At 66.9% G+C, this 56,835-nt stretch carries 53 protein-coding genes, 1 tRNA gene and 1 other RNA gene (1 of these 55 only partly in view); 32 read left to right on the top strand and 23 right to left on the bottom strand.

From position 1 onward, the window contains the following. From E3T37_RS00555 to E3T37_RS00535, 5 genes are all read left to right on the top strand, one after another. Positions 1-43, top strand: a tRNA-Val gene (locus E3T37_RS00555); it begins 30 nt to the left of the window's first position. Positions 44-168: 125 nt separating this feature from the next. Further along, positions 169-873 carry a GAF and ANTAR domain-containing protein gene (locus tag E3T37_RS00550; protein ID WP_160140994.1) on the top strand — a complete coding sequence of 235 codons (705 nt, stop codon included), beginning with the start codon at positions 169-171 and terminating at the stop codon, positions 871-873. 20 nt (positions 874-893) lie between these two features. Next, a complete protein-coding gene (locus E3T37_RS00545; protein ID WP_134364911.1) occupies positions 894-1,610 on the top strand; it encodes a GAF and ANTAR domain-containing protein in 717 nt (238 codons plus the stop codon). Between the two features lie 107 nt (positions 1,611-1,717). Continuing rightward, complete coding sequence (locus E3T37_RS00540; RefSeq protein ID WP_134364910.1) at positions 1,718-2,056, top strand: hypothetical protein; 339 nt, start codon at positions 1,718-1,720, stop codon at positions 2,054-2,056. Positions 2,057-2,159: 103 nt separating this feature from the next. After that, positions 2,160-3,005, top strand: coding sequence for a universal stress protein (locus E3T37_RS00535; protein ID WP_160140995.1), 846 nt, complete (start codon positions 2,160-2,162; stop codon positions 3,003-3,005). A 30-nt stretch (positions 3,006-3,035) separates the two neighbouring features. Here E3T37_RS00535 and E3T37_RS00530 read toward each other — a convergent pair whose 3' ends face one another. Together E3T37_RS00530 and E3T37_RS00525 are read right to left on the bottom strand one after the other, a co-directional pair. Further along, positions 3,036-3,866 (bottom strand): universal stress protein, encoded by an 831-nt coding sequence (locus E3T37_RS00530; protein WP_134364908.1) that lies wholly within the window; start codon positions 3,864-3,866, stop codon positions 3,036-3,038. Continuing rightward, positions 3,863-4,768, bottom strand: a complete 906-nt coding sequence (locus E3T37_RS00525) for a universal stress protein (protein WP_160140996.1) — start codon at positions 4,766-4,768, stop codon at positions 3,863-3,865. The genes E3T37_RS00530 and E3T37_RS00525 overlap by 4 nt, the downstream gene beginning before the upstream one ends. 118 nt (positions 4,769-4,886) lie before the next feature. Here E3T37_RS00525 and E3T37_RS00520 point away from each other — a divergent pair, with 118 nt between their 5' ends. From E3T37_RS00520 to rnpB, 9 genes are all read left to right on the top strand, one after another. Continuing rightward, positions 4,887-6,584, top strand: coding sequence for a GAF domain-containing sensor histidine kinase (locus E3T37_RS00520; RefSeq protein ID WP_134364906.1), 1,698 nt, complete (start codon positions 4,887-4,889; stop codon positions 6,582-6,584). Then, positions 6,581-7,264 carry a response regulator transcription factor gene (locus E3T37_RS00515; protein WP_134364905.1) on the top strand — a complete coding sequence of 228 codons (684 nt, stop codon included), beginning with the start codon at positions 6,581-6,583 and terminating at the stop codon, positions 7,262-7,264. The genes E3T37_RS00520 and E3T37_RS00515 overlap by 4 nt, the downstream gene beginning before the upstream one ends. Beyond that, complete coding sequence (locus E3T37_RS00510) at positions 7,261-7,764, top strand: DUF427 domain-containing protein (RefSeq protein ID WP_134364904.1); 504 nt, start codon at positions 7,261-7,263, stop codon at positions 7,762-7,764. Before E3T37_RS00515 ends, E3T37_RS00510 begins: the two co-directional genes overlap by 4 nt. A 217-nt stretch (positions 7,765-7,981) precedes the next feature. Beyond that, positions 7,982-8,680: a DMT family transporter gene (locus tag E3T37_RS00505; RefSeq protein ID WP_174776161.1), complete on the top strand. Its 699-nt coding sequence runs from the start codon at positions 7,982-7,984 to the stop codon at positions 8,678-8,680. A 311-nt stretch (positions 8,681-8,991) separates the two neighbouring features. Next, complete coding sequence (locus E3T37_RS00500; protein ID WP_134403103.1) at positions 8,992-9,282, top strand: cytosine permease; 291 nt, start codon at positions 8,992-8,994, stop codon at positions 9,280-9,282. Positions 9,283-9,478: 196 nt separating this feature from the next. Further along, positions 9,479-10,369, top strand: coding sequence for a cytosine permease (locus tag E3T37_RS00495; protein WP_134364902.1), 891 nt, complete (start codon positions 9,479-9,481; stop codon positions 10,367-10,369). Between the two features lie 9 nt (positions 10,370-10,378). After that, entirely contained in the window at positions 10,379-11,200 is an 822-nt protein-coding gene (locus E3T37_RS00490) for a Nif3-like dinuclear metal center hexameric protein (RefSeq protein ID WP_134364901.1), read from the top strand. 67 nt (positions 11,201-11,267) lie between these two features. After that, positions 11,268-12,005: a zinc ribbon domain-containing protein gene (locus E3T37_RS00485; protein WP_134364900.1), complete on the top strand. Its 738-nt coding sequence runs from the start codon at positions 11,268-11,270 to the stop codon at positions 12,003-12,005. A gap of 44 nt (positions 12,006-12,049) precedes the next feature. Continuing rightward, positions 12,050-12,428, top strand: an RNA gene (rnpB, locus tag E3T37_RS00480) — RNase P RNA component class A. Between the two features lie 5 nt (positions 12,429-12,433). Here the strand turns inward: rnpB and E3T37_RS00475 are convergent. Genes E3T37_RS00475 through map form a run of 3 tightly spaced genes read right to left on the bottom strand, consistent with a single transcriptional unit; the run spans position 12,434 to position 14,705 of the window. Beyond that, positions 12,434-13,048: a YdeI family protein gene (locus tag E3T37_RS00475; RefSeq protein ID WP_134364899.1), complete on the bottom strand. Its 615-nt coding sequence runs from the start codon at positions 13,046-13,048 to the stop codon at positions 12,434-12,436. 9 nt (positions 13,049-13,057) lie between these two features. Next, positions 13,058-13,822, bottom strand: a complete 765-nt coding sequence (ppgK, locus tag E3T37_RS00470; protein WP_134364898.1) for a polyphosphate--glucose phosphotransferase — start codon at positions 13,820-13,822, stop codon at positions 13,058-13,060. Between the two features lie 16 nt (positions 13,823-13,838). Further along, positions 13,839-14,705 (bottom strand): type I methionyl aminopeptidase, encoded by an 867-nt coding sequence (gene map / locus E3T37_RS00465; protein ID WP_134364897.1) that lies wholly within the window; start codon positions 14,703-14,705, stop codon positions 13,839-13,841. An 11-nt stretch (positions 14,706-14,716) separates the two neighbouring features. Between map and E3T37_RS00460 the strand changes: the two genes are divergently transcribed. After that, positions 14,717-14,905, top strand: a complete 189-nt coding sequence (locus tag E3T37_RS00460; RefSeq protein ID WP_134364896.1) for an SPOR domain-containing protein — start codon at positions 14,717-14,719, stop codon at positions 14,903-14,905. Between the two features lie 15 nt (positions 14,906-14,920). On the opposite strand, the gene panB is transcribed toward E3T37_RS00460, so the two are convergent. Then, positions 14,921-15,793, bottom strand: a complete 873-nt coding sequence (gene panB / locus E3T37_RS00455; RefSeq protein ID WP_134364895.1) for a 3-methyl-2-oxobutanoate hydroxymethyltransferase — start codon at positions 15,791-15,793, stop codon at positions 14,921-14,923. Between the two features lie 100 nt (positions 15,794-15,893). Between panB and E3T37_RS00450 the strand changes: the two genes are divergently transcribed. Together E3T37_RS00450 and E3T37_RS00445 are read left to right on the top strand one after the other, a co-directional pair. Further along, the gene (locus E3T37_RS00450; RefSeq protein WP_134364894.1) at positions 15,894-17,231 is read left to right on the top strand and encodes a glutamine synthetase family protein; all 1,338 of its coding nucleotides are present in this window, start codon (positions 15,894-15,896) and stop codon (positions 17,229-17,231) included. Positions 17,232-17,251: 20 nt separating this feature from the next. Then, positions 17,252-20,287, top strand: a complete 3,036-nt coding sequence (locus E3T37_RS00445) for a bifunctional [glutamine synthetase] adenylyltransferase/[glutamine synthetase]-adenylyl-L-tyrosine phosphorylase (protein WP_134364893.1) — start codon at positions 17,252-17,254, stop codon at positions 20,285-20,287. Positions 20,288-20,363: 76 nt separating this feature from the next. Here E3T37_RS00445 and glnA read toward each other — a convergent pair whose 3' ends face one another. After that, complete coding sequence (gene glnA / locus E3T37_RS00440; protein ID WP_134364892.1) at positions 20,364-21,788, bottom strand: type I glutamate--ammonia ligase; 1,425 nt, start codon at positions 21,786-21,788, stop codon at positions 20,364-20,366. 161 nt (positions 21,789-21,949) lie between these two features. Here glnA and E3T37_RS00435 point away from each other — a divergent pair, with 161 nt between their 5' ends. Next, positions 21,950-22,393, top strand: coding sequence for an RDD family protein (locus E3T37_RS00435; RefSeq protein ID WP_241975902.1), 444 nt, complete (start codon positions 21,950-21,952; stop codon positions 22,391-22,393). On the opposite strand, the gene E3T37_RS00430 is transcribed toward E3T37_RS00435, so the two are convergent. From E3T37_RS00430 to lipB, 3 genes are read right to left on the bottom strand one after another with little or no spacing between them, the layout of a single operon-like run. After that, complete coding sequence (locus tag E3T37_RS00430; RefSeq protein ID WP_134364891.1) at positions 22,390-23,100, bottom strand: DUF4191 domain-containing protein; 711 nt, start codon at positions 23,098-23,100, stop codon at positions 22,390-22,392. The two genes, E3T37_RS00435 and E3T37_RS00430, sit on opposite strands and share 4 nt — an antisense overlap. 47 nt (positions 23,101-23,147) lie before the next feature. Next, positions 23,148-24,137 (bottom strand): lipoyl synthase, encoded by a 990-nt coding sequence (gene lipA, locus E3T37_RS00425; protein WP_134364890.1) that lies wholly within the window; start codon positions 24,135-24,137, stop codon positions 23,148-23,150. Then, the gene (lipB, locus tag E3T37_RS00420; RefSeq protein ID WP_134364889.1) at positions 24,134-24,769 is read right to left on the bottom strand and encodes a lipoyl(octanoyl) transferase LipB; all 636 of its coding nucleotides are present in this window, start codon (positions 24,767-24,769) and stop codon (positions 24,134-24,136) included. The genes lipA and lipB overlap by 4 nt, the downstream gene beginning before the upstream one ends. 107 nt (positions 24,770-24,876) lie before the next feature. On the opposite strand from lipB, the gene E3T37_RS00415 reads away from it, so the two are divergent. Then, entirely contained in the window at positions 24,877-26,469 is a 1,593-nt protein-coding gene (locus E3T37_RS00415) for a hypothetical protein (RefSeq protein ID WP_134364888.1), read from the top strand. Positions 26,470-26,488: 19 nt separating this feature from the next. Here E3T37_RS00415 and E3T37_RS00410 read toward each other — a convergent pair whose 3' ends face one another. From E3T37_RS00410 to E3T37_RS00400, 3 genes are all read right to left on the bottom strand, one after another. Continuing rightward, positions 26,489-27,931 carry a 2-oxo acid dehydrogenase subunit E2 gene (locus E3T37_RS00410; protein WP_134364887.1) on the bottom strand — a complete coding sequence of 481 codons (1,443 nt, stop codon included), beginning with the start codon at positions 27,929-27,931 and terminating at the stop codon, positions 26,489-26,491. A gap of 69 nt (positions 27,932-28,000) precedes the next feature. Further along, positions 28,001-29,371 carry a dihydrolipoyl dehydrogenase gene (gene lpdA, locus E3T37_RS00405; RefSeq protein ID WP_134364886.1) on the bottom strand — a complete coding sequence of 457 codons (1,371 nt, stop codon included), beginning with the start codon at positions 29,369-29,371 and terminating at the stop codon, positions 28,001-28,003. A gap of 100 nt (positions 29,372-29,471) precedes the next feature. After that, complete coding sequence (locus E3T37_RS00400) at positions 29,472-30,959, bottom strand: leucyl aminopeptidase (protein ID WP_134364885.1); 1,488 nt, start codon at positions 30,957-30,959, stop codon at positions 29,472-29,474. 107 nt (positions 30,960-31,066) lie between these two features. On the opposite strand from E3T37_RS00400, the gene E3T37_RS00395 reads away from it, so the two are divergent. The 5 genes from E3T37_RS00395 (at position 31,067) to E3T37_RS00375 (ending at position 36,971) form a co-directional block, all read left to right on the top strand. Beyond that, entirely contained in the window at positions 31,067-31,990 is a 924-nt protein-coding gene (locus E3T37_RS00395) for a proteasome assembly chaperone family protein (RefSeq protein WP_134364884.1), read from the top strand. Between the two features lie 85 nt (positions 31,991-32,075). Then, positions 32,076-33,410: a nitrate/nitrite transporter gene (locus E3T37_RS00390; RefSeq protein ID WP_134364883.1), complete on the top strand. Its 1,335-nt coding sequence runs from the start codon at positions 32,076-32,078 to the stop codon at positions 33,408-33,410. Positions 33,411-33,640: 230 nt separating this feature from the next. Then, positions 33,641-34,969 (top strand): RNA polymerase sigma factor, encoded by a 1,329-nt coding sequence (locus tag E3T37_RS00385; RefSeq protein WP_134364882.1) that lies wholly within the window; start codon positions 33,641-33,643, stop codon positions 34,967-34,969. A gap of 8 nt (positions 34,970-34,977) precedes the next feature. Beyond that, positions 34,978-36,246, top strand: coding sequence for a MurT ligase domain-containing protein (locus E3T37_RS00380; protein WP_134364881.1), 1,269 nt, complete (start codon positions 34,978-34,980; stop codon positions 36,244-36,246). Beyond that, the gene (locus tag E3T37_RS00375; protein WP_134364880.1) at positions 36,243-36,971 is read left to right on the top strand and encodes a type 1 glutamine amidotransferase; all 729 of its coding nucleotides are present in this window, start codon (positions 36,243-36,245) and stop codon (positions 36,969-36,971) included. The genes E3T37_RS00380 and E3T37_RS00375 overlap by 4 nt, the downstream gene beginning before the upstream one ends. 66 nt (positions 36,972-37,037) lie before the next feature. On the opposite strand, the gene E3T37_RS00370 is transcribed toward E3T37_RS00375, so the two are convergent. Continuing rightward, positions 37,038-37,274, bottom strand: coding sequence for a hypothetical protein (locus tag E3T37_RS00370; RefSeq protein ID WP_134364879.1), 237 nt, complete (start codon positions 37,272-37,274; stop codon positions 37,038-37,040). A gap of 172 nt (positions 37,275-37,446) precedes the next feature. Between E3T37_RS00370 and E3T37_RS00365 the strand changes: the two genes are divergently transcribed. Then, on the top strand, positions 37,447-39,528 hold the full coding sequence (locus E3T37_RS00365) for a type IIA DNA topoisomerase subunit B (protein WP_134364878.1): 2,082 nt from the start codon (positions 37,447-37,449) through the stop codon (positions 39,526-39,528). Positions 39,529-39,569: 41 nt separating this feature from the next. Here the strand turns inward: E3T37_RS00365 and E3T37_RS00360 are convergent, their stop codons facing one another. Together E3T37_RS00360 and E3T37_RS00355 are read right to left on the bottom strand one after the other, a co-directional pair. After that, on the bottom strand, positions 39,570-40,277 hold the full coding sequence (locus tag E3T37_RS00360) for an SDR family oxidoreductase (protein ID WP_134364877.1): 708 nt from the start codon (positions 40,275-40,277) through the stop codon (positions 39,570-39,572). Between the two features lie 94 nt (positions 40,278-40,371). Continuing rightward, entirely contained in the window at positions 40,372-42,846 is a 2,475-nt protein-coding gene (locus E3T37_RS00355) for a DNA topoisomerase (ATP-hydrolyzing) subunit A (protein ID WP_134364876.1), read from the bottom strand. Positions 42,847-42,937: 91 nt separating this feature from the next. Here E3T37_RS00355 and E3T37_RS00350 point away from each other — a divergent pair, with 91 nt between their 5' ends. Then, positions 42,938-44,083, top strand: coding sequence for an alkaline phosphatase family protein (locus tag E3T37_RS00350; protein WP_134364875.1), 1,146 nt, complete (start codon positions 42,938-42,940; stop codon positions 44,081-44,083). A gap of 8 nt (positions 44,084-44,091) precedes the next feature. Here the strand turns inward: E3T37_RS00350 and E3T37_RS00345 are convergent, their stop codons facing one another. Further along, on the bottom strand, positions 44,092-44,652 hold the full coding sequence (locus E3T37_RS00345; protein WP_134364928.1) for a DUF3043 domain-containing protein: 561 nt from the start codon (positions 44,650-44,652) through the stop codon (positions 44,092-44,094). 73 nt (positions 44,653-44,725) lie between these two features. On the opposite strand from E3T37_RS00345, the gene E3T37_RS00340 reads away from it, so the two are divergent. The 5 genes from E3T37_RS00340 to E3T37_RS00320 all read left to right on the top strand — a co-directional run bounded on the left by E3T37_RS00340 (position 44,726) and on the right by E3T37_RS00320 (position 49,832). Then, entirely contained in the window at positions 44,726-46,147 is a 1,422-nt protein-coding gene (locus E3T37_RS00340) for a dipeptidase (protein ID WP_134364874.1), read from the top strand. Between the two features lie 127 nt (positions 46,148-46,274). Beyond that, positions 46,275-46,631 carry an iron-sulfur cluster insertion protein ErpA gene (gene erpA / locus E3T37_RS00335; RefSeq protein WP_134364873.1) on the top strand — a complete coding sequence of 119 codons (357 nt, stop codon included), beginning with the start codon at positions 46,275-46,277 and terminating at the stop codon, positions 46,629-46,631. A 160-nt stretch (positions 46,632-46,791) separates the two neighbouring features. Continuing rightward, a complete protein-coding gene (gene coxB, locus E3T37_RS00330) occupies positions 46,792-47,679 on the top strand; it encodes a cytochrome c oxidase subunit II (RefSeq protein ID WP_134364872.1) in 888 nt (295 codons plus the stop codon). 3 nt (positions 47,680-47,682) lie between these two features. After that, positions 47,683-49,410: a cytochrome c oxidase subunit I gene (gene ctaD / locus E3T37_RS00325; RefSeq protein ID WP_134364871.1), complete on the top strand. Its 1,728-nt coding sequence runs from the start codon at positions 47,683-47,685 to the stop codon at positions 49,408-49,410. Then, positions 49,410-49,832 carry a cytochrome c oxidase subunit 4 gene (locus E3T37_RS00320; protein ID WP_134364870.1) on the top strand — a complete coding sequence of 141 codons (423 nt, stop codon included), beginning with the start codon at positions 49,410-49,412 and terminating at the stop codon, positions 49,830-49,832. The genes ctaD and E3T37_RS00320 overlap by 1 nt, the downstream gene beginning before the upstream one ends. Positions 49,833-50,072: 240 nt before the next feature. On the opposite strand, the gene E3T37_RS00315 is transcribed toward E3T37_RS00320, so the two are convergent. The 5 genes from E3T37_RS00315 to E3T37_RS00295 form a co-directional block, all read right to left on the bottom strand. Beyond that, a complete protein-coding gene (locus tag E3T37_RS00315) occupies positions 50,073-50,804 on the bottom strand; it encodes a methyltransferase domain-containing protein (RefSeq protein WP_160140998.1) in 732 nt (243 codons plus the stop codon). A 139-nt stretch (positions 50,805-50,943) separates the two neighbouring features. Then, positions 50,944-52,563: a ubiquinol-cytochrome c reductase cytochrome b subunit gene (locus tag E3T37_RS00310; RefSeq protein WP_174235660.1), complete on the bottom strand. Its 1,620-nt coding sequence runs from the start codon at positions 52,561-52,563 to the stop codon at positions 50,944-50,946. After that, positions 52,560-53,633, bottom strand: coding sequence for a ubiquinol-cytochrome c reductase iron-sulfur subunit (locus E3T37_RS00305; protein WP_134364868.1), 1,074 nt, complete (start codon positions 53,631-53,633; stop codon positions 52,560-52,562). The genes E3T37_RS00310 and E3T37_RS00305 overlap by 4 nt, the downstream gene beginning before the upstream one ends. A gap of 57 nt (positions 53,634-53,690) precedes the next feature. Next, positions 53,691-54,503, bottom strand: coding sequence for a cytochrome c (locus E3T37_RS00300; RefSeq protein WP_134364867.1), 813 nt, complete (start codon positions 54,501-54,503; stop codon positions 53,691-53,693). Between the two features lie 22 nt (positions 54,504-54,525). Then, on the bottom strand, positions 54,526-55,155 hold the full coding sequence (locus E3T37_RS00295) for a heme-copper oxidase subunit III (protein ID WP_174235661.1): 630 nt from the start codon (positions 55,153-55,155) through the stop codon (positions 54,526-54,528). 144 nt (positions 55,156-55,299) lie between these two features. Here E3T37_RS00295 and trpD point away from each other — a divergent pair, with 144 nt between their 5' ends. Beyond that, entirely contained in the window at positions 55,300-56,352 is a 1,053-nt protein-coding gene (trpD, locus tag E3T37_RS00290; protein WP_134364865.1) for an anthranilate phosphoribosyltransferase, read from the top strand. A gap of 8 nt (positions 56,353-56,360) precedes the next feature. On the opposite strand, the gene E3T37_RS00285 is transcribed toward trpD, so the two are convergent. After that, positions 56,361-56,835: FGGY-family carbohydrate kinase (locus E3T37_RS00285; protein ID WP_241975903.1), on the bottom strand; the 475-nt coding region annotated here is incomplete at its 5' end.

The raw sequence follows: 56,835 nt of genomic DNA, 5'->3' as shown, positions 1-56,835 counted from the left end.
GTTTACACCGTGGATGTCATCGGTTCGAGCCCGGTAGGGCCCACCCCTCAAGAACCACCCATAACCCTCCGTGGGGCGAGAGGTCGTGAGGTACTGTGCACCAGAATGAGCACGCAGGTGCCGTCACCACGACCGCTTCGGGCAGAGCGCGTCGAGGGGGTGGGCGTCATGACTCGGTCTGACCGGCTGTCCTTCGGCGTCGCGGTCGAGGAGCTGACCAGCGCTCACCTGCACCAGACCAATCTCTGCGCACCGTTCCTCAGGGCGCTGCCCGTCGACGGGCTGGCGATCTCCACCCTCGGGGTGCCGTTCGGCACCGAAACCATCTGCGCGAGCAACGCCGCCGCGGCCCGCATCGATGAGATCCAATTCGATCTCGGCGAGGGGCCGTGCTGGGACGCCAGGGCGACACGTCGGCCGGTGCTGTCCCCGGACATCCGTCACGAGGCCAATCTCGACTGGCCTGTCTTCCAGCGCACTCTCGGCGACACCGAAGTCGGCGGGATCTTCGCCTTCCCGATGCTGGTGGGCTCGCTGGACATCGGCGCCGTCGACTTCTATTCGCGAATGCCCCGCGCGCTCACCCTCGGGCAGATCGAGGATGCCACCACCCTCGTCGGCATCGCGGCCCGGCAGGTGCTTCGGCGGGTGCTGCTCTCGAATACGATGAAACCGGACGCCGACGACGATCGGGGCTACTCCCGACGCGTCGTGCACCAGGCGACCGGAATGGTGCTGGCCCAATTAGACGTATCACCCTCGGACGCGCTTCTCATCCTGCAGGGTTACGCCTTTTCGCACGGTCAAACGGTGCGAGAGGTCGCGGAGAACGTGGTCGCACGAAATATTGATTTTACTTCAGAATTAAATTAGACGGGTCTTAGGATAAGTTCATGGTGACCAAGTCACGTGAAGGTCAGCTGGTTGAGACATTCGTCACTCTGGCCGACACCCTGGTGGTCGGCTACGACGTGGTGGATCTGCTGCACACGCTGGTTGAGACGTGCGCGACGCTCTTCGAGGCGTCAGCAGTCGGAATCATCCTGACCGCCGGTGACGACACCGATCTCGAGGTTGTGGCCTCGACCAACGAGTGCAGCCGTCTGATCGAGATCCTGCAGCTTCGAGCCGGCAACGGCCCGTGCGTCGAGTGCTACACCACGGGCAGGCCCGTCGCGATTCCCAACCTCGAGGTTCTCTCGCCGGACTGGACGCGGTTCCGGGCCGGAGCCATCGAGCTCGGATTCAAGTCCATGCACTCGGTTCCGCTGCGCCTGCGTTCCACGACCATCGGTTCGCTCAACCTTTTCTGGGACCGCCTGGGTGGGCTGGGAGCTGACGACCTGCGCACTGTCCAGGCTCTGGCCGACACCGCCACGATCGGAATCCTGCAGGAACGGGCCATCCGGGAGAGCGACGTGGCCCGTGCCCAGTTGCAGCACGCCCTCAGCAGCCGGGTGCTGATCGAGCAGGCCAAGGGTGTGGTCGCTTTCACCCACACCGTCAACATGGACGAGGCCTTCGCTCTGCTGCGCCAGCACGCGCGCAGCAACGGCCTGCCGCTGAACGACGTGGCGGAGCGAATCGTCAACCGGTCCCTCTCGCTGTAGCCCCGCTGCTCGGGACGCCCGCATTTCCGGCCTCGGCCGGGCTATAGTGTGACTCACGCCCCAGACCCTGGCTGCACGTGTAATTTTCGTGAGCTATCGAGGTCACCATGAAGCGCATTTTCCATCCCGGCGGCTCTGTCCTCACCGGAAGCGAACTCGCGGATGCCGTGATGCATTACGCGGAGGCCTTGAGTTCACGCGGGCAGGTCGACGTCATCGACATCCCGGTCGCGGATGAGACTGGACTGCCCGGTCGTGCCCAGTTCCTGATTGGCGCATCCAGCCAGCTCGTCTGTGTCACTGCCGACGCCGTGGACCAGGAGCTGGTGGAATCGGCGAAGTCCGATGACCTGCGCCGCAAAGCGCTGTCCGGCACGGCGAGCGGTCGGGTTTCGTGGACCGGGGACGGGCTTGATTCGCCGCAATTCGACGAGTTCGAATACTGACGGTCTGCTGCAGCGGCCCGCGGGATGACCGGGACTTTCGGCCCTGTCAGGCTCGGTTCTGACCCGACACCATTGAGGCCGGTGCACGGGAATGGAGAAGATCATGGACGAACGCGTTGTGGTCGGGATGAGCGGCAAGCCGTCGGACCGGGATGCCCTGCACTGGGCCCTCGACTACGCGCGCCCGAGACGGTTCGCAGTCGAGCTGGTTCACGTCGTCGACGAGAACTGGGCGAGTCTGGCCGCCGGGTACGAGCACACCGCGCGGGAGCAGGCTGAACGCAACCTCGCCCGGGAGATCGCGGATGCGGCACCCCTGGCGCCGGAGCTGAAGCTCCACGCGACCGTGCTCACAGGTTCGCAGGCCGGGGCGCTGGCCGACCGGGCAGAAGGCGCTGCACTGCTGGTGATCGGCTCACATGCGCTCGGGCGCTTTCGGGACTATGTCTTCAGCACCCGTTCCGCGCAGATCGCGGCCCGTGCCCCCGGCTCCGTCGTCATCGTTCCCGAACGAAGTAACCGGGACGGCACCGGGGTCGTTGTCGGCGTCGACGGCTCCGAGGCCTCGCTTGCGGCCGTCCAGTTCGCCGCCGAGCAGGCGGACCGTCTGGGGCAGCGCCTGACCGCCGTGTACTGCTGGAGCGTGCCCGCTCCGTGGACCGAGGAGGGCGCCATGATCGACTGGCCGATGCAACCGGATGACGCCGACCGGCTGGTCCTCTCCGAAGCGGTCGCAGGACTGGCCGAACGCTACCCCGACCTGCAGTTAGACCTTCGGCTGGACCTGGGTCTGCCGGTCGATGCGCTCGTCACGGCCGCGACCGGTGCGAGCCTGCTCGTCGTGGGCAACCATTCCCGGAACGGATTCGCCCGCTTCTGGCTGGGTTCGGTCAGCCACGTGATCGTGCTGACCATGCCCTGCCCGGTGGCCGTGATCCGGAGCGTGTGACCCGCAGCGAGTGACGTCCGGGGCCGGGGCTCAGGCGGGCCTGGCGATAAGGATGGGAACGTTGATGTTCATGAGCACGTCGTGGGTGACCGATCCGATCACCGACTGTGTCGCCCCTCGCGGGTGGGACACGCCGACCACGATCAGGGACGCGCCCGCGCCCGCATCCAGCAGGGCTTCCGCGGGGTCGCGGTTCACCAGGCGCCGGCGAACGACCACGCCCGGCGCGGTGGCGCTCGCGACCGCGGCCGCCTCGCTGAGGAGCAGGTGCGCGGCGTCGGCGCTCTCGGGCAGCTCAGGCGACGCCTTCCCCGTGCAAAGTGTCGGCGGCGCGTGCACCAGGATGAGCTCCTGGCCGAGCCGGTCGGCTTCGCGGGCGCCTCGGATGACGGCCGACGTCGAACCCTCGAACCGGTCCACCCCGACGACAACCCCGCGCCGGGTGTCGAACGTCGTGTCCGGGATGACTGCCACCGTGCACGGCGCAGCGGCCGCGATCTGCACGCTGCGGGATCCGAGCACGCGCCCCCGCAGGAACCCGGTCTTGTGGGTGCCCACGATGAGGGTGTCGTCGGCCAGCGGAAGGGCGGCAAGGGTCCAGGACGGCGCGCCGTGCAGGATGATGGCGCCGATGTCGAGCCTGGGGTGAGCCTTCTTCGCCAGGGCGAGCTCCTCGGCCAGCAGGGCACTGGCGTGTCGCTCCGCATCCTGCGCATAGGACGGGCCGAGAAGGCCCCACTCGTCGTCGACGACGTTGACCAGGACCGCCGGAGAATCGTCCTCGGCTGCCCGGGACAGTCCCCAGCTGATCGCAGCTCGGCTCGGCTCGGAGCCGTCTGCCCCGATGTAGTAGGTGTTCACTGTGCATCCTTTCCGGTCGCCTGGTCGCGGTCACCCGCGTCGTCGGGGCGAGGAACGACCGCGACCGGGCAGGGCAGATTGAGTAGGACGTCGTGACTGACCGATCCGAGGAAGAGGGAGCCGACGGCGCCGCGGCCGTGAGTGCCCACCACGATCAGGGAGGCGTCCCGGGAAGCCTCCACGAGAACAAACGCCGGCAGGCCCTGTTCCAGGACTTCGGTGACCTGGAGGTCGGGGTTGGCTGCCCGGACCCGCTCTGCGCGTTCGGCGAGGATCTCGGCGTGCGCCTGCCGCAACTCGTCATAGGGAATCACGGCCCCGAATTCGACCGCCACCGTGGCCGGGATCGTCCAGGCATGCACGATGCTGAGCGGGCGGCCGAAGTGAGCGGCCTCGCGGGCGGCGAAGTCCAAGGCCCCGGCTGCCAACGCATCGTCTTCCAGTCCGACCACGACGGGCCCGGTTCGTGGCGCCCATACCGCGGGGACGACGATGACGGGGCACTTCGCATGGGCGGTGAGGCGCAACGGAAGGGTCCCGTAGACCGCTCCGGCGAGCACCCCCGTCTTGTTGGTGCCGATGACGAGGAGGTCCGCGGCGGCGGACGCCCGGACGAGTTCATCGGTGGGGACCCCGTGGCGGATGTACCCGGTCTTGCGGCAGTTCGGTGCGGCCTGGTCGACCCGGCGGATGGCTTCGGCGAGTGCGCGTTCGTAGGCGGGCTGGAAGTCATCCTCCGGCCCCCCGGTGGGGGACCAGCCCATTTCCACCACCGTCGTCAGTTCGAGGCTCACCGAGGCTGACGGGAGCCGCTCGGCCGCCAGAGCGCGGTCGAGGGCCCACTCGAGGGCGGCCCTGCTGGCGGGCCCGCCGTCGATGGCGACGATCACTTTTTCGACCATGGCTGGCCTCCTTCCCTCGCGTCCCCCCTCACGGTGACAGCGTCGGGAGGCGCCGAAAAGGGGCGAAGGTCCCACGCGAGTAGAATCCCCGGCATCAGACCGAGAGCGGAGCCAGGCCATGCCCCAGCACGAGATCACAGCCCCGGTTGCCACCCCGTTCACGCGGCCCGAACCCTCGGCGAATCAGTCGGATGCGCGCCTGCGCCGCCTCCTCCTGGCCAGCCAGGCGATTGTGGGCCAGCTCGATCTTCTCTCCGTGCAGCGGCGCATCGTGGAGGCGGCGGTCGACCTGTGCCCGGCGCTGTTCGGGGCGCTCGCGACCACCGCCGACAACGGCCGTCTCGAGCCGAGCGTCCAGGTCGGGGCATCCGCGGATGCCGCCGTTGCGGGGGGCGCGTGGGCCGAGGTCCTCGGGCTGCTGGGCACCCTCGCCGATGACCCGGTTCCGCTTCGGCTGAGCCGATGGCAGGCCAAACCGCGTCCGGCTGGTTTCGAGGGTGAGGACCCGCCGATGCAGAGTCTCCTGGCCGTCCCGGTGCGGGTGCGCGGCGAGGTCTCGGGCATCCTGTATCTGATCGGCAGGGTGCCGGGAGCATTCGACCAGGAAGACGAGGACCTGTTGTGTGCCCTGGCGGCGACCGCGGGCATCGCGATCGACAATGCCCGGCTGTTCGAGGAGACCCAGCGGCGTCAGCGCTGGTCGGCCGCGTCGGCCGGGGTCAGCGCTGCCCTCCTGACCGATCGCTCGGACGATACCCTGGCCCTCCTGGCCGACCGATTCGCGCAGACGGCGGATGCGCAACTGGTGTGCGTCGTCGTCCCCGATGGAATCGACCCCGGCGCGGATGCTTCCCTGGTCGTCGCCACCGCCAGGGGGCCGCTCGCGCAGCAGGCCGCCGGCCTCATCTTCCCTGTCGCCGGGAGCCTGTGCGGGCGGGTATTCTCCGGCGGCCAGCCGCTCCTGGTCGACGGCGGGGACGGCGTCAGGCCGGGCCCGGACTCCGCCCTGATCTGCGGGTCCACCATGGTCATCCCTCTGGGAGCGGGAGTCCCGCACGGGGTCCTGACGGCCTCGCGTCCCCTCGGAGCGGCCCGGTTCACCGCCTCGGACCTCGTGATGGCCTCGGACTTCGCGGAGCAGGCGAGTGTGGCGCTGGAACTCTCCCTGGGCCGGGCCGATCGGGCCCGGCTGGCGGTGCTGGAGGACCGCGGCAGGATCGCCCGGGACCTGCACGACCTCGTCATCCAAAGGGTCTTCGCCGCCGGGATGTCGATTCAGGCCATTGGCGGGGAGATAACCGACCGGGCGCTGCGCCTGAGGCTCGACGAGGAGGTGCAGGCCCTGGACGCTGCCATCGTCGAGATCCGCACGGCCATTTTCGCCCTGACCCTGCCGGCGCACCCCGACCGGCCGTCCCTGCGACATCGCGTCATCGACCTGCTGACCGAACTCGGGCCCCTGTTCGAGCAGCCTCCACGAGTCGTTTTCTCCGGCCCGATCGACCTGGTCACGCCGGCCGACCTGGCCGACGACCTCGTCGCCGTGATCCGCGAGGGGCTGACCAACGTGGTTAGGCACGCCCGGGCCGGCGAAACGGTTGTGAGCCTGACCGTGGTCGCCGACTCGATCACGATCGAAATCAGTGACGACGGCGTGGGCAGGGCGAAGGCCGCGCACTCCGGCGGAATCGACAACCTGGCGGCACGGGCAGGACGATGGCAGGGAAATTTCACCCTCGACGACCGGGCGCCCCGGGGCACACGGCTGCGCTGGGCGGCCAGCCTGGTCGGTGCATCCGTCACGGCACGCCGATGACCCGCGTCTTCCTCGTGGACGACCACGAAATCGTCCGGCATGGCCTCGTGCACCTGATCAACGCGGAAGCGGACCTGGAGGTCGTGGGGGAGGCGTCGACCAGGCGGGAGGCCCTCGCCCGGGTCGCCGCCACCCGGCCGGACGTCGCGGTCCTCGACGTCCGCCTGCCCGACGGAAGCGGCATCGACGTCTGCCGGGAGATCCTCGCCCGGGACCCGGGCATCCGGTGCCTGATCTTCACCGCCTTCGACGACGACGAGGCCACCTGCGCCGCGGTGCTGGCGGGGGCTGCAGGGTATGTCCTGAAGAACATCCGCGGTGACCGGCTGATCGACGGCATCCGCCGGGTGGCCCGCGGGGAGCGGCTGCTCACCGACCTGGCCGCCCGGCGGGTGGCCGAGGTGCTGAGCCTGGCCGAGCCGGACCGGGCCGCGCAGGCACTGACCCTGCGCGAGCGGCAGGTCCTGGACCTCATTTCGCGGGGGCTCACCAACCGTCAGATCGGCGCCGAGCTGGAGCTGGCCGAGAAAACGGTCAAGAACTATGTGTCCGCCGTACTCAGCAAGCTCGGGATGCAGCGAAGAACCCAGGCCGCGGTCTTCGGTGCCGATCTGTCCCGGGCCGCGGGCGGTTCCGGCTCTCGAATCCACCCCGGGTCTGCCGGTACGCTGGCCCGATGAAGCAGAATCGCGTCACTCCGGCCGTGCCGGGCCCGGGCCAGGAATCGGTCTGGACATACCCCCGGCCGCCCCGGGCCGAGCCGAGTACCGACCGCGTCGTCGTCACGTTCGGCGGCCAGGTCATCGTCGACACCAGAGATGTGATCCGGGTGCTCGAGACGAGCCATCCTCCGGTCTACTACCTGCCTCGATCGGCTTTCCGGCCCGGGAGCCTGGAACCGGCCCCCGGGAACTCGTGGTGCGAGTACAAAGGGCAGGCGTCCTACCTCAATGTGGTCACGCCGGGACGGCGGGAGGAATCCGCCGCCTGGACCTACCCGGCGCCGAGGAAGGGGTATGAGGCGCTCCTCGACCGCATTGCCCTCTACCCCGGCCGGATGGAGCGGTGCACAGTGAACGGGGAACGGGTGCAGCCGCAGCCGGGAGACTTCTACGGCGGCTGGATCACGTCCCGGGTGGTCGGCCCGTTCAAGGGGGAGCCCGGCACGCTCGGATGGTGACTGCGGGGCCCCGGATGATCCTGCCGGGCCCCGGCGTGATGCCGATCCTTCTGGCCGCCCTGCTCTGGGGGACGACCGGAACGGCCGCGCATTTCCTGCCGGATGACCTCAGCCCGCTGGCGACCGGAGCAGCCACGATGGCCGTCGGTGGGGGACTGCTCTGGCTGCTGTCGGTGCGCGGCGCCCGAGCCGTCCTGAGAGACAGGTCCGTGCGCCGGTGGGCGGGGCCGGCGTCGCCGCCATCGTCGTCTACCCGCTCGCTTTCTACAGTTCGATGCACCTGGCCGGGGTGGCCGTCGGAACGGTCGTGTCCCTCGGATCCGCTCCGGTGTTCGCTGCCGGGATCGAGTTCCTGGCCGAACGTCGTCGGGTCACTCCGCGTTGGGGCCTGTGCACGTTGGCCGCCCTGGCCGGGACAGGCCTGTTGGTGCTCGGCGGCAGCATCGGAGCCGCCGAGGTCTCGGGCGCCCCGGTCGGCGCGTTGCTGGGTGTGCTGGCCGGGTTCAGCTATGCCCTGTACACCCACGCGTCGCACCAGCTGATCGGGGCGGGACACAGCCCGCGGGCCACGATGGGTGCGCTGTTCGGCGTGACCGCGGTCTGCCTCGTCCCCGTGCTGCTGGTGACCGGAGCGCCGCTGCTCCAGAGCGCGGGCAGCGCGGGGATTGCCGCGTATCTGGCCATCGGGCCGATGTGTGCCGCGTACCTGCTTTTCGGCCACGGCCTGCGTTCGGTCCGGGGCAGCCTCGCCACCAGCATCACGCTGCTCGAACCGCTCGTCGCCACTGTGCTCGCTGTCCTCGTCGTGGGTGAACGGCTGACCCCGCCCGCCTGGGCCGGCCTCTGCCTGCTGCTGGTGGCGGTGACGGCCCTGGTCAGCCTCGACAACCGGGAAAGAATGAGCATTTCTCGCTAGAATCGGGTCATGGCCGAGCGGGACGGGGCTGCACGGGGCGAGGGACGACGGCCCCGACGCCCCTGGTGGCCCCGGCGACGACCTCGCCGGGGCGGTTCGATCTGCCCCCGGCACCGGATCCCCGGACATCGCCGGGCGCGACGTCGACCGGGAGCTTCCGGAGGACGCGGACGACGTGGTCAGCGGCGTCCCCGGCCCGATCCCGAGTCCGCGGGTGGCGGAGAGGGAGTCGGTGATCCCTGATGCGGGCCTCCGGGCACCCCCCCCCCCCGGTGCGCCGCATCGAACACAGCGGCACGGAGCCGGTTCCGGTGACGAACCGGGTCGGGCACCCCACACGGATGTTCCGCCTCTGGTTCGCCGTGACGGCATCCGTGGTCAGCGTGGCGCTGGGGGCCCGGCTGATTGCGCTCGGACTCAATGTCCTCGAAGCGGCGGTGTCCGCTCTTCTCGGAATCGCCCTGTCGTTCATCCCGGTAGGCCTCGGCACCCTGGCCGGCAAGCGGACCGGGCAACCGGCGATGGTCCTGTCCCGGGCCACGTTCGGCCTGGTCGGGAACGTGGTGCCCACCGCTCTGGTCGTCCTGATGAGAGTCGTGTAGGGGGCGCTGCTCGCGGCCGCGGCCGGGCAGGCGATCGGCACGGTTGCGGCGGCGGCAGGGCGCGACGCACCCGGGTACGGCACCGTCCCGGCTCTGGTCGGCGCAGTCGCCGTCACCGTGGCCGCGGCCGCTGTCGCCGTTTTCGGTTACGGGTTGCGCTACCTCGTCCACGGTCCTGCTCGCCCTGGCGATGATCATGACCGCCGGGCTGATCGATCCCGGACCCGCCCTGGCCGACTCGACCGGGATCGGACTCGGCGCGCTCACCGGCACGATCCTCGTCTTCGCCTATTTCGGGCTGGCCTGGGCGACCAGCAGCGCAGATCTGGCCCGGTACCAGAGAGAGGACTCGCCCGGTCGGACCTCGATGCTGTGGGCGAACCTCGGGCTGGGCCTGCCGGCCCTGGTCCTGATCTGTTTCGGGGCGGTGCTGGCCGCATCGCACCCCGCACAGGCCGCCGCTTTCGCGATCGATCCGGTCGGCAGTCTGGCCCGAATCCTCCCGGGTTGGACCGGGATCCCCCTGCTACTCGTCGGCACGCTCACCCTGCTGTCGGCGATCAACCTCAATCTGTACTCGGGCGGTCTCGCCGTCACCGCCGCGGACAGCAGGATCACCCGGCCCGTCGGCGTGCTGCTCGCCGCGCTGGGAACAGCGATACTCGTCGTGCTGATCCTCGTCAGCCGAACGGGCCTGGCCGACGCCTCCCTGGCCCTGCCGGTGACGCTGGCCGTGCCCGTCGCGGCCTGGACCGGCCTGTTCTGCGCGGAGGTGGTGATTCGGCGGAGCCCGCTCGACACCAGGAGCCTGCTTCATCGCGGCGGTCGCTATGCGGACTGGCGCTGGGTCAACGTGGGTGCTCTCGCCGTGATCACGGTCGTCGGCTACGGACTGATCGAGTCCGGCCCGGGATGGCTGGCCTGGCAGGGCTTCCTCCTCGCCTGGGCCGGCATCGATCCTCACGGCGGCCTGGCGGCGACCGCGCTCGGCGTGCTCGTCGCACTCGTGCTGGGCCTGATCACACCGCCGGTCCTGGGCATTCCGGCGATCCGGCGGCAGGAAGCCGCGCCGTCCGGTCACCGGTAAGCTGACGGGGTGCCATTCTCGCTCGCCGATGTAACCCTGATCGTCCATGAATTGTGGCCGTTGTCCGGGGCCGAAGACTGGGATGCCCCCGGTCTGGTCAGCGGCGACCCGACACACTCGGTCACCTCGATCCACCTCGCCGTCGACGCGGTCTCCGCAACCGTCGACGAGGCCGTCGAACGGGGTGCTGACCTGCTGCTCGTGCACCACCCGCTGCTGCTGCGCGGGGTGACGTCGGTCGCGGAGGACCGGTACAAGGGTGCGCTGCTCGGCCGCCTGATCCGGGCCGATTGCGCCCTCCTGGCGGCGCACACGAATGCGGACGTGGTCGTGGACGGCGTATCGGACATCCTGGCTTCCCGCCTCGGCCTCCTGGACACGCGTCCGATCACGGCGGGAGTCGCTCCCGGCACCGGCATCGGGCGGGTGGGCCGGTTGCCGGAACGCACGTCGCTGGACCGGCTGGCCCGGCGACTGGCCGATCTGCTGCCGGCGACCGTGTCCGGCGTCCGGGTCTCGGGGGAGCGCGACGCCGTCGTGGAGACCGTGGCGCTGTGCGGAGGTGCGGGAGACTCACTCCTCGCGCATCCGTCCGTGGTCGCGGCGGATGTGTACATCACCGCCGACCTCCGGCACCACCCGGCCTCCGAGGCCCGCGAGCAGGCCGTGCACTCCGGCGGCACGCCGGCGTTGATCGACGTGTCGCACTGGGCCAGCGAGTCGCTCTGGCTCGAACCCGCCGCCGAGCAGCTCCGGGCGGCGCTCCCCGGAATCACGGTCACCTGCAGTGATCTGCGCACAGATCCGTGGGACTTCGTCATCGTGCAGTAACCTGCCGATGGATGCGGTTCCACCCCCACGCCCGCTCAAGCTCAATACTCGTAAAGGTCAGGACATCGTGAAGGCATCTCCAGTTGAACAGAAGGAGCTTCTCCGGCTTCAGGCCCTCGACATCAGGCTCCAGCAGGTCGAGCACCAGACGAAGGCCCTGCCGGAGCTTGCACGGCTCCGGGAACTCGGCGCGCAGGCCGACACGATCCGGATGACTCTGAGCACCCGCTCGGGCGAGGTCGAAGACGTCCGGCTCGAACTGAACCGGATCGAGTCCGATGTCGACGTGGTCGAGAAGCGCATAGCCAGGGACGCCGACCGGGTGCAGCACACGTCTTCGGTGAAAGACGTCCAGGCACTGGAGACCGAGCTCGCCGCGCTCCGTAAGCGGCTTCTGGCGCTCGAGGAGATCGAGATCGCGGTCATGGAACGCCTCGAAGAGCGTGAGGGCGCCGCTGCCGCAGTCGAGGCCGAGCGCGATGCCATCCTGGGCCGGATGCGCGACGCCGAAGTGGCGCGGGACCTCAGCCTTGCTGACCTGAACCGGCAGCTCGGCGAGCTGCGTCGCGACCGGGCAGCCATCGCCGGCGGCGTCACCGAATACCTCGCCGCGCTCTACCAGAAGCGCTTCGTGGCCGGGCGCGGGAACGCCGCGGCCCTGCTCCGGGCCCGCACTTGCAGCGGGTGCACGATGACGCTGACCGGCAGCGACCTGGATGCCGTGCGGTCCGCACCGGCCGACGACGTGCTCTTCTGCCCGGACTGCGGCGCGATTCTGGTGCGCACGGAGGAATCGGGTATCTAGGTGGAGTGAGGCTCCGCCCGCGGCCTGTATTCTGGACAGTGGAATGGGTCGGCAAGACGGTCGCGTCATCCGCTTCCCTTCGGGGGTGCGGGTGCCGAGGAACGTCCGGGCTCCACAGAGCAGGATGGTGGGTAACACCCACCCGGGGCAACCCGCGAGACAGTGCCACAGAAAGTAGACCGCCGCCGGCCTCGGCCGGAGGTAAGGGTGAAACGGTGGTGTAAGAGACCACCAGAGGCCAGGGTGACCTGGTCGGCTAGGTAAACCTCGTCCGGAGCAAGGTCAGACAGGAAACGCCAAGGCGGCTCGCCGAGTTTCCGGGTAGACCGCTGGAGGGCTGCGGCAACGTAGTCCCGAGATAGATGGCCGTCCAAGGTGCTTCGCGCACCGGGACAGAACCCGGCGTAACAGCCGGCCCATTCCTTCACTCACGACGGTTCGCGACGGTCAGGTGGCCATTGGTCCGTCCGGACCGGGCGGTTCTCCGCCGCGGCCGCGACCGCCTCCTCGACTCGTCTGGCACGCGTCGCCGGCCGTTTGGCGCTGGCAACCCAGTACAAGATCTGCTTGCGCGTCGACGGAGCAAGAGCAGCGAGCGAGCTGCTGGCCTCCTCATTCGCGGCAAGTGCCTGTGCGAGGTCGGGCGGTACGATGAGCGCCTCCACCTCGTATAGGAGGGTCCACGACCCGTCTGCCTGCGCGGCCTCAACGGCTGCACGGCCGGCCGGGGCGACCCGTCCCTGCGCCACCAGGCGGCCCCACCGTTCCCTGTTGCTGGGCGCCCAGGCGCTTCCCCGCTTGCGGGGCGTCATTAGCTGTTTGTACCGGTCGCCACCGAGGCGATTGACCACACTGTCAATCCAGCCGAAGCACAGGGCCTCTTCCACCGCAGCCTCGTAGGAGAGCTCGGTGACGGAGTTTCCCTTCTTCCCGATGGCCAGCCACACGCCGCGGCTCTCTGCATGGTGGGTCTGGAGCCAGGCCCGCCATTCCTGGCGGTCGGCCGGCTCAAGGACCGGGAGGTCAGTGAGTGGCGGCGCCATGTGGACGGGTCAGTTCAGGTTCTTGACGGCGAGGGCAGCTGCCCCCAGGATTCCGGCATTGTTGCGGTGGACGGCCGGGATGATCGGGGTCTTCAGCTTCAGAAGCGGCAGGAAGTCCTGATGGTGCTTGGACACGCCGCCGCCGACGATGAACAGGTCGGGGGAGAACAGGGCCTCCAGGGTCGAGTAGTACTTCTGCAGGCGGGAGGCCCACTTATCCCAGCTCAGGTGTTCGCGCTCCTTGGCAGAGAATGCCGCGCGCGTCTCGTGGTCGACGCCGTAGATCTGGAGGTGACCGAGCTCGGTGTTCGGCACGAGCACGCCGTCGTTGATCAGGGCCGTTCCGATCCCGGTGCCGAGGGTGGTCATCAGGACCACTCCCCGCACGCCCTTGGCCGCGCCGAACTCGGATTCCGCGTACCCCGCGGCATCGGCGTCGTTGACGAAGTGGATCGGCTGCCCCAGGCTCTTCTGGAACAGCTTCTCGGCGGCGAGGCCGATCCACTTGTCCGAGACATTGGCGGCGGACATGGTGTGCCCGTTCTTCACGATGGCGGGGAAGCAGATCCCGACCGGCAGTGCGGAGGCGCCCGCCACGGAGGAGACCGTGGCGAGGAGGGCGCGCGTGGACTCGACGATGTCCACCGGGCGTCCCCCCTTGGGGGTGGGGAGTTTCACCCGATCGGACAGAAATTGACCGGTGACCAGGTCGACCACCGCTCCCTTGATTCCGGTGCCGCCAATATCAATGCCGATGGCCGTGGTTGAACTCATAGTCAAAACCTACCGTTTACGGGAGGGTGAGAATTTCGGCGCCGTGCTCGGTCACGACGAGGGTGTGTTCGAACTGGGCCGTGATGCTCTTGTCTTTCGTCGTCACGGTCCAGTCGTCGGCCCACATGTCCCAGTCGGATCCGCCGAGGGTGAGCATCGGTTCGATCGTGAAGACCATGCCGACCTCCATCACGGTGTCGTAAACGGGGGCGGAGTCGTAGTGCGGGATGATCAGCCCGGAGTGGAAGGACTCTCCGACCCCGTGGCCGGTGAAGTCGCGCACCACGCCATAGTTGAAACGCTTCGCATAGGACTCGATCGTGCGACCGATGACGTTGACCTGCCTGCCCGGTGCGACGGCCTTGATGCCCCGGGCGAGGGCCTCCCGGGTACGCTCGACCAGCAGCCTCACCTCGTCGCCGGCCTCGCCGACGATGAACGTGACGTTCGTGTCGCCGTGCACCCCGTTCTTGAAGGCAGTGATGTCGATGTTTACGATGTCCCCGTTCTCGAGAACGGTGTCGTCGGGGATGCCATGGCAGATCACCTCGTTCACCGAACTGCACAGCGACTTGGGGTAGCCGCGGTAGCCCAGGGTCGACGGGTAGGCGTCGTGTTGGATGATGAAGTCGTGGCCGATCCGGTCGAGTTCGTCCGTCGTGACGCCCGGGCGGACGGCCCGTCCCACGGCTTCGATCGCCTGCGCCGCGATCCGGCCCGATTCGCGGATCAGCTCGATCTTGTCCGGAGAGTACACGTCCGATCCGGTGAACGGCGCCGGCATCTCACGGCCGACGTACTCCGGTCGTGGGATGTGGCGCGGAACGGGGCGGAACGGGGAGACCGTTCCCGGCAACAGGTGACCGGCAGAATCCTTAGGCATAGGATCAGCTTATGTCCGAAGACACTGAACACCAGTTCTGGTACAACATGCGCACGGGAGCGGTCGAGGAGGGTATGCAGTCCACCTCCAAGGAGCGCGTCGGGCCGTTCGCAACACGTGACGAGGCCGCTCACGCGCTGGAGAAACTGCGCGCGAACAGCGCCAAATGGGCCGAGGAAGAAGCGGCAAACGACCGCTAGGACCGCTGACCGGCCCTACTCGTAGCTGTGCTCGGGGCCGGGATAGGCGCCGGAGTCGACGTCTTCCTTGAACTGGTGCACAGCATCCGTCAGCACGCTGCGCATGTTCGCGTACTGGCGCACGAACCGGGGCACGCGGCCCTCGGTAAGGCCCGCGAAATCAGTCCAGACCATCAATTGTCCGTCGACGTCCGGGCCCGCGCCGACCCCGATGGTGGGGATCTCGAGCCGGGCGGTCACCAGTGCGGCCACCGTAGCCGGCACCATTTCGAGCACAACGGCGAAGGCGCCGGCATCCTGCACCGCGAGAGCGTCCTCGATCAGCTGGTCGGCGGCCGCGCCCCGCCCCTGAATGATGTGGCCGCCCAGCCCGTGCTCGCTCTGCGGGGTGAAGCCGATGTGACCCATCACGGGAATCCCCGACGTCACGATGCGTTTGATCTGCTTGCGACTGCGCACGCCGCCCTCGAGCTTGACCGCATGGGCCTGCGCCTCTTTCATGAAGCGCACGGCCGTGTGCAGAGCCTCGGATTGGCCGGTCTCATACGATCCGAATGGCATGTCGGCGATGACGAGGGCTCGGGTGACCGCCCGCGAGACGGCCCGGGTGAGGGGGATCAGCTCGTCGACGGTGACGGGCAGGGTGCTCTCGTAGCCGAACACGTTGTTGCCGGCCGAGTCCCCGACGAGCAGGAAGTCGATCCCGGCCTGGTCGAAGATCTGGGCGGTGAGCATGTCATAGCTGGTCAGCCCGGTGATCGGGATGCCCTGCTGTTTGGCATTGTGAAAATGGCGGGTGCGCACCCGCTTGGGCCCGGGCGGCACGGGCGCGAACGGGTTCAGCTCGCGGGCGGCGGCGGGCACTTCGGGAACGGTCGACTCTGGCATGGGTCCAGTGTAGTCAGGGTGTAATCCGCCGACTGGCGCCCAGTTTCGCCCGAGTTTCGGCGCCAGCCAGTAGCCTAGGTAACAACAAGAAAGGGCGTGAATGGACAAGCAGCGCGACTTCGTTCTCCGGACCATCGAGGAGCGGGGCATCAAGTTCATCCGACTCTGGTTCACGGACGTTGTCGGCACACTCAAATCGGTGGCCATCGCGCCTGCCGAGGTGGAGGGTGCCTTCGCTGAGGGCCTCGGTTTTGACGGCTCCGCCATCGAAGGCCTCACCCGCTCGTTCGAGGCGGACGTGCTCGCTCATCCCGACCCCACCACCTTCCAGATCCTGCCCTGGCGTGGTGAGATCGATCCCACCGCCCGCATGTTCTGCGACATCATGACTCCCGACGGTCAGCCGGCGGTCGCCGACCCGCGAAACGTGCTCAAGCGGACCCTGGCGAAGGCCGCCGATCGCGGATTCACCTTCTACACGCATCCCGAGATCGAGTTCTACCTGCTCAAGTCGTCGAAGTACGGCAAGAACGGACCGGTCCCGGTGGATTCGGCCGGCTACTTCGACAACGTCCCCGGCGGCACAGCCCACGACTTCCGTCGCCGGTCGGTGCGGATGCTCGAAGACCTCGGCATCTCGGTGGAGTTCAGCCACCACGAGGCGGGTCCCGGTCAGAACGAGATCGACCTGCGCTACGCGGATGCCCTCACGACGGCCGACAACATCATGACCTTCCGCACCGTGATCAAGGAAGTCGCCATCGAGCAGGGCGTGTACGCCACGTTCATGCCCAAGCCCATGTCGGAGCACCCCGGATCGGGTATGCACACGCACCTGTCCCTGTTCGAGGGCGACACCAACGCGTTCTACGAGGCCGGTGCGCAGTACCAGCTCTCCAAGACCGGCCGTCAGTTCATTGCCGGACTGCTCAAGCACGCCCCGGAGATCACCGCGGTGACGAACCAGTTCGTCAATTCCTACAAACGGCTGTGGGGCGGCGACGAAGCTCCCAGTTTCGTCTGCTGGGGGCACAACAACCGTTCCGCCCTGATCAGGGTTCCGTTGTACAAGCCCAACAAGGGCCAGAGCGCCCGCGTCGAGTACCGCGCCATCGACTCGGCCGCGAACCCGTACCTGGCGTATTCGCTGATGCTGGCCGCCGGCCTCAAGGGTATCGAGGAGGGCTACGAGTTGCCTCCCGAGGCCGAGGACAACGTCTGGGGGCTCAGCGACACCGAGCGTCGCGCGCTGGGTTATCGTCAATTGCCCGCCAGCCTTGACCACGCGATCCAGTTCATGGAGGAGTCCGAGCTCGTCGCCGAAACGCTCGGAGAGCACGTCTTCAACTACGTGTTGCTCAACAAGCGCCAGGAGTGGAAGGAATACCGCTCCCAGGTGACCCCGTTCGAGCTCGACAAGAACCTCGAGATGCTCTAGCCGCCCCGGGAACGGAACTCATGGCGCGGGAAATACTCACTCTCACCGAGCTTGCTCGGGTGGGTTTCGTCGAGCTGAGCGAGGTGCGCCTGCGGCTCATGGAGGTAGGCGAACTGGGCGGTCCGGAGCCGACAGTGCTGCTGCCCCTTCTGACCAGGACAGCGAACCCGGACGCCGCCCTCGGTTCCCTGGTCGAGCTCCTGCGCCAGTCGCCGGACGAGTCGCATGCCATCCTCGGCCACGCCGACTCGGCGTTGAGGCTGGTGCGCGTCCTCGGGGCCTCGAGCGGCCTGGCTGAGTTCTTCCTGCGACGCCCGGAGGAGCTCGCGGTCCTCGCCAGGCCCCTGGCGAGGTTGCCGGGTGCGTCCGAACTGACCGCCGACCTGCTGGACTCCGTCGGCAGCCATGATGGCTTCGCCACCCTCGTCGACGACGACGGGTGGGTGGCGCTGCGGGTTCGCTACCGCCGCCGGCTGGCCGAGTTGGCCGCCTTCGACCTGGAGCAGGCCGATCCCGTCGCGGGGCTCGACGGGATCGCACGCACCCTCGCCGACCTCGCGGCTGCCGCCCTGGAAGCGTCCCTGGCCGTCGCGCGCAGCATGTCCAGCGGTCTCGCCCCCGCCCGCGGCGTGTTCCCGGCGGACGAGGTTCGGGCCACCCGGCTGGCCATCATCGGCATGGGCAAGGCCGGAGCCGGCGAACTGAACTACGTGAGCGATGTGGACGTGATCTTCGTCGCTGAGGGTGACCCCGAGGCGGGGCTGGAGTCGCCGCGGGCCGTCGACATCGCCACCCGGCTCGCCATCCTCGTGATGCGGGGCCTGAACCAGCCGTCGCTCGAGCCCGAACTCTGGGAGGTAGACCCGAACCTCCGTCCGGAAGGAAAATCCGGAGCACTCGTCCGCTCCCTCGAGTCTCACCTGGCGTACTACGACCGGTGGGCCAAGAGCTGGGAATTCCAGGCGCTGCTCAAGGCTCGCCCGCTGGCGGGCGATCTCGGCCTCGGCGGCCGTTACGTCGAGGCGGTGGCCCCGAAGGTGTGGACCAGCGCCAGCCGGGAGAACTTCGTCGATTCCGTGCAGCGGATGCGTGAACGGGTGACAAAGAACATCCCGGACGACGAAGTTGCCGTGCAACTCAAGCTCGGCCCCGGAGGACTGCGCGATATTGAGTTCACCGTGCAGTTGCTGCAGCTGGTGCACGGGCAGACCGACCCGGACGTGCGTCAGGCCGGAACCCTCCCCGCTCTGACGGCGCTGGTGGACAGCGGCTACGTGGGACGGGCTGAGGCGGCCGAGTTCGCGCAGGACTACCGGATCCTGCGCCTGATGGAACATCGGCTGCAGCTGGAGAAGTTGCGCCGCACCCATCTCGTGCCCCGCGATGAGGCGAGTCTGCGCGTGCTGGCCCGGGCCACGGGTCTCGCACCGAACGCCGCACAGCTCACCGACCGGTGGGCCCAGGTCAAGCATCGAGTCCGGGGACTGCACGAACGACTGTTCTACCGCCCATTGCTCTCCGCCGTGGCCGCGCTCCCGGCCGACGGTCTCAACCTGACCAGTGCGCAGGCTGAAGCCCGGCTGGCGGCCATCGGCTTCCGCAACACCGCGGGCGCCCTGGCCCACATCGCCGCTCTCACCGGCGGTGTGTCCCGCCGGGCGGCGATCCAGCGGCATCTGCTGCCCGTTCTGCTGCAGTGGTTCTCGGAGGGCGCCGACCCGGATTACGGTCTGCTGGCCTTCCGCCGCTTGAGCGACAGCCTCGGCACGACCTACTGGTTCCTGCGTATGCTGCGCGACTCGTCCGGGGCGGCCGAACGCCTGACCCGGGTGTTGTCCTCGTCACGGTTCGTCGGGGAGCTGCTCGAGACGATCCCCGAGTCGGTGGCCTGGCTGGAGGACGAAGACGACCTGCGCCCCCGTAGTGTGGCGACCCTCCACGAGGAGGCGCGCGCCGTGCTGGCCCGGCATGAGAGCCCCGATGCCGCCGCGTCCATCCTGCGCACGGCCCGGCGCCGGGAGATGTTGCGACTGGCTTCCTCGGCCGTCCTGGGCCAGATCAGTATCGAGGCCCTCGCGACCGGACTCACCGACGTGACCGCCACCATCATCCAGGGGGTTCTCGCCGCCATCCGGGGCACGCCCCTGGGGGGCGCGCCGGAGGGGTCGGCCGCTGACGGGATCGAATTCGCCGTGATCGGGATGGGACGATTCGGCGGGGCCGAACTGGGCTTCGGATCGGACGCCGACGTGATGTACGTCTTCCGGCCCGGGACCCTGACCGGCGAGGCCGCGCACGACCGGGCGAAGTTCATCGTGCGCGAATTGGCCCGGCTGACCGACGACAACCGGCTGCCCCTCGATCTCGACCTCGGGCTGCGCCCGGAGGGCAAGAACGGCTCCGTGGCCCGCTCCCTCGAATCCTACGAGGCGTACTACCGCCGTTGGTCGCTCACCTGGGAGGCGCAGGCTCTGCTCCGGGGCAGGGGAGTGGCGGGCGATTCGCGGCTGCTCGCCGACTTCGAGACGGTGGCCGACTCGGTCCGGTATCCCGCCGCGATCAGCGAACAGGCTGTCCGGGAAGTCAAGCGAATCAAGGCGCGGGTGGAGAGCGAGAGGCTGCCCCAGGGGGCGGACCCCAACCGGCACCTGAAACTCGGACGCGGCTCACTGAGCGACGTGGAGTGGTTCGTGCAGCTGCTGCAGCTGCAGCATGCGGCGGCCATCCCGGCGTTGCGCACGACATCGACGCTGGGTGCCCTTCGCGCCGCGGCCGACGCCGACCTGGTCAGCGACGCGGATGCCGAGACATTGACGGTGGCGTGGAAGTTCGCGTCCCGATGCAGGTCCGCCATCACCCTGTGGACCAACAAGACGTCCGATGTGCTGCCGACTGACCGGGCTCAGCTCGAGGGGGTCGCCCGGGTGATGCAGTACCCGCCGGGCTCCGCCAACCAGCTCGAAGAGGAGTATCTGTCCCTGACGCGGCGGGCCCGCGCCGTATTCGAGCGCAGGTTCTACGGGCCCGCGGAGCGGGCCGGCCCCTTCGGCGGCTGAGCGCCGGGCCCGGAACCTGAAAGGACCGCATCCCCGAGGGGGTGCGGTCCTTTCAGGTTGCGGGCGGTTCTGCGTTTTAGACGCCGTAGTAGAGCTCGAACTCGAACGGGTGCGGGCGCTGGGCGAGCGGCTTGATTTCCATCTCCCGCTTGTAGCCGATCCAGGTTTCAATCAGTTCGGGAGTGAACACGTTTCCGGCGAGCAGGAAGTCGTGGTCGTTCTCGAGGGCCACGAGGGCCTCTTCGAGGGAAGCGGGAACCTGCGGGATGTTCTTCGCTTCTTCGGGCGGCAGCTCGTAGAGGTCCTTGTCGACCGGCTCGTGCGGTTCGATCCGGTTCTTGATCCCGTCCAGGCCGGCCATCAGCTGGGCGGCGAAGGCGAGGTACGGGTTGCCCGAGGCATCCGGAGCGCGGAATTCGATGCGCTTGGCCTTCGGGTTGGTGCCGGTGATCGGGATCCGGATCGACGCGGAGCGGTTTCCGGCCGAGTAGACCAGGTTGACCGGAGCTTCGAAGCCCGGGACCAGGCGGTGGTAGGAATTCACGCTCGGGTTCGTGAAGGCGAGCACTGCCGGGGCGTGCTTGAGCAGGCCGCCGATGTACCAGCGGGCCACGTCGGACAGCCCGCCGTAGCCGGCCTCGTCGTAGAAGAGCGGCTTGCCGTCGGCCCAGAGGGACTGGTGGGTGTGCATGCCGGATCCGTTGTCGCCGAACAGCGGCTTCGGCATGAAGGTGGCGGTCTTGCCCCACTCGGCCGAGGTGTTCTTGACGATGTACTTGAACTTGAGCAAATCGTCGGCCGCGTGCACCATGGTGTCGAAGCGGTAGTTGATCTCGCCCTGGCCGCCGGTGCCCACCTCGTGGTGGCTGCGCTCGAGGATGAGGCCGGCGTCGATCAGCTTGAGGCAGATGTCGTCGCGGAGGTCGGCGTGCTGGTCGACGGGGCTGACCGGGAAATAGCCGCCCTTGAACGGCGTCTTGTTGGCGAGGTTTCCGCCCACTTCTTTCTTGCCCGAGTTCCAGGCGCCTTCACTGGAGTCGACGGAGTAGAAGCTGGAGTGCTGGTTCACTTCGTAACGCACGTCGTCGAAGATGTAGAACTCGGCTTCGGGAGCGAAGAAGGCGGTGTCGGCGATGCCGGTCGAGGCGAGGTACTTCTCGGCTTTCTTGGCGACCTGGCGGGGGTCCTTGGAGTAGATCTCACCGTTGCGCGGGTTGTAGATGTCGAACAGCATGATGAGCGTGCGCTCGGTGCGGAACGCGTCGATGTAGGCGGTGGTGACGTCGGGGATCAGCTGCATGTCGGATTCGTGGATCGACGCGAAACCGCGGATCGAGGAACCATCGAACATCTGGCCGACCGTGAAGAACTCCTCATCGACGGTCGACGCGGGGATGTTGAAGTGCTGCTGCACACCCGGCAAATCGGTGAAACGAATGTCAAGGAACTTGACGTCGGTATCCTTGATGAATTTGAGCACTTCTGACGAATCGCGGAACATGCGGTTTTACTCCAAACGACGTGGGCGTTGATCTCTGAACAGTTGATCTCTGAAAAAGTCGCGCACTGCGGCTCAATTGAGGCTAGTGGGATGGGATTACCCGGCAGTGACGCTTATGTTTCACACATGTTACAGCCGAGGCTGGTCGGTAGACTCATCGCGTGTCTGCAGCCTCCTCGAAATCGATCCCTTTCGGACAGCTTCCTCCCAGCAAATGGCCGGGGGAGCGCCTGGGCTTGCCCGACCAGGGCAGCCAGTCGGTCGGCCGGGTGGGACGAAGGATCGCAGCCCTCGCGATCGACCAGGTCCTGGCCATGGCCGCCGCGTTCGCGCTCTTCGACTACACGTTCCTGGACTACAACGGATTCGTCGTCACCGGAGTCTTCGTGGCCTTGCAGATCGTATTCATCCCGACCCTCGGCGGAAGCATCGGACACCGTCTCGTGGGGCTCCGGGTGGTTTCGCTGCGCGGAGGCTGGGTCGGGCTCTGGCGCCCGGTCGTTCGTGCCGTGCTGCTCGGCCTCGCCTTTCCTGCGCTGGTCTGGGACTCCGACCAACGCGGGTTTCACGACAAGGTGGCGGGCACCGTACTGATTCGCAGCTAGTTTCCGCGCTGCGGACGCGCCTTCATCGGGTCGACACCCTTGGGGATCGGCAGCTTCTTCGTCATCGAAGTGAGGCGGTTGTTCACGGCGAGGACTTCGGCCTTGGTCAGGGTCGGCTTGATTTTGGTCAGGCGACGGGCGAGCTTGTGCAGCGGCACGGCGTCGGCGTCAGGTCCAACCGAGATCACGGTGACGGCGATGCTGCCGCCCAGTCGCGTGACCATGCGGCGTTCTTCTTCGAGCATCCGGGCCGTGCGGGTGCGCGGTCCTTCGCTGATCAGGACGACTCCACCACGCCCGACGGCCCGGTAGACGGCATCCTGGGTCTTCCCGTTGACGGCGACGGGCATCTCGCTGCCCACCCAGCCGCGCTTCAGCGAGGAGCGCAGGACAGCGCCGACCGCGCCGGGCTGACCCTCGATCTGCGAGTACGCCGCCTTCTCGGCCCGGCGTCCCAGGATGATGAGCATTGCCAGGACTCCGGCCAGGATCCCCGCGATCACCCAGAGGATGATCGTCAGCACGTTGCCGGGCGACAGGAGGAATCCCAGGACGAGGCTGATCGCGACCGGGATCACGAACGAGGCGATCATGAGGAGCACGATTTTCGAGTCGTACCGTCGCGTCATCTGGAACACCTGCCACATTTGCTTCAAGCGGCCAGGCTGTTTGGGGGGTTTGGGAGTCTTGTCCTTGCTGCGTGCCATGGGTCAAGACTACCGAGTCACTCGCCCGGATCGTGACCGTTTCCAGGTCATGAGACGGCCTGCGCGAAGCCCAGGGACGCATCCGCCAGCTGACGAAGCTGCGGGGGGACTTCGCGCCCGGTCGCCACCATCGACTGGGCCCAGAGCCGTCCGGCGCGGTAGGAGGATCGGACCAGGGGGCCGGACAGAACTCCGAGAAAGCCGATGGCCTCCGCCTCCTGTTTCAGCTCAACGAATTCCTCCGGCTTCACCCAGCGCGCCACGGGGAGGTGGCGGGAAGTCGGCCGCAGGTACTGCGTGATCGTGACGATGTCTGTGCCTGCATCGTGCAGGTCCTGTAGTGCCTGGCTGATCTCCTGACGTTCCTCGCCCATGCCGAGGATGAGGTTGGATTTGGTGATCAGACCGGCGTTCCGGCCCTGGCTGAGAACGTCGAGCGACCGGTCGTAGCGGAAGGCCGGGCGGATGCGCTTGAAGATCCGGGGGACCGTTTCCACGTTGTGCCCGAAGACTTCGGGCCGGGCGGAGAAGACCTCACCGAGGAATTCGGGGTTCCCCGAGAAATCCGGGACGAGGATTTCCACCCCCGTGCCCGGGCTTTGGGCATGGATCTTCCGGATGGTCTCGGCGTAGAGCCAGGAGCCCTCGTCGGCAAGGTCGTCCCGGGCGACGCCGGTGACGGTCGCGTACCGGAGGTTCATCTTGACGACGGATTCCGCCACCCGGCGAGGCTCGTCGGTGTCGTAGTCCGCGGGTTTTCCGGTGTCGATCTGGCAGAAGTCGCAGCGCCGCGTGCACTGCGATCCGCCGATCAGGAACGTGGCCTCACGGTCTTCCCAGCACTCGAAGATGTTCGGGCAGCCCGCCTCCTGGCAGACGGTGTGCAGGTTCTCGCCTTTGACCAGGTCCTGGAGTTTGCGGTACTCGGGTCCCATCTTGGCGACCGTCTTGATCCAGGCGGGCTTGCGCTCGATCGGCGTTTCCATGTTACGGATCTCGAGGCGGAGCATCTTCCGCCCCTCAGGTGCCGCGGTCATGATGCCGCCGCCAGCTCCGCCTGGAACCGGGCAGTGAGGGGGGCGACCAGTTGCGAGGTCGACACCTCGCGGCCGAGGACTCGTGACATGGTGGTGATGCCGGCATCTTTGATGCCGCAGGCGATGATGCGGCTGTACGGCTCGAGCGAGTTGCTGCAGTTGAGGGCGAAGCCGTGCATGGTCACTCCTTCCGCGACTCGGATTCCGATGGCTGCGATCTTGTCTTCCTGCCCATCGGGGCCGACCCAGACGCCGGACCGTCCCGCCACCCGGCGGCCGTCGACGCCGAAGTCGGAGAGGACGTCGATCAGAATTCCCTCGAGTCGGCGCACGTAGCCGACGACGTCGACCGGCTCCGCAAGACGCATGATCGGATAGCCCACGAGTTGCCCGGGGCCGTGCCAGGTGATCTTCCCGCCGCGGTCAGCATCGATGACGGGGGTTCCGTTCGTGGGCCGTTCCTCCGGAGCGGTGCGTTTGCCGGCGGTGTACACGGAGGGATGTTCGAGGAAGATGACGGTGTCCGGCCTCACCCCGGAGACGACGGAACGATGGACTGCGCGTTGGAGCTCTAGGCCCTCAACATACGGCACGGAGTTGGCGCTTAGCCCCGCGACGACAAAGTCGAGCATGCGACCAGTCTAGGCCAGCTTGTCCTCCCCACACCGGCCGGGACCTGGTTGCGCTCCGGGGTCCGCCCGGTGCGCCGCCGGTGCCCGTTCGGGTGCAGCATTCGGCCATGACGAGCCATGAGGAACCGATTCGGGCGAACCCCCTGACCGCCGCCGGCAGCCGCCCAGACTCGAGCGACCGCCTCACCCTGATCGCCGGTTACCGGGTGCTCCGTCGCCTTGCCTCCAGCGAGCGAGCTGACATCTACGCCGGCGTTGCCCCCTCCTGGGCGGCTTCGGGGGAGCCGCCGGAGGGCGAGATGGCCGCCCCGACCAGGACTGTCGCGTTGAAAGTCTTTCGGCCGGAAGCGGACGACGCGTCGATCGAACGGGAGATCCGAGCCCTGACCGAGACCAGCCCGGGGCGCCTCGCGGGGCTCCTGGACGTGGCGACTCTCCCGGGCGGCCGAATGTGCCTCGTACTCGAATTACTGACCGGCGGCAGCCTCGGCCGTCACCTCGCCGACGGGCGCTGGGTGGAGCCGGGAGAGGCGGTCACGATCCTGGCTCCCGTCGTGGTCGCGCTGGCGGAGCTCCAGGCGATCGGCCTCGTGCATCTCGGGCTGACCCCGGCCGTGATCCTCTTCGACTCCCGCGGTCGCCCCGTGCTGGCGGGACTCGGCGGGCTTCGGGCGTTTCCGGAACCGGGTCCTGCCCGTAGAGCGCTGACCGAGGATGCCGCGGGCTGTCTCTCCCACCTGGTGCGAATCGTGCTGGACCGGGTGGGCCCTGACCCGGAGCAGACCCATGCTGCGCGGGAACTGGCCGAATGGTTCGCCGCCGCAGCTCCGCGGGTTCCGGGCGCGACCAGGCTGGCTGACCTGGAGCGGCGCCTCTTCGCGTGGAGCGACGCCGGACCGGTGTGTCTGGGGTCAGGGGCGGAACCCGGCCACGACCCGGACAGCGCGGTCACCGTCCTGCGCCTTCGAAGCGTCGCTCCGGTCACGGGGGCGTCGCCCGCCACGGCCGGTGGCGGTGGAACCGACCGGTCTTCGAGCGCGGGCTGGGGCGGTCCGTGGTTCGCCGGGCCCGTATCAGCGGTGCGGGCGGCAGCCGGCGTCGTTCTGGCGGTCCTGGGCAGGGGCGCCGGCCGTGACAACGGCGCAGGCGTCCGGCTCTGGGCCTGGCTGCGGCCCGCGCTTCGCGCCCGGCGGGGCCCGGCACTCGCCGGGGTGGTCGTCGCGGTTCTCGTGGCCGGAGTCGCCGTTTCCGGTCTCCGGCCCGCCACGGGTGCCCGTCCGGGCGAGTCGGCCCCGGGGCCCCCGGTCGTGCCCGCTGCGAGTGTGCCGGCTTCGGCGGCCGCTCTGACGCCCTCGGACCGGGTCGCGGTGAACGGAGACGACCCGGTGACCGCCGTCCAGACGCTGCTGGGGCTGCGCGACCGGTGTCTCTCTGCGGCATCCGTTGCGTGCCTGGACGGCGCCGAACAGGCCCAGTCTTCGGCGCTGGCCGCCGACTCTCACACGGTTCACCTTGCGCAGCAGGGAGGGGCCGCGGCCGCGGCGATCGGTTTGGCATCGTGGACGCCAGTGCTCGCCTACCGAACCGGAGACGTCGCGCTGGTGACGCTGACAGCAACCGACGCACAACGAAAGCCGGCCTCGGTCCTTGTGGTCAAGGGCGAGGCCGGCTGGCGGATCAGGGAGATCTTCGACGACTAGTCAGAACCGTCGATGGGGACTAGATCCCGAGGTTGGCTTCGAAGGCTCCCGCTTCGAGACGCTGCTTCATGGTGACGAGGAAGCGTGACGCGTCAGCGCCGTCGATGATGCGGTGATCGTAGGACAGGGCCAGGAACACGGTGGAGCGGATCGCGATGGCGTCGAGCCCGTCGGTGGTGACGACGAGCGGCTTCTTGTAGACGACGCCGGTGCCCAGGATGGCGCTCTGCGGCAGGAAGACCACCGGAGTGTCGAAGAGGGCGCCGCGCGAACCGGTGTTGGTCAGGGTGAACGTACCGCCCGAGAGTTCGTCCGGCTTCAGCTTGTTGTCGCGGGTGCGCTGCGCCAGGTCGGCGATCTGGGCGGCGAATCCGGCGAGGTCCAGTTCGCCGGCGTTCCGAACGACCGGGGTAAGCAGGCCGCGCTCGGTGTCGACGGCGATGCTGATGTTCTCCTGGCTCGGGTACACAATCGTGTCGCCGTCGATCGTGGCGTTGATGATCGGGTTGGCCTGCAGCGCCTCGGCAGCAGCGAGAGCGAAGAACGGCAGGAAGGACAGCTTGTTGCCGGTCTTGGCGTGGAACTCGCCCTTGACCTTGTCCCGCAGAATCGCCACGCGGGTGACGTCGACCTCGACGACGGTGGTCAGCTGTGCCGACGACTGCATGGAGATGACGGCGCGCTCGGCGACGACCTTCCGCAGGCGGGACATCGGCTGCGTCGTGCCGCGCAGGGCGGATACTTCGACGGCCGGTGCGGCAGCGGGGACGGCGCCCGTGGTGGCACTGGCCTGAGCCAGAACGATGTCTTCCTTGCGGATGCGGCCGCCGACACCGGTGCCCTGAACGCTGGAGAGGTCGACGCCGGCCTCGTTCGCGAGCTTGCGGACGATGGGGGTGACGTAACCGGACGTTCCCGCGTGGGATCCGCGGGACGTGACGGGCTCAGCTGCCGGCGCGGCCGTCGGCGGAGCGGCAGGGGCCGCTGCCGGGGCGGCGACGGGCGACGGCGCGAACACGGGGGTCGGTGCGAACACCGGCGCTGCTGCGGGCGCTGGTACTGCTGCGGGTGCCGGTGCTTCCACGGGGGCTGGCGCTTCCACGGGTGCAGATGCTTCCACCGGTGCCGGGGCTTCGACCGGAGCAGGCTCTGCCGCGGGAGCCGGTTCTTCGACCAGGGCCGGCGCTTCGGCGACGGGGACCGCGGCAGGAGCAGCGGCGGCTGAGCCGTCTCCGATGGTGACCAGGGGCGTTCCGACCTCGACGGTCTCGTCTTCCTGGACCAGGATCGCTTCGATCACTCCGGCGATGGGGGACGGAATTTCCGTGTCCACCTTGTCGGTCGAAACTTCCAGCAGCGGCTCGTCGACTTCGACGCGGTCTCCCACGCTCTTCAGCCAGCGGGTGACCGTACCCTCTGTGACACTCTCACCGAGTGCCGGGAGGTTAACGGATTCGCTCATGCGATTGTCTCCTTCAAAGCCATTTGTCTGTAATTAGAGTTTGAGAGTCTGAATGCCGAGATTCGGCTGCTACGCGTGCAGTGGCTTGCCGGCCAGGGCCAGGAAGGCCTCGCCGAGTGCCTCGTTCTGGGTGGGGTGCGCGTGCAGGAACGGGGCGATGTCCTCCGGGTAAGCCTCCCAGTTCACTACCAGCTGACCCTCGCCGATGAGTTCGCCGACCCGGGCGCCGATCATGTGGACACCGATGATGGGGCCGTCCTTGGCCCGGACGAGCTTGATCGAACCGGCAGTGCCCAGAATCGAGCTCTTGCCGTTTCCACCCAGGTTGTACTCAACGGTGGAGATCTGGTCGGCGCCGAACTTCTCGGCCGCCTTGGCTTCCGAGTAGCCGATGGATGCAATCTCGGGGTCGCAGTAGGTGACCTTCGGGATGTTCAGGTCGTCGACGACGATCGGATTCAGTCCGGCGATTTCTTCCGCGACGAAGATGCCCTGCTGGAATCCACGGTGCGCGAGCTGCAGTCCGGGGACGATGTCGCCCACGGCGAAGACACCCGGGATGTTGGTTGCGAGGCGCTCATCGGTGAGGACGAAGCCACGATCCATGGCAACGCCGACCTCTTCGAAGCCGAGTCCGGCAGTCGCCGCGCCACGTCCGACGGCGACGAGGAGGATCTCCGCTTCGATGACGGTCCCGTTTTCCAGGGTGATGACGACGCCGTTCTCGTGCTGGGTGACGCTCTGGAACCGGACCCCGAGGGAGTACTCGATGCCGCGCTTGCGGAACGCGCGCTCCAACTGCTTGGAGATGGACTCTTCCTCGTTGGGAACCAGGTGGGGCAGCGCCTCGATGACCGTGACCTCCGCTCCGAAGGACTTCCACACACTGGCGAATTCGACGCCGATGACCCCGCCGCCGAGAATGGCGACCTTCTGGGGAACGAAGTCGAGTTCGAGCGCCTGCTCGCTGGTCATGACGCGGCCGCCGATGGCGAGTCCCGGCAGAGAGCGCGAGTAGGAGCCCGTTGCCAGGATGACGTTCTTGCCCACGATGGTGTCTGCGCCGACCTGCACGGTGTTCGGTGAGACCAGGCGGCCCTCGCCCTCGATCATGGTGATGCCGCGCGACTTGATCAGTCCCTGCAGCCCCTTGTACTTGGACGCCACGATGCCTTTGCGGAACGCGTTCACCGCGGGCATGTCGATGCCCTCGAACTGCGTCTTGACGCCGTATTTGGCGGCCTCGCGGCTGACGTCGGCCACCTCGGCCGAGTGCAGCAGCGCCTTCGTCGGGATGCAACCGACGTGCAGGCAGGTGCCCCCAAGCTTGTCCTTTTCGATCAGACCAACCGTGAGGCCCAGCTGAACGGCGCGCAATGCAGCCGCGTAACCGCCGCTTCCGCCGCCGAGAACGACAAGGTCAAAATTCTGTTCCGACACCCAGATACTCCCTTATGCATCACAACCCGATCCGCCCGACGCGAGATGACGCATCCGGGCAGGCGAAGAGTGGGCGAGCTTTCTCGCCCACTCGACTGTACTACGGGCGCGAAAAGTCCTCGGCCAGGCGCAGCAGTGTCCTGACCGAGATTCCGGTCGGGCCGGCATTCGTGAAGCCCCACGCGCTGCCGGTGTTGTGTGCCGGTCCCGCGATGTCCAGGTGCGCCCACGGGATCGTCTCCGCGGATTCGCCCACTCCGCGGGTGCCGATGAATTCCTGGAGGAAGACTCCGGCCAGGAGCATTCCGCCGTGGCTGCTGCCGATCTTGGCGTTGGCGATGTCTGCGACGTCGGAATTCAGAGTGGCGCGCAGCTCCTCGGGGAGCGGCATCGGCCATATCAGTTCGCCGACCGACTTGCCGGCGGCGAGCACGCGCTCGACGAGCGCGTCCTGCCCCATGGCGGCGTAGTACCGCGTGCCGAGGGCGACGAGGGCGGCGCCGGTCAGGGTCGCGACGTCCACGATCGCGTCCGGGCCTTCTTCTCCGGCCGCGACGAGGCCGTCGGCGAGGACCAGGCGGCCCTCGGCATCCGTGTTCAGTACCTCGACCGTGCGTCCACCGCGGATGCGCAGAACGTCGTTGGGGCGAATGGCCGACCCGGAAGGCATGTTCTCGGCGATGCAGAGCCAGGCGGTGATGCGCAGGCCCAGGCCGAGCCGGGCCGCAGCCAGAGTCACGGCGAGCACTGTGGCCGCGCCCGTCATGTCGTACTTCATGCCCACCATCGACGCCGGCGGCTTCAGGGAGAGTCCGCCGGTGTCGAACGTGATGCCCTTGCCGACGAGCGCCAGGTGCTGCGTGGCGCCTTCCGGTGAGTAGCTGACCTTGACGAGCCGGGGCGGTCGGGTTGATCCCTGGCCGACGCCGGCGATCCCGCCGAAACCGTCGGCGGCCAGTTGTTCCTCGTCCCACACGCGCACGGTGACCGGGAGGCCCGTTGCCGCCTCGACCGCGAGGCGAGCGAGCGAGTCCGGATACAGGTCTGACGGGGGCATGTTGACCAGGTCCTTGACCAGGCCGACGGCCTCGGTGATCGCGTCCACGCGGTCGACCGCGCCGTCCGCGCCGACGCCGGTGTGCACCGTGATCTCCTGAGCCGGCAGCTTCGTGGCCGCCAGCGAATTCTGACGGTAGGCGGTGAACGAATACGAACCGAGCGCTGCGCCCTCGAGTACAGCCTCGGCCCCCTCCGCCGTCAGGGTCGGGAAGGCGAATGCGACGGAGGCAACGCCGGTGAGCTGGCGAACCGCGGATCCCGCGGCATGGCGCAGGGCGTCCGCGGTGGCTTCCGTGCCGATGCCGACAATGGCGATACTGCGGGCTTTGCCGATCGATGCAGGCAGGCGGACAACCTGGTCGCGGGCGCCGGTGATGTCGAGGCTGGAAAGAATCTCCGCGAGGCCGGCGAAGGCCGGGTCGGCGTAGAGCGTTGCGGTGTCGCCCGATTGGAGCGCCCCGACGATGAGGACGTCGGCATCCGACTCGATGGCGGGTGCTGGGGACAGGGTAAGACGGGGAGCAGTCATCTTCCGATGGTACGCGGATCGTCCGCCGCGGCCGTGTTCGCTCTGGGCATCACGGCCCGAGCGTCGATTCCTCCCCGCCTCCGTTTCTGACGTTTAGAGTTAACGACATGCGTGATCCTGGTGACCTCTACGAGCTGACCGCGGACGCCGAGAACGTCCCGGAGGGGCTCCACCTCGTCGCGGGTCTGACGGGGTTCGCGGATGCCGGGGGAGCGGTGTCCCAGTTCACGGAGTACCTGCTCGGAACGCTAGAGCACACCGTCATCGCCATCTTCCACCCTGACCTCCTTCTGGACTACCGGGCCCGCCGCCCGATCATCTACTTCGATCAGGACCACCTCACCGGCTACCAGCCGCCGGCTCTCCGGCTCTACCTGGCCCGGGACGAGATCGGCCAGCCCTTCCTGCTCCTTGCCGGGTACGAACCCGACTTCCGCTGGGACCAGTTCACCGCCGCGGTACTTCAGCTGGTGCGTCGATTCACGGTGGCCTCGACCACCTGGGTGCACGCCATCCCGATGCCCGTGCCGCACACGCGTCCGATCAGAGTCACGGTCAGCGGCAACCGCTCCGACCTGATCGAGAGCATGTCGGTGTGGCGCCCGCACACGCAGGTCCCCGCGAACGCCCTGCACCTGGTCGAGTTCCGGCTCCAGGAAAGTGGCGCGACCGTCGTCGGTTTCGTTCTCCTGGTGCCCCACTATCTCGCGGACACCGAGTTCCCCGCGGCCGCACTGTCCGCACTCGAGAGCACGAGCGCGTCGACGGGTTTGATCTTCCCGACCGATCAGGTGCGCGAGCAGAATCGCGATTTCGTGGCCCGGATCGACGAGCAGGTTCACGACAACCCCGAGCTGGCCAAGCTGGTCGGCACACTCGAAGAACGCTATGACGCTTATATGGAGGGCAGCACGCTGCGTTCGCCCCTGACGGACGAGTCCGGCGAGCTCCCGAGCGCCGACGAAATCGCGGCGGAATTGGAGAATTTCCTCGCTACCCGCCGCGGCAGGGACGACGGCACACTCGCCTGACCCGACGGCGTAGGCTTCTGTCCGTCGGAGCTCGAGGAGGCCGGACCGTGCGGGAGCAGCCCCGAGCGCGGGTAAGTTAGGGGCAATGAACTCGCGTCGGTCTTGGTTGGTCTTCTCCGTCGGATCGTTCGCCTATCTCTCAGCTGTCCTCCAGCGATCGTCTCTCGGGATTGCCGGCGTCGCGGCGACCGACCGTTTCGGCGGTTCGGCTGCGCTCCTGTCCAGCCTCGCCGTGGTCCAGCTCGTGGTCTACGCGGCCGCCCAGATTCCGGTGGGTGTCCTGATCGACCGCTACGGGCCGCGGGTGCTCGTGCTGACGGGGACCTCTCTGATGGCCGCCGGACAGGTCACGCTCGCGCTCGCCCCGAGCATCTCGATCGCCGTGGTCGGCCGCATCCTTGTCGGCGCTGGGGACGCCATGATCTTCATCTCCATGATCCGGCTGATCTCATCCTGGTTCACCGGTCGCAGCGTTCCGCAGCTTTCCCAGTGGCTGGGAAACATCGGTCAGCTCGGACAGGTGCTCTCGGCAGTCCCGCTCGCCTGGGTGCTGCACATCTGGGGGTGGACACCCGCATTCCTCTCGGCCGCATCCGTCGCTCTGGTTGCCCTGGTCGTCGGCATCGTGGTGATTCGGGACCAGCCGGCCGGCACGTCCGACCGGTTGAGGCCCACCAGCCTCGGTGAGGCACTGGCCCAGCTCAAACACAGCTTCAAGCGGCCGGGAACCCAACTGGGTTTCTGGTCGCACTACGTCACCCAGTCCGCCGGCACGGTCTTCACACTGCTCTGGGGCTTCCCATTCATGGTCTACGGGCTCGGTTACGACCCGTCCCTCGCCGCCGCGATGCTGATGGTCCTGGTCGGTGCGGGAATGGTGTTCGGTCCGGTCCTCGGAATCCTCACGGCGCGGTACCCGCTGCGCCGTAGCAACATCGTGCTCGGCATCGTCACGGTCATGGCGGTTGCCTGGGCTGCCGTGCTGCTTTGGCCGGGGCAGCCGCCATTCTGGCTGATCGTGCTGTTGCTGGTGGCCCTGGGCGTCGGAGGGCCGGGTTCGCTGATCGGCTTCGACTTCGCCCGGACCTTCAATCCCCAGCGCAGCCACGGCTCGGCGAACGGGGTGGTCAACGTGGGCGGGTTCACGGCCAGCTTCGTCATGGTCTACCTGGTCGGGCTGCTGCTGGACCTTCAGGACTCCTGGCGCGTTTCCGGGGGAGCGGCGAGTGATCTCTACTCACTCGATTCCTTCCGTCTCGCTTTTTCCGTGCAGTTTCTGGTCGTGGGGATCGGGGTTGTCTTCCTCCTGCGGACCAGGACACGCACCCGTAGCCAGCTGTCGCGCGAAGAGGGGATCGAGGTGGCTCCGCTCTGGGTTGGACTGGCTCGTGCATGGCGCCGACGACGGCGACCTGAATAGGCGCGGCTGGCTTGCCGCATACACAAAGCATGCAATAATTGTCAATAGGGCCCTTTCTGGTCCGGGGAACAGCGACATGAGTGTCAATGTAAATCTCCCGGGACTTGACATGGGTCCAAGTACTGCCCAAAATCCACACTGCCCCCGGTGCCCGTTCTGCCCGATCGACCCGGCTGAACCAGACCAGGCAGCGCCGCAGGTGTCCGCGCCACGGCATGAGAGGTGTTCGAATGGCAACCCGCAAGAAAAACGAGCCAGGCGACGAGTCCCCCGTGAGCACGCCGGCAGAGGCCCAGGCTGAAGTCGGCCAGACCCCGGAAACCGGTGCCGCACAGGCTGTTGCGAAGAAGCCGCTGACCAAGGCTGCCGCCGCCAAGCTGGCAAAAGCTGAAGCAGCAGCGGCCGCCGGAGAAGAAAAGCCAGCTCCGCGCAAGCGGGCCGCCAGCACGAAGGCCAAGGCAAAGCCGGCGGCCGACGAGCACGACGAGCACGCCCCCGGCGATGACACGGATGCCGACGACGATTCAGACGACGCCGCGAAGAAGCGTGCCGCATCCGCCGAGGCCCTGCCCAGCGGCGCCCTCGTCCTTTCCCTCGTGGATGATGACGATGAGGTCCCGGTTTACTCCAGCGCGATCACCGGAGCCACCGCCGACCCCGTCAAGGACTACCTGAAGCAGATCGGCAAGGTCGCGCTCCTGAACGCGGCCGAGGAAGTCGAACTGGCCATGCGGATCGAAGCCGGCCTCTTCGCCGAGGACAAGATGGCGCAGATGACCGACGCGGAGAAGAAGAGTGCCCTCGGGCGTGAGCTGCTCTGGGTGGCCAAAGACGGTGCCCGGGCCAAGAGCCACCTGCTGGGCGCCAACCTCCGCCTCGTCGTGTCGCTGGCCAAGCGGTACACCGGTCGCGGTATGCAGTTCCTGGACCTGATCCAGGAGGGCAACCTGGGCCTCATCCGCGCGGTCGAGAAGTTCGACTACACCAAGGGCTTCAAGTTCTCCACCTACGCCACCTGGTGGATCCGCCAGGCGATCACTCGCGCCATGGCCGACCAGGCCCGTACCATCCGCATTCCCGTGCACATGGTCGAAGTCATCAACAAGCTCGCCCGGGTCCAGCGCCAGATGCTTCAGGACCTCGGTCGGGAGCCCACGCCGGAAGAGCTCAGCCGCGAGCTCGATATGACGCCGGAAAAGGTCGTCGAGGTGCAGAAGTACGGTCGCGAGCCGATCTCACTGCATACCCCGCTCGGCGAGGATGGCGACAGCGAATTCGGCGACCTGATCGAGGACACCGAAGCGGTCGTTCCGGCGGACGCCGTCGGGTTCACCATGCTGCAGAAGCAACTGGAAAGCCTGCTCGATTCCCTCTCCGAGCGTGAAGCCGGCGTCATCCGGATGCGCTTCGGGCTCGGCGACGGGATGCCGAAGACGCTCGACCAGATCGGCGACACGTTCGGCGTGACGCGTGAGCGCATCCGCCAGATCGAGTCCAAGACGATGGCGAAACTGCGCCACCCCTCGCGGTCCCAGTCGCTACGCGACTACCTCGAATAGGAACCCCGGTGCTCTATGCACCGGCGATCCTGCTCGGGCGGGTCGTGCGGATACTCGCCCGTTGGCGTAAACCCGGCGGGGGATCAGCGGTCCCCGGCCTCGTGGTCAACCGGGTCGCCCCCGGGTTCCTGCCGCGGACGCTGAACAGCTTTCCCGGTGGGCTGATCATCGTCACCGGGTCGAGTGGCAAGTCGACCACGACGAAAATGCTGGTCGCGGCCCTGCGCGCGCACGGCACCGACGTCTTCACGAACCAGTCCACCGCCAATATCAGCCAGGGGCTCACGTCCGCTCTCCTCGAGCGGGTGAATCTGAACGGTAGGATCGCCGCGGACATGGCCGTGCTCGAAATGGATGAGGGCCACGGCGCCCTGATCTCCGGGTCTCTCGCTCCGCGCGTGGTCGCCCTGACCAACGTGATGGTGGACCAGATCGACCGATTCCACGATTCCGACATGGTCGCGGCGATGCTCGCGAAAATCGCGGCCCGCGCCACCGGGACGGTCGTTGTCAACGCCGACGACGGGTACCTCGCCGATCTCGCCGCGGGACTCGGCGCCGGAGTGTCGGTTGCCCGGTACGGAGTGTCCGCAGAGGTGCTGGCGGCCAACCCGCGCGGGCTTGGCTACAGCGCCACCGCTCACGACCGGCTCCCCGCGGAGTCCGGAATGCTCCTGACCCACATCGACGGCCGCAACGCCACCATCGCGATCGCCGGGCAGGACTACCCCGTCGGGTTGCCCTCACGGGGGACGCACTACGCCGTGGATGCCCTGACTGCTCTCGCCACCGCCCGGGCAGCCCTGGGCGATCGATTCGACCCCCGGGTGGCCGCCGAGGCAATCTCGACGATTCCGCCCGTCTTCGGCCGCGGCGAGATTGTCACCGTTCGCGGCCAACAGGTGGAATTCGTCCTCGTGCAGAATCCGGCCAGCTTCCAGCTCAACGTGGACAGCCTGGAACCCGGGACAGAGCAGATCCTGATCGCCATCGGCTCCGACGTGCGCGATCCGTCCTACTTCTGGCCCGTGAACACATCGGTACTCGGCCGCGTCCTCATCGCCTCCGGATCCAAAGCGCAGGACATCGCACTGCAGCTCGCCTATGACGACGTGATCGTCGAGCGGGTCGAGCCGGACCTGGGCCAGGCGCTCGATGACTTCCTGGCGCTGCCGAAACCGGCTGCCGGACTGAAAACGATCATCTTCTCCGCGGACTCGATGCGCCGAACCCGGGCCTACCTCGGGCTCGCCAGCAACAAGGAGGGCCAGGAGTGACGACGGCACTGACGATCGTGTCCCTGTTGCCCGAGCTACTGGGCACGAACGGCGACGCGGCCAACGCCCGCGTTCTTGCCCAGCGCAGCCGGTGGGCCGGCATCGATGCGCACGTCGTGGACGTACGCACGGTCGACGACCTGCCCGAGCGGGCCGATGCCGTGGTGATCGGCTCCGGTTCGGATTCCGACCTCGTCACCGCCCGAGACATCCTGGCGACGATGACCGGGCACCTGCGCACCTGGACGACCGAGGGCGTTCCGGTTCTGGCTGTCGGCACCGGGTGGGAACTGCTGAGCTGGGGAATCGAGCTCGCGGACGGCTCAGTGATCGAAGGACTGGGCATCGTGGCCGGGCGCGCCGTGCCGTTGGCCGCCCGGGCCACGGATGACGTCATCGTCGCCACGAAGCACGGTCGGCTGGTGGGGTTCGAGAATCACGCTCGCGGGTATGTCGGCGCGGAGGCGTCGCCTCTGGGCCGGGTCGAGTCGGGCACCGGAAACGGTGGAGGACTCGAGGGGCTCGTCATGGGCAACCTGGTCGGGACCCACCTGCACGGTCCCGTGCTTGCACGCAATCCCGGCCTGGCCGATCACCTGCTGCGCTCCGCGCTGGCCCGCCTCGGCCGCGCCTATACGCCCGGCGCGCACACGGTGGCGGTAGACGAGATAGCGCGGGCCGCGCGCAACCCGATCGCGGTGCGCCTGGGGCTCACGGCGGAGTAAAAAGCTACGGCGCAGGAGCATCCGTGATGCTCCTGCGCCGTAGCTTTGTTTCGTCGTGCGTTCGCTCTAGGAGCGTTGGTCCTCTAGGAGCCGACTCGACTCGTCGTGCCAACTCTCGGCAATGGCTGCGAGCTTCTCCTGGTGCTTACGGCCGTGGTGAGCGCAGAACAACAATTCGCTGTTGTTGACTACGACCCGGATGTAGGCCTGGGCTCCACAAGCGTCGCAGCGGTCCGCTGCGGTGAGCTGGTGGGGAGCCTTCTCTTGGCCGACTGCACCATTTTCGGTGGCGATCTGAGACATGGTTTCCTCCTCCAGACTGATACCAAGCGATACCAATGTTTGCTGTTCTTAATGTAAACACGCTCCTGCCCGGTAATCGAGCCCGGAGGACGCTATTTCGCTCACCGCGTAGCCCGCCTCCGAGGAGTGTTGATGAAAGGCCGAGGGGCCACAGTCGGTATTCTTGGAAGTTGTGAGCTCTTCTGACTATTCCGCGCGCCATCTGTCTGTCCTCGAGGGGCTGGAAGCGGTCCGCAAGCGTCCCGGCATGTACATCGGTTCCACCGACTCGCGGGGGCTCATGCACTGCCTCTGGGAGATCATCGACAACTCCGTCGATGAGGCCCTCGGCGGCTACGGCAGCGGGATCGACATCGTTCTGCACGCCGACGAGAGCGTGGAGGTCCGCGACACGGCACGAGGAATCCCCGTGGACATCGAACCCAAAACGGGTCTGACCGGGGTCGAGGTCGTTTTCACGAAATTGCATGCCGGTGGCAAATTCGGCAGCGGATCCTACGCCGCGTCCGGCGGGTTGCACGGCGTGGGCGCATCCGTCGTGAACGCCCTGTCGGAGCGCCTCGACGTCGAGGTCGACCGTGACGGGAAGACATGGGCCATGTCCTTCCACCGCGGCGAACCGGGCATCTTCGCCGACACGGGGGAGAAGAGTCCGGATGCTCCGTTCACCCCATTCGAGAACCAGAGCGAACTCCGAGTCATCGGCAAGGTCAAACGCGGCGTGACCGGCACCCGGGTCCGGTACTGGGCCGACCGGCAGATCTTCACGAAGGGTGCGGCCTTCCAAACCGAGGAGCTGCTCGAACGGGCCAGGCAGACGGCGTTCCTCGTGCCCGGGCTGGGCATCGACATCGCCGACCAGCGCACCGCAGACCACGTGTTCGAATCATTCAAATTCGACGGCGGCATTTCCGAGTTCGTCGACCACCTCGCGACGGATTCCCCGATCACCGACACCTGGCGCCTGACCGGACAGGGCAGCTTCTCCGAGACCGTCCCCGTTCTGACGGACAAGGGAGCGATGGTTCCCACGGAGCTGGTGCGGGACTGCACCGTGGACATCGCCCTCCGGTGGGGGACCGGGTACGACACCGTCGTGCGCAGTTTCGTGAACATCATCGCCACCCCGAAGGGTGGGACGCACCTGGCCGGCTTCGACGCCGGCCTGCTAAAGTTCCTGCGCGCCCAGGTCGAATTGAATGCGCGCCGCCTCAAGATGGGCTCGGACAAGCTCGAGAAAGACGACGTGATGGCCGGCCTCACCGCGGTTCTGACGGTGCGACTGCCGGAGCCGCAGTTCGAAGGCCAGACGAAAGAAGTGCTCGGCACCCCAGCCGTGCGGGCCATCGTGGCGAACGTCGTCGCCAAGGCAATGAACGAGCGTTTCGTGTCCACCAAACGCGACGACAAGACCCAGGCTGCGGTCGTGCTCGACAAGATCGTGGCCGAGATGAAGTCACGCATCTCCGCGCGGGCGCACAAGGAGACCCAGCGGCGCAAGAACGCGCTGGAGAGTTCTTCGCTTCCGGCGAAGCTGGTTGATTGTCGCAGCAACGACGTGTCCACCAGCGAACTGTTCATCGTTGAAGGTGATTCCGCGCTGGGCACGGCGAAGCTGGCCAGGGACAGTGAGCACCAGGCCCTCCTGCCCATCCGCGGCAAAATCCTGAACGTGCAAAAGGCCTCCGTGTCCGACATGCTCTCCAACGTGGAGTGCGCATCCATCATCCAGGTGATCGGAGCCGGCTCCGGCCGGAGCTTCGACCTGTCTGCTGCCCGGTACGGCAAGGTCATCATCATGAGCGATGCGGATGTCGATGGCGCTCACATTCGAACGCTGCTGCTCACCCTGTTCTTCCGCTACATGCGGCCCATGATCACCGAGGGTCGGGTGTTCGCGGCGGTTCCTCCGCTGCACCGGGTCGTGGTCATGAACCCGGGCACCAAGCCCAACGAGACCATCTACACCTACTCGGAGCAGGAGCTCCAGGGTGTCCTTGCCGGCCTGAAGAAGAGCGGCAAGCGGTATCAGGACCCGATCCAGCGCTATAAGGGACTGGGCGAGATGGACGCCGACCAGCTTGCCACGACGACCATGGAGCGCTCGCACCGCACGCTGCGCCGGGTGAGGGTCGCGGATGCCGAAATGGCCGGGAACGTCTTCGAGCTGCTGATGGGCAACGACGTGGCCCCACGCAAGGAGTTCATCATTGAGAGCTCCGACAAGCTCAGTCGCGACCGCATCGACGTCTGACCCGGTCGGCTGACGGCTGGCGGGCAACGCCGAGCGGGGGGTCAGGCGTCCTTCAGCTGGAAGGCCGTGCTCGGCAGATCTCGTTCGCCGCCGATGATGGCGTCGACCAGACGCTGCGCGACGGCGGCCGGCGGGTAGCCGGAGGGAAGGCGGGGTGCCGTCCCGGAAATCGGGTGCGTGGACAGGGCCGTCTCGGTATGGCCCGGTCGGGCATCAACGATCCGGATGCCGCTGCGCCGCAGTTCCCGGGCGGCGGCCTGGCCGAAGGCGGCCAAGCCGGCCTTCGAGGCGGAGTACGCGGCCAGGTTGGCGGTCGGGCTCTCGCTCACGACCCCGCTGAGGGTGAGCACGAACGGTTCGCGGCCCTGCTCGGCCGAATCGGTCAACGCCGCGCGCGCCGCTCGAAGCAGGCGGATCGGCGCCAGGGTGTTGACGGCGAACAGCTCCGCCAGCGTTTCATCGCTCACCTCCGTGGCCGGGCCGAACGCGACCACGCCGGACGCGTTCACGATACCGTCAAGGCGACCGTGCACGCCGACGGCGTCGGCGACGAGACCGACGATTGCCGCCGGATCGGAGAGATCGGCCTCGAGCACGGTTCCGTGGATGCCGAGCGCCGCCAGTTTCGTGCGGTCGCGACCGGTCAGGATGAGACGGGCTCCGCCCGCGTTGAGCAGCCGGGCGATCTCCCGGCCGAGTCCGCCGGAGGCACCGACAACGAGAATGGCCGAATCCGAGATGAGAGTCATTCCGTCACCCTAACCCAGCATCTTCTGCGCCAGAACGGCGCGGGAGAGACCGGGGCAGGGCCGGCGCCGACAACGACCACGGCGACGACGACTCTCAGGCGATCCGGGCCCCGATCGCGCCGATCACCGAATCGAGCATGGCCCCCGACGCGTCGCGTCGTGATCCGGAATCGGGGAGGACGCGCGGAGAACCGTCGGGCCCGACCGCCCGGGCCGGGAGCGGCCCGACCCAGGCGACGGAGATCGTGTCTTCGCCCTTCAGGAACCTTTGGGAGCGCACCCCGCTCGTCGCACGCCCCTTAGCGGGGTACTCGGAGAAGTCCGAGACCTTGGCGCTTCCGGGATCCGTGCCCGGGAGAGTGTGGCTTCCGGTGGCGACCGTGGCGACGACGGCCGTGGCAATGGTCTGCGGGGACAGGCTGGTGAAGAAGACAACGTGGACATCCGCGGCCAGTTTGATGCCGGCCATTCCGCCCGCGGTTCGTCCCTGGGGCCGCACGGTGCTTGCAGGGAAGCGCAGTAGCTGTGAATCGGAGGCGATGAAGACCAGTTCGTCATCCTCCGAGCCCTGCACGGCGCCGACGACCACGTCTGTGGGCTTCAGGGCGATGATCTCGAAGTCGGGCTTGTTCGCCCAGTCATTCACCGTGACCCGCTTGACGGTTCCGAGCCGGGTTCCGAGGGCGATAGATCGATCGGAGTCGAGGGAGACCAGCGCCAGAACCGACTCGCCGCGGTTGGGCAGGGCCAGGTAGTCGCTGACCTTGACCCCGGCCGCGAGCTGGATGGACGACGCGGGCATGACGGGCAGGTCGACGGGGGAGAAGCGGATCAGCCGCCCACGACTGGTGACCGCGCCGATCTCGGTTCTGCTGGTTGTGTCCAACGTGGACAGCACGGCATCGTGTTTGCTGCGGCGCTGGGCGGGCGTGATCCGATCCGGCAGCGCTGCGTCGTCGAGCGGACGATCCACCCGGGCAATCCGGCCGGTGGCGCTCAGGTACACGCGGGTCGGGCTGTCCGTGACCTCGAGGATGGCGGCCTGGCGCTTGGCGGCGGCCCCGGCGATGCTCGGTTTCGCCTCCGTGAGCAGCGTGCGGCGCGGGGTGCCGAACCGCTCCGCCACCGAGGCCAGTTCGTCGGAGACCAGTGAGCGGATGGCCGGTTTGCTGCCCAGCAGTTTCTCCAGGGCCGTGATCTCGGCCAGCAACTGGTCGCGCTCGGCTTCCAGTTCGATCAACGAGAACCGGGTCAGCCGCCGCAGGCGCAGCTCGAGGATGTACTCGGCCTGCACCTGGCTCAGATCGAAGACGTCGATCAGCCGGGTGCGAGCCTGTTCACTGTCCTCGCTGGCGCGGATGACCTGAATGACCTCGTCGATGTCGAGAATGGCGACGAGGAGCCCCTCCACGAGGTGCAAGCGCTCTTTCCTCCGCGCCAGCCGGTAGGCGGAGCGCCGGGTGACGACCTCGATCCGGTGCCCGATGTAGACGAGCAGCAGTTCACGCAGGCCCAGGGTCTGCGGCCCGCCGTCGACGAGCGCCACGGCGTTGATGTTGAAGGAGTCCTCGAGCGGGGTGACCCGGTACAGCTGCTCGAGCACAGCCTCGGGGCTGAACCCGGTCTTGATCCCGATCACCAGGCGCAGGCCCTTGGTGCGGTCGGTGAGGTCCGTGACATCGGAGATGCCGCTCAGCTTCTTGGAGTTGACCCCGTCTTTGATCTTCTCGATCACTCGCTCGGGACCGACCAGGTAGGGGAGCTCCGTGACGACGAGCCCAGCCTTCCGTGCCGTGATGGCTTCAACGGATACGCGCGCCCGGGTCTTGAAGCTGCCGCGGCCGGTCGCGTAGGCATCCTTGATGCCGGCGAGGCCGACAATGGTTCCGCCGGTGGGGAGGTCGGGGCCGGGGACGAACTCCATCAGGTCCTCGAGGGTGGCATTGGGGTGGGCCAGCAGGTGGCGGGCGGCTCCGACGACCTCGATCAGGTTGTGCGGGGCCATGTTCGTGGCCATGCCCACGGCGATGCCGCTCGCACCGTTCACCAGCAAGTTCGGGTACGCCGCCGGCAGCACATCGGGCTGGGTGAGCTGGTTGTCGTAGTTGGGCACGAAGTCAACGACGTCCTCGTCGAGGTTCTCAGTCATGGCCAGCGCCGGCGCGGCGAGGCGGGCTTCCGTGTAGCGGGGCGCGGCCGGGCCGTCGTCCAGGGAGCCGAAGTTGCCGTGGCCGTCGATGAGCGGAACCCGCAGGGTGAATGCCTGCGCCATCCGCACCAGGGCGTCATAGATGGCCGTGTCGCCGTGCGGGTGAAGCTTTCCCATCACCTCGCCGACGACGCGGGCGGATTTGACGTGTCCGCGGTCGGGACGCAGCCCCATCTCGCTCATCTGGTACAGGATGCGGCGCTGGACGGGCTTCAGTCCGTCCCTGGCATCGGGGAGCGCCCGCGAATAGATGACCGAGTACGCGTACTCGAGGAAGGATCCCTGCATCTCGGTGGAGACATCGACGTCCTCGATGCGCTCGGTGAAGGCGGCGGGTGTGGTGCTGTCTGAGCGGCTCATTCGTGGATTCTGCTGAGGCGCGCGTTGCGGGACACGCGCTGGCGGGTAGGCGCTGGATCGATCCGGCCACGTCTATGTCAGACTTGGCGCGATGCCATCCATGCTACCGGCCCGCCAATTCAGCCCTCTGCGCCTTGCCGACGTTCTCGCAAGTTCGCTGTCATCCGTTCTGGGCCGGCCGAACCCGCTGGGCCTCGGCCCGGCCTCGAAAGCGGTCGTGGTGCTCGCTGACGGGCTCGGTGTCAGCTCGCTGCGCGCCCGGGCCGGCCATGCCCGGTTCCTGAACTCGCTGCTGACGAAGACCAGCGTGGTCGACGGTGTCTTCCCGTCGACCACCGCCGCGGGGATTGCGACCCTCACCACCGGGGTTCCGCCCGGTCAGCACGGCCTCGTGGGCTACCGGGTGTTCGACGCCGAGCGCGACCGCGTCGTCAATCAGCTCACGGGCTGGGACGCGGGAATGCAGCCCGAAATCTGGCAACGTCAACGAACCGTCTTCCAGCAGGCCACGGATGCCGGCGTGCCCGGCTTCGCAATCGGCCCCAGGCGCTACGCCGCATCGGGGTTCACCCAGGCCGTGCTGCGCGGGGCCCGCTACGTCTCCGCGGAGAGCCTTGCTGACCGATTCGCAGCGGCCCGGCACCTGCTCGACACGGAGCCGCGCGCCCTGGTCTACCTGTATGTTCCCGAGCTCGATGTGGCGGCCCATGCCCAGGGCTGGGAGTCGGCCAGGTGGCTGGCCGAGCTCGAAACGCTCGATGGCGCCCTCGCGCGCTTCGCCGGGGGGCTCCGCGCCGACGAAGGCCTTCTGGTCACGGCCGACCACGGCATCGTCGACGTCCCCTCCACCCGGCAGGTGCTCTTCGACACCGTGCCGGAGCTGGTCGCGAACGTTCGTCATATCGGGGGCGACCCGCGCTGTGTCCAGCTCTATCTCGAACCGGGGCTCGGCGGCGATTCCGCGCAGGCTCTCGCCGACGCCTGGTCCGACGTGGAGGGGGCGCGAGCGTGGGTGTTCACGAGAGAGGACGCCATCCGGGCCGGACTGTTCGGGGAGATCGCGGCGGAGGTGCGCCCCCGCATCGGGGATGTGATCGTGGCCGCGCGCAAACTCGTGGCCTACTACGATTCCCGCGAATCGAATCAGTCCGCGCGCTCGATGGTCGGCCAGCACGGATCGCTGACCGACGAGGAACTCCGCGTGCCCCTGATCAGGTCAGGGGCCTTCTCGAACTGACCGAGCGGTCAGGACGGGTACTGGCCGCGCTTGACCTGGGGCTTGGGCAGACGCATGGGGCGCAGCTGCAACGCCCGCATCGCGGCATACCAGCGGATGCGCTCCGCTTTGGCTTCGCCGAACTTGGCCTTCACCTTGCGGGTGAGTGTGAAGCCGAGGATGACCGAGTCGACCACGGCGACCAGGAAGAAGGCCCAGAGCGCGAGAATGCCATAGGTCTGCACCGACGGGTCAGGGAAGAAGGTCAGGAGGATCACGAGGAACATCACCGGGATCATGAATTCGCCCACGTTGAAGCGGGCGTCAACATAATCGCGCGCGAAGCGCTTCTGCGGGCCGCGTTCGCGAACCGGGAGGTACTTCTCGTCGCCGGCAGCCATGCCGACCCTGGCCCGGTCCCGTGTCTCGGCCGCCTTGCCCCTGGCCTGCTTGGCCGCGAGCTTACGGTCGTCCGGAACCAGCGGGCGTCGGTTCAACGCCTCTTGCTGCTTCCGGCTGGGCGTCGCCTGCCCCTTGCCGGCGGACTGGCCGGCAGCGAGGCGGGCTCGCGTCTCGTCCGGGGTCTCCATGGATGGTTGTGCGTCTGGGTTCACAGGCTTAGCCACATCAGTTCCTTGCAATCGATTGGCTTAAGATTACCTGATGACCGATATTCGAGAAACAGAGCCCGCGGCAACCTCCCCGGGCGCCTCGGCGCTTCGCACCGCCGTTGAGCGTGGCCTGCCCACGACCATCGCTGACCTGTGTGCCCTCGTCCGGATCCCCTCGGTATCCTGGGACGCTTTCGACGCTGCACAGGTAACTGCCAGCGCGAACGCCGTCGCCGCCCTCGTCCGTGACACCGGGGTCTTCGAGTCGGTCCAGGTCAAGAGGGCCGGCATCCCCGGGGGATCCGGCCTGGGACATCCGGCTGTTCTGGCCACCCGCGCAGCCCGCAACGGGCGCCCGACCGTTCTTCTGTATGCCCACCACGACGTGCAGCCTCCCGGGCAGGACGCCGACTGGGAGTCGAACCCGTTCGAGCCGACGGTGCGCGGGGACCGCCTGTACGGCCGCGGCGCCGCGGACGACAAGGCGGGCGTGCTGGCACACATCGCCGCGATTCGCGCGCTGGTTGAAGCAGAGGGGCCGGAGTTCGATCTCGGACTCGCTGTCTTCATCGAGGGCGAGGAGGAGTTCGGCAGCCGTTCGTTCGCCACCTTCCTCGAGGAGAATCGCGACTCCCTGCGCGCGGACGCGATCGTCGTCGCCGACTCGAGCAACTGGGACATCAACACGCCGGCGCTGACCACCGCGCTGCGCGGCAACGTCACCTTCCGGCTGACCGTGCGCACCCTCGACCACGCCTCCCACTCCGGCATGTTCGGGGGAGCGGTGCCGGATGCCATGATGGCCACCGTCCGCCTTCTCTCCACCCTCTACGCCGACGACGGGTCCGTGGCTGTCGCCGGACTCACCAGCCACGATGCACCCACCCCGGACTACCCGGTCGAGCAATTGCGACGGGAAACCGGTCTCAGCGCGGGCGTCGAGCCGATCGGCCACGGATCCGTGCTCAGCCGGATCTGGTCGCAGCCGGCGATCACCATCACCGGGATCGATGCTCCCTCGGTGGCCAACGCCTCAAATACGCTCTCTCCCGCCGTCTCCGTCCGGATCAGCACCCGGGTCGCCCCCGGACAGCCGGCCCAGGAGGCCCTGGTGGCGTTGGAAGCGCACCTCAGAGCCCACGCGCCGTTCGGTGCCCGTGTCGACATCGATGATGTCGACACGGGGGAGGCCTTCCTGGTCGACACCGGCGGCTGGGCCGTCACCGAGACCCGGAGCGCCATGGCCGAAGCCTGGGGAGTCGAACCGGTGGACATCGGAGTGGGCGGATCCATCCCGTTCATCGCCGATCTCGTGCGAGTCTTCCCCGAGGCCCAAATTCTCGTGACCGGCGTCGAGGACCCCGATTCACGGGCGCACAGCCCGAACGAGTCCCTTCATCTGGGCGTGCTCAAGCGGGCGATCCTCAGTGAGGCCTTCCTGCTCGGACGGCTGAATGACCGTTCAGTCGACTGAACCTGCCCGGCCGCGGAAATTTCGGGAATGCCGGGGAAGACTTATCGGTTTCCCTCGGTAGAATCTCGGTGAGAAACAACGGGAATCTGGCCCGCTGACCAGCAGCGAGAAAGCAACGAGGAGCACCATGACCGACACACTCAGCACCAGTACGGCGGCCCACGGCGTGGGTCTCAGCGCGACCGCGGCCGCGAAGGTGAGGAGCCTCCTGGCCCAGGAAGGCCGTGAGGATCTACGCCTGCGCGTTGCGGTGCAGCCCGGCGGCTGCTCGGGACTCATCTACCAGCTCTACTTCGACGAACGGGTCCTCGAAGGCGACGCCCTCGTCGACTTCGACGGCGTCGAGGTCGTCGTCGACAAGATGAGCGTGCCGTACCTGGATGGCGCGTCCATCGATTTCGAGGACACGATTCAGAAACAGGGTTTCACGATCGACAACCCGAACGCCGGTGGAAGCTGCGCCTGCGGGGACTCCTTCAGCTGATCCCCGGCCGCGGGACGGGCTCGCAAATCGTGTGACTAGAGGCGAATTTGTTACCTCTGCGGGCGCGTTCCTGCACAACCCACGCCCTCCCTCCCAGTAGGCTGGGAACCTATAAAACACTTCCAATGGAGTGTCGTCGAGTCCCACCGAAAGGTAACTGGTGCGCAAAAACCATCGTCTCCGATGGGCTGCAATTCCGATCGCAGCGTCGTTGGCCGTAGTTCTCGCGGGGTGCACTCAAGCCCAGCTTCACGGCTTCCTCCCCGGCTTCGAAGAAGGTCAGCCGGCGGTGACAAACCAGACCGAACGGATCAGTGGCCTGTGGACCACGTCCTGGATTGTGCTTATGATCGTCGGCCTCATCACCTGGGGCTTGACCATCTGGGCAGTGGTCGTCTACCGCCGCCGCAAGGGCCAGACCGGTCTCCCCGTGCAGCTGCGCTACAACATGCCGATCGAGATCTTCTACACGGTCGTTCCCTTGATCCTGGTGGTCGGTTTCTTCGCCTTCACCGCGCGGGACCAGGCTGCGATCGAGGCTCGCTTCGATGCCCCGGACATCAAGGTTGAGGTCATCGGTAAGCAGTGGGCATGGGACTTCAACTACGTGAATGAAGACGTCTTCACGACCGGTGTGCAGGGACAGCCTGACCTCGAGGGGGCCAAGGGGGCCCTGGTCGAATCGGAGATCCCCACGCTCGTCCTTCCCGTCGGCCAGAAGATCGAACTCGCGCTCGAATCCCGCGACGTCATCCACTCCTTCTGGGTCGTTGACTTCCTGTACAAGAAGGACATGATCCCAGGCAAGACCAACTACATGTCGGTCATCCCGGAACGAATCGGTACCTACTCGGGCAAGTGCGCCGAACTCTGCGGAGAGTACCACTCGTTGATGCTGTTCAAGGTCGAAGTCGTCTCCCAGGCCGACTACGCCACCTACATCGACTCTCTCCGTGCTGCAGGAAACGAGGGCCAGGTCGATAATGACTACAAGCGCAACTCGAATCTTCCGGGCACATCCGCCCCGACGGCTCAGGAGGGCAACTAAGCCATGAGTACAACCACTGCTCCCACAACGCCGGCCGCCACTCGTCGCCCCACGGGAGTCGAGCGCAAGGGCAACGTCCTGGTCAGATGGATCACGTCCACCGACCACAAGGTCATCGGGTACATGTACCTGATCACCTCCTTCGTCTACTTTTGTCTGGCCGGCGTCATGGCCCTCGTCATCCGCGCGCAGCTCTTCGCGCCCGGTCTCGAGGTCGTTCAGACCAAGGAACAGTACAACCAGCTCTTCACCATGCACGGCACGATCATGTTGCTCATGTTCGCGACACCGCTCTTCTTCGGCTTCGCGAACTCGCTGATGCCGCTTCAGATCGGCGCTCCGGACGTGGCGTTCCCTCGTTTGAACGCATTCTCCTTCTGGGCGTTCTTCTTCGGCAGCCTCGTTGCCGTCGGCGGATTCCTCACCCCGCAGGGGGCGGCGTCCTTCGGCTGGTTCGCGTACCAGCCGCTCGCCAGCACGACCTTCTCACCGGGTGTCGGCGGAAACCTCTGGATGGTCGGTCTCGGCCTCAGCGGGTTCGGAACCATCCTCGGCGCCGTGAACTTCATCACCACGATCATCACCATGCGTGCGCCCGGAATGACCATGTTCCGAATGCCCATCTTCACCTGGAACACGCTGGTCACCTCGATCCTGGTCCTGATGGCGTTCCCGGTTCTCGCTGCCGCCCTTCTGGCTGCCGCGTCCGACCGCATCTTCCTGTCGCACATCTACGACCCGGCCAACGGCGGTGCCATCCTGTGGCAGCACCTGTTCTGGTTCTTCGGGCACCCCGAGGTGTACATCATCGCGCTGCCGTTCTTCGGCATCGTTTCGGAGGTCTTCCCGGTCTTCAGCCGCAAACCGATCTTCGGGTACAAGACGTTGATCTACGCGACCATTTCCATCGCCGCGCTGTCCGTCGCCGTCTGGGCCCACCACATGTACGTCACAGGCTCTGTGCTGCTGCCGTTCTTCTCTCTGATGACGATGCTGATCGCCGTCCCGACCGGGGTGAAGATCTTCAACTGGATCGGCACGATGTGGCGCGGATCACTGACCTTCGAGACCCCGATGCTCTGGGCGCTCGGCTTCCTGGTCACCTTCACCTTCGGTGGCCTCACCGGAGTGATCCTGGCATCGCCCCCGCTCGACTTCCACGTCTCGGACACCTACTTCGTCGTCGCCCACTTCCACTACGTCATCTTCGGCACCGTGGTCTTCGCGATGTTCAGCGGGTTCTACTTCTGGTGGCCCAAATGGACCGGCAAGATGCTCAACGAGAGCCTCGGCAAGTGGCACTTCTGGTTCCTGTTCATCGGTTTCCACACCACGTTCCTGGTGCAGCACTGGCTCGGAGTCGTCGGAATGCCGCGTCGCTACGCGTCGTACTCGCCTGAGGACGGTTTCACCTGGATGAACCAGGTGTCGACGATCGGGTCGGTCATTCTCGCCGTGTCGATGATTCCGTTCTTCCTGAACGTGTACATCACCGCTCGCAAGGCGCCGCTCGTCACGGTCAACGACCCGTGGGGCTACGGTGCGTCGCTCGAGTGGGCCACGTCCTGCCCGCCGCCGCGTCACAACTTCACCTCGATTCCGCGCATCCGTTCCGAGCGTCCGGCGTTCGACCTGAACCACCCTGAGGTCGCGATGCCCGTCGGAATCGGCCCCGGCAAGGATGCTCCGGACTCGCCCACGTATGACGCGATATCGAAGAAGGTCAAGTAATGAGAGCCAACGTCAACCTGCTGTGGATTCTCACGGGGTTCTTCGTCGTCGTTGCGACCGCGTACACGGTCTGGGGTCTCATTGACCCGAGTCAAGGGCGAGTGGAGTGGGCCGGAACCTTCGTCCTGAGCCTCTGCGCAGTGTTCGTCGCGTTCGTCGCGTTCTATCTCAGCCGAGTGCATGGCGCCCAGGGCGGCGAGCTTCCCGAGGACCGTCTCGACGCGAACATCGATGACGGCGACCCAGAGGTTGGTTTCTACAGCCCCTGGAGCTGGTGGCCGATCCTGCTCGCAGGTAGCGCCGCGCTGCTTTTCATGGGACTCGCCGTCGGGGTCTGGATCTCGATCATCGCCCTCGGCATCGGCATCATCTGCCTGGTCGGTTGGGTCTACGAGTACTACCGCGGGAACTTCGCGCGTTGATCTGATTCACGGGTTCCCACACGGGGATTCGGCGGCGTCCGGGACACTGTCCCGGACGCCGTTTTTGCGTTTTCCCGAGACGGCATCCGCGCCGGGTTCGCCACTTCCGGTCGACTTCGCCCCGCACACCTGCCGAACTCGACCGGAACAGGCGAGCTCGGTGGTGGCGCGCCAGCAACATTCGGGCCTCGGCGCCTGGCGCTGACTGCGGCAGACCGGTGGGCGCTGCACGCGCGGCGCTCATCGCGACGGGTAAGCCAGCCGCCGGAAGCTCAACAGGTGGAACGCGGCGGTCACCGTCTGCACGGCGCTGAGCTGGTCCGTTAGAGCGCCTGCATCGGTGTGGTGGGCAGAGGGCCCCATGCCGATTAGAGCTGCGATCTGGATCGGCTCCAGGCTGAGCGTCGAGCACAGGTCTTCTGCGGCCTCCAGTCGGAAGAAGGGAGCCAGAGTCTCGACGAGGTGGGCGACCTTGTTGGACGGCACGTCCAGGGCCAGCCCGGCCTGCCGGAGCTCACGCAGGTGGCGCTCCTGCGGCACGACGACGGCCAACAGGCCGTCATCCGTGAGGATTCGATGGAACTCGGGAGGATTACGGGGGGCAAAGACGTTGAGGAGCACGTCGGCTGCCCCGTCCCGCACCGGCAGGGGAGACCAGACATCCGCTACCAACCCGTCAACGCCGCTCTGACCGGCGACCGTGCGCCCCACGGCGGAGGGGGAGAGATCCATGCCCAGGACACGTATGCCGGGAACCCGGTCCAGAATGCCCCTCAGGTAGTAGCCGGTGCCGCAACCGATGTCGAGGAGACGGCCGGGGTGCTCTGCCGCGACCCGGTCCGCGATTCGGTCACGGAGTGGGTCGTACCATCCCGTGCCCAGGAACAGGTCCCGGGCATCGACCATCGCGATGCTGTCGCCGATCAATCGTCGTGCCTGGCCGGCGAGGGAAACGAATCCGCGCTTGTTCACGTCGAAGGAATGGCCGGCGTCACACTTCAGGACGAGGGCACCGCCCGGATGAAGGGGGAGAGAACAGTTCGGGCACCGAAGCCACTCCGACAGGGTCTGGAGGGACATCGATGCCCGTTCTGTTGTTGTGATGGAGGGCCTAGTGGTGATCCCCGTGTGCCTGCTCGAGTTCTGTATTGTTCACCGGTGCAATCCGGTCCTCGAAGAACCAGCGAGACAGTCCGGCGCGCGCCTTCTGCCCAACGGTGATCTTGCCATCGGCGTTCGGGCGGATCATCAGGGGCTTGTAGTCGTTGTAGCTGACCAGTTTCCAGCGATCGTACTCGTCGACGGGCTGGTGCACCTCGATGTACTCGCCGCCGGGCAGGCGTACGATGCGACCCGACTCGTAGCCGTGCAGGACGATCTCCCGGTCCTTCTTCTGCAGGGCAAGGCAGATGCGCTTGGCCACGAAGAAGGCGATGAACGGTCCGACCAGGACGAGGAACTGCATCGTGTGGATGACACCCTCCATCGTCACCGAGAAGTGCGTGGCGATGATGTCGGAGGATGCGGTTGCCCACAGGGCGGCGTAGAAGGTCACGCCGGCCGCGCCGATGGCGGTGCGGGTCGGGGCATTCCGAGGGCGGTCCAGGATGTGGTGCTCACGCTTGTCGCCGGTCACCCACGCTTCGATGAAGGGGTAGATCAGTACGACGAGGATGAACAGGCCGAGGCTGATCAGCGGGATCAGGATGTTGAACGACCAGGTGCGGTCGAGCCAGACGAACTCGAGTCCCGGCGGAATCAGGCGCAGGGCGCCGTCAGCGAATCCGATGTACCAGTCAGGCTGCGTTCCGGCGGAGACGGGGGAGGGGTCGTACGGGCCGTAGTTCCAGATCGGGTTGATCGTGAACAGCGACGCCATCAGCATGACCACGCCGAAGACGATGAAGAAGAATCCGCCGGCCTTCGCTGCGTAGACCGGAAGTACCGGGTAACCGACCACGTTCTGGTTGGTGCGGCCCGCTCCGGGGTACTGCGTGTGCTTGTGGACGACCACGAACAGGAGGTGCATCGCGATCAAGGCAACGATGATGGCCGGCAGTAGCAGAATATGCAGCGAGTAGAGACGCCCGACAATCTGTTCGCCGGGGAACTCGCCACCGAAGAGAAGGAACGAGATCCAGGTGCCGATCAGGGGGATTCCCTTGACCATTCCGTCGATGATGCGCAGACCGTTGCCGGAGAGAAGGTCGTCGGGGAGGGAATAGCCCGTGAATCCTTCCGCCATGGCCAGGATGAACAGGATGAACCCGATGATCCAGTTCAGCTCACGGGGCTTGCGGAAGGCACCCGTGAAGTAGATGCGCAGCATGTGCAGGCCAATAGCCGCCACGAAGAGCAGGGCCGCCCAGTGGTGGACCTGGCGCATGAGCAGTCCGCCACGGATGTCGAAGGAGATGTCGAGCGACGAAGCCATCGCCGCGGACATCTCAACACCCTTGAGCGGCATGAACGAACCGTCGTACTCGACCGGCGTCATGGAGGCGTGGAAGAAGAAGGTCAGGAAGGACCCGGACAACAGGATGATGACGAAGCTGTAGAGGGCCACCTCACCGAGCAGGAAGGACCAGTGGTCCGGGAAGATCTTCCGACCCAATTCCTTGACCGCCGTCGAGATGCTGGTGCGCTCGTCGATGTAGTTTGCGGCGGCGCCGGTCAGGCCGCCGGACTTCTTGGTCTCGACCAATTCAGTGGTCGTCGTTGCAGTACTCAATGCCGCTCCCAGAAGCTCGGTCCGACGGGTTCAGTGAAATCGCTCTGTGCGATGAGGTAGCCCTCTGAGTCTACCGCGATGGGCAGCTGCGGAAGCGGGCGTTTGGCCGGCCCGAAGATGACCTCACAGTGGTTGGTGACGTCGAACTGCGACTGGTGGCACGGACACAACAGGTTGTGCGTCTGCTGCTCGTACAGCGCGACGGGGCATCCGACGTGCGTGCAGATCTTGGAGTAGGCCACGATTCCGTCATACGACCAGCCCTTGCGTTCGGGCAGCTCGTTCAGGTCTTCGGGCTTGAGGCGCATCAGGAGAACGGCTGCTTTGCCCTTCTCTTCCAGTTTGCCGTGCTCGAGGTCCTGGAGGCCCTCGGGAATCACATGGAATGCGGAGCCCAGGGTGACGTCGGAAGCCTTGATCGGCGTACCGGTCGGGTCGATCGCGAGGCGGGTGCCCGCCTTCCACATGGTGTGGCTGAGAAGTGCGGACGGGTTGGTGTCCATCGGGCCGAGGCCGCGGAAGAGCACAACAGCGGGCAGCGGGAAGGCGATCAGCGCGCCGATGAGGCTGTTGCGAATGAGGCTGCGGCGTCCGATCCCGGACTCCACATTGGCCTCGTGGAAGATCTCGACGGCTCGCGTGCGGGTCTCGTCCGTTCCTCGGACGGGATGACGCTCGTCAATGCCCTCATGGTCGAACATCAGCGCCTTGCCCCAGTGCACCGCCCCGATGCCGATGGCCATCAGCGCCAGGGTGAGGCCCAGCCCGATGAACAGGTTGTTCAGGCGAACGGAACCAGGGTCTTCCGGGATGATCGGGAACACCATGTACGCCACGATGGCGAACACGCTTCCAACGATCGACAGGTAGAAGAGCGTGTAGACAGTGCGCTCGGCCTGACGTTCTGCGCTCGGGTCGAGGTCGGTGACACGTGGGCGGTGCGGAGGAAAGCCCGGGTTGGCCACGGCGTCGCGAACGACTACGGCGGTGCCTGCGGGAGCCCCCTCATGCCCGACTGTCGACGAGTCAGCAGCGGTCAGGTCCTTCCCGCTGTTATCGTCCTTGGCCATTATTCTCCTTCATCGGAAGTTCTGTGTGAGACATGTTGTATGCGTGAGCGTCGACGGTCAGTTCGACTTCGCTGTGATCCACACCGTTAGGGCGACGATCGAGCCGAGGCCGAAGATCCAGAGGAACAGGCCCTCTGATACCGGTCCGAGAGAGCCGAGTGCGAGGCCGCCGGGAGAGGGGGTCTTCTCCAGGTACTTGAGGTACGTGATGATGTCCCGCTTGCTCTCCGGGGAGATGTTCATGTCGTTGAACACGGGCATGCTCTGCGGACCGGTGACCATGGCCTCGTAGATGTGGGCCTCGGTGACACCCTTGAGGTTCGGGGCGTATTTTCCGGCCGTCAGGGCCCCACCGGCGCCGGCGACGTTGTGGCACATGGCGCAGTTGATGCGGAAGAGCTCGGCGCCGTTGGCAGCGTTACCCTCGGCGTCGAGGAGACTCGCGTCCGGCTTACCCGGTCCCGGGGCCAGGGACGCGACGTAGGCGGCGAGCGAGGCGATCTGCTCCTCCGTGAACTGCACCTTCTTCTTCTGGGCCTGCGGTCCGTTCATCTGCATGGGCATGCGACCGGTGCCGACCTGGAAGTCGACGGCTGCCGCGCCGACGCCGATCAGGCTGGGTCCGCTGCCGGAGCCCTGTGCGGCAAGTCCGTGGCAGGTTGCGCAGTTGGCGGCGAAGAGCTTCTGGCCCTCGCCGACCGTCTGCTGTGACGTGGCGTTGGTCTCGGCGCTAGCGGTGCTCGTGCTGAACGCTGCGTACGCACCGCCGGTGAAGAGGAGGCCGATCGCGATGAGAGCGACACTGGCCAGTGGACTGCGGCGCCCGGCCTTGCGGCCTCGGGGCTGCTTGGGGGTGTTAAACGTGGTCATACGTGTTGTCCACTCCGAGTTTCTATTTAAGTACGTAAATGACGAGGAAGAGACCGATCCACACAACGTCGACGAAGTGCCAGTAGTAGGACACCACGATCGCGCTGGTCGCCTCTTTGTGGCCGAAGTTCTTGACGGCAAATGCACGTCCGATGACGAGCAGGAACGCGAGGAGACCTGCGGTCACGTGGATGCCGTGGAACCCGGTGGTGAGGTAGAACGCGGAACCGTAGGCGTTGCTGGCCAGCGTCACGCCCTCGGAAACGAGGGTCGCGTACTCGAACACCTGGCCGGAAACGAAGATCGCACCCAGGGCGTAGGTGAGGAAGAACCACTCGACCATGCCCCACTGGCTCGGCTTCCAGCCCGTCGACCTGGACTGAAGACGCTCCGCCGCGAAAACACCGAACTGGCAGGTCACGGAGGACGACACCAGAATGAGCGTGTTGATCAGCGCGAACGTGAAGCCGTGCTTCGCGGTCTCGGCCTGCCACAACTCCGGCGAGGTCGATCGCAGAGTGAAGTAGATGGCAAAGAGCCCGGCGAAGAACATGACTTCGCTGCCCAACCAGACAATGGTGCCAACAGCCACGCTGTTTGGCCGGTTAACAACGGGCGCATTGACCGTATAAGAAATTGAGGGGCTCGTCACCGTTCCATTATGGCCGATTTCCGCCCCGGATATTCTCAACCGGGCATGCCTGTCGCGCTTTTGTTCGAATGACTACCGGATCGAAACAAACCGGCCCTCATCGCCGAATTCTGCATGGGGGATCCTTCTCGCTAAAATTGATTCATGCTTGAAATTCAGTCTTGGCCGAACGTCATCAGCGCGCTGCTCTCCGGTGAGGATCTAAGCGTGTCAGACGCGGCGTGGAGCATGGAACAGGTCATGCTCGGGGAGGCGACGCCGGCGCAGTTGGCCGGCTTTCTGGTGGCCTTGCGGGCCAAGGGAGAAACGGTCGATGAAATCGTCGGTTTCCGGGACGCGATCCTCGACTATGCCGTGCCCTTACCGGTGAACCCCATGGCACTGGACATCGTCGGCACGGGCGGTGACCGGTTCGGCACCGTCAACATCTCCACCATGGCGTCGATCGTGTGCGCAGGGGCGGGAGTGCCGGTGATCAAGCACGGGAATCGAGCCGCAAGCTCGGCTTCGGGCGCCTCGGACGTCTTGTCGGCGCTCGGCATCGATCTGACCATGTCCGCGGAGAAGGTGGCCGAGACGCTGGAAACGGCCGGGATCACGTTCGCATATGCGGCAGGCTTTCACCCAGGTTTCCGTCACGCTGCGGTTGCCCGCCGAGAACTGGGCATTCCGACCGTGTTCAACTATCTCGGTCCGCTCTGCAATCCGGCTCGACCGGAAGCGTCTGCGGTCGGCGTCGCCGCCCTCGACCGGGTTCCGCTCATCGTCGGCGTGTTTCAAACTCGAGGCGCGACGGCGCTCGTCTTCCGCGGGGACGACGGTCTCGATGAGCTCACCACGACGGGTCACAGCCACGTGTGGGAAGTATCGAGGGGCCTCGTGACGGAGCACGACATCGATCCGCGCGATTTGGGCCTTCGTCGGGCCAGGATGAGTGAGCTCGTGGGCGGTGATGCGGAGCACAACGCCGCCGTCGTGCACTCGATGCTGGCCGGCCAGGACGATGCGGTGCGGGAAATCGTCTTGCTGAACGCGGCAGCCGGCCTGGTGGCCTTCGATCTCGCGAACGATCCCGCACAGGCGCAGGTCAATATCCTCGACCGGTTCCGCACGAAAATGGCCGTGGCCGCGGAGTCTGTCGACTCCGGGGCGGCCACGGCCAAACTCGCCGCCTGGGTCGCGTCCAGCCAGGCCTGAACCGGGCTCTAGACGACGTCCTCGTCGACCCAGCCGAAGGTCTTGGTGACCGCCTTCTTCCAGTTGCGGAGCTGACGGCCGCGCTCTTCTTCGGACATGCTCGGCGTCCAGCGGCTGTCTTCCTGCCAGTGGGACCGGAGCTCGTCGAGGTCGCTCCAGAAGCCGACCGCCAGCCCGGCCGCGTAAGCGGCGCCGAGGGCAGTCGTCTCGGCAACGACCGGGCGCACCACCGGCACTCCGATGATATCGGCCTGGAACTGCATCAGGAGGTTGTTCGCGATCATCCCGCCGTCGACCTTCAGCTCAGCCAGGGGCACGCCGGAGTCGGCATTGACCGCATCGAGGACTTCCCTGGTCTGGAAGGCCGTGGCTTCCAGGGCCGCGCGCGCGATGTGGCCCTTGTTCACGTACCGGGTCAGTCCGACCAGTGCGCCGCGGGCATCCGCACGCCAGTACGGCGCGAACAGGCCGGAGAAGGCGGGA

This window comes from Cryobacterium sp. TMT2-10, assembly GCF_004403075.1.
GTDB lineage: Bacteria > Actinomycetota > Actinomycetes > Actinomycetales > Microbacteriaceae > Cryobacterium > Cryobacterium shii.
Note: the sequence above shows the minus strand (reverse complement) of the source record. Positions and strands in the feature narration are given on the sequence as shown.

Coding starts and splice junctions, on each gene's coding strand:
- panB (WP_134364895.1), bottom strand. CDS start 15,793: ATGCCAGAGTCGACCGTTCCCGAAGTGCCCGCCGCCGCCCGCGAGCTG.
- E3T37_RS00305 (WP_134364868.1), bottom strand. CDS start 53,633: ATGGCCAAGGACGATAACAGCGGGAAGGACCTGACCGCTGCTGACTCG.
- E3T37_RS00550 (WP_160140994.1), top strand. CDS start 169: ATGACTCGGTCTGACCGGCTGTCCTTCGGCGTCGCGGTCGAGGAGCTG.
- E3T37_RS00525 (WP_160140996.1), bottom strand. CDS start 4,768: ATGGTCGAAAAAGTGATCGTCGCCATCGACGGCGGGCCCGCCAGCAGG.
- E3T37_RS00340 (WP_134364874.1), top strand. CDS start 44,726: ATGACCGATATTCGAGAAACAGAGCCCGCGGCAACCTCCCCGGGCGCC.
- E3T37_RS00535 (WP_160140995.1), top strand. CDS start 2,160: ATGGACGAACGCGTTGTGGTCGGGATGAGCGGCAAGCCGTCGGACCGG.
- E3T37_RS00345 (WP_134364928.1), bottom strand. CDS start 44,652: ATGGAGACCCCGGACGAGACGCGAGCCCGCCTCGCTGCCGGCCAGTCC.
- E3T37_RS00445 (WP_134364893.1), top strand. CDS start 17,252: ATGGCGCGGGAAATACTCACTCTCACCGAGCTTGCTCGGGTGGGTTTC.
- E3T37_RS00520 (WP_134364906.1), top strand. CDS start 4,887: ATGCCCCAGCACGAGATCACAGCCCCGGTTGCCACCCCGTTCACGCGG.
- map (WP_134364897.1), bottom strand. CDS start 14,705: ATGCCTAAGGATTCTGCCGGTCACCTGTTGCCGGGAACGGTCTCCCCG.
- E3T37_RS00300 (WP_134364867.1), bottom strand. CDS start 54,503: ATGACCACGTTTAACACCCCCAAGCAGCCCCGAGGCCGCAAGGCCGGG.
- E3T37_RS00450 (WP_134364894.1), top strand. CDS start 15,894: ATGGACAAGCAGCGCGACTTCGTTCTCCGGACCATCGAGGAGCGGGGC.
- glnA (WP_134364892.1), bottom strand. CDS start 21,788: ATGTTCCGCGATTCGTCAGAAGTGCTCAAATTCATCAAGGATACCGAC.
- trpD (WP_134364865.1), top strand. CDS start 55,300: ATGCTTGAAATTCAGTCTTGGCCGAACGTCATCAGCGCGCTGCTCTCC.
- E3T37_RS00415 (WP_134364888.1), top strand. CDS start 24,877: ATGACGAGCCATGAGGAACCGATTCGGGCGAACCCCCTGACCGCCGCC.
- E3T37_RS00360 (WP_134364877.1), bottom strand. CDS start 40,277: ATGACTCTCATCTCGGATTCGGCCATTCTCGTTGTCGGTGCCTCCGGC.
- E3T37_RS00540 (WP_134364910.1), top strand. CDS start 1,718: ATGAAGCGCATTTTCCATCCCGGCGGCTCTGTCCTCACCGGAAGCGAA.
- E3T37_RS00545 (WP_134364911.1), top strand. CDS start 894: ATGGTGACCAAGTCACGTGAAGGTCAGCTGGTTGAGACATTCGTCACT.
- ctaD (WP_134364871.1), top strand. CDS start 47,683: ATGAGTACAACCACTGCTCCCACAACGCCGGCCGCCACTCGTCGCCCC.
- E3T37_RS00515 (WP_134364905.1), top strand. CDS start 6,581: ATGACCCGCGTCTTCCTCGTGGACGACCACGAAATCGTCCGGCATGGC.
- lipB (WP_134364889.1), bottom strand. CDS start 24,769: ATGCTCGACTTTGTCGTCGCGGGGCTAAGCGCCAACTCCGTGCCGTAT.
- E3T37_RS00495 (WP_134364902.1), top strand. CDS start 9,479: ATGACCGCCGGGCTGATCGATCCCGGACCCGCCCTGGCCGACTCGACC.
- E3T37_RS00355 (WP_134364876.1), bottom strand. CDS start 42,846: ATGAGCCGCTCAGACAGCACCACACCCGCCGCCTTCACCGAGCGCATC.
- E3T37_RS00430 (WP_134364891.1), bottom strand. CDS start 23,100: ATGGCACGCAGCAAGGACAAGACTCCCAAACCCCCCAAACAGCCTGGC.
- E3T37_RS00410 (WP_134364887.1), bottom strand. CDS start 27,931: ATGAGCGAATCCGTTAACCTCCCGGCACTCGGTGAGAGTGTCACAGAG.
- E3T37_RS00395 (WP_134364884.1), top strand. CDS start 31,067: ATGCGTGATCCTGGTGACCTCTACGAGCTGACCGCGGACGCCGAGAAC.
- E3T37_RS00400 (WP_134364885.1), bottom strand. CDS start 30,959: ATGACTGCTCCCCGTCTTACCCTGTCCCCAGCACCCGCCATCGAGTCG.
- ppgK (WP_134364898.1), bottom strand. CDS start 13,822: ATGAGTTCAACCACGGCCATCGGCATTGATATTGGCGGCACCGGAATC.
- E3T37_RS00390 (WP_134364883.1), top strand. CDS start 32,076: ATGAACTCGCGTCGGTCTTGGTTGGTCTTCTCCGTCGGATCGTTCGCC.
- E3T37_RS00370 (WP_134364879.1), bottom strand. CDS start 37,274: ATGTCTCAGATCGCCACCGAAAATGGTGCAGTCGGCCAAGAGAAGGCT.
- E3T37_RS00350 (WP_134364875.1), top strand. CDS start 42,938: ATGCCATCCATGCTACCGGCCCGCCAATTCAGCCCTCTGCGCCTTGCC.
- E3T37_RS00320 (WP_134364870.1), top strand. CDS start 49,410: ATGAGAGCCAACGTCAACCTGCTGTGGATTCTCACGGGGTTCTTCGTC.
- E3T37_RS00475 (WP_134364899.1), bottom strand. CDS start 13,048: ATGGCGCCGCCACTCACTGACCTCCCGGTCCTTGAGCCGGCCGACCGC.
- erpA (WP_134364873.1), top strand. CDS start 46,275: ATGACCGACACACTCAGCACCAGTACGGCGGCCCACGGCGTGGGTCTC.
- E3T37_RS00385 (WP_134364882.1), top strand. CDS start 33,641: ATGGCAACCCGCAAGAAAAACGAGCCAGGCGACGAGTCCCCCGTGAGC.
- lipA (WP_134364890.1), bottom strand. CDS start 24,137: ATGACCGCGGCACCTGAGGGGCGGAAGATGCTCCGCCTCGAGATCCGT.
- E3T37_RS00510 (WP_134364904.1), top strand. CDS start 7,261: ATGAAGCAGAATCGCGTCACTCCGGCCGTGCCGGGCCCGGGCCAGGAA.
- E3T37_RS00460 (WP_134364896.1), top strand. CDS start 14,717: ATGTCCGAAGACACTGAACACCAGTTCTGGTACAACATGCGCACGGGA.